The organism is Chryseobacterium camelliae, from assembly GCF_030818575.1.
GTDB lineage: Bacteria > Bacteroidota > Bacteroidia > Flavobacteriales > Weeksellaceae > Chryseobacterium > Chryseobacterium camelliae_A.
Genome location: NZ_JAUTAL010000001.1, coordinates 57,672 through 115,342, shown reverse-complemented (window position 1 = coordinate 115,342; position 57,671 = coordinate 57,672). Strand labels below are relative to the sequence as shown.

The following is a 57,671-nucleotide window of genomic DNA, read 5'->3' as shown; positions in this document are numbered from 1 at the left end:
CGCGTTCAACGCTTTCTTTCTTATAAGAAGGTTTTCCCAGCAGACGGGCAAAGAGCTCATCTGAAACACCCAGGGAGGCTACGGCAATGCCGATATGTTCTAACTTCATAAGCTGGTGGATTTAATTACGCGTAAATTTATCGCTGGAGGCAGATTTCGCCCGGCAATTCAAACAAAAGTACTAAATTTGCATCACTTATGGAAAGTAACAGACAAAGAAAAGTAGCACAAATTATACAGGAAGATTTCGCGGAGCTTTTCCGTAAACAGGCGTCAGAGAGCAAACAGAGCATCCTGGTGACTGTTTCGGATGTGAAGATTTCAGCGGATCTGGGGATTGCCAAGATTTACCTCAGCATTTTCCCGCAGGAGTTCCGTTCTGCCGTGATGAAGGAGATTGAGGAAAACAAAACCCAGTACCGTAACTTTATCGGCCAGAAAATGGCAAAGCAAGTACGCGTGATCCCTCAGCTGAACTTTTACCTGGACACTTCCCTGGATGACGTGGAAAGGATCGAAAAGGAGCTGAGAGGCGAAGGCGACAACCCTATCCTGTAGAAAGCGTGAAAAACATTGCATTTTATATCGCATCCCGTTACCTTTTATCCAAAAAAGGAAGTACGGCCGTTACGTTTATTACGTGGCTGGCCATTGGCGCTATGACGGTAGCGGTAACAGCAATGTTTGTCATCATCTCTGTATTTTCCGGACTGGAAGACCTGAATAAGGACCTGATTTCCAACCTCCACGCCGATCTCACCATAGAAAGTGCCTCAGGCAAAACCCTTAAAGACCTGAAAAAAATTACTGAAGTTCTGAAATCCAATAAAGAGATCAGCAGCTTTTCAAAGGTTATTGAAGAAAAAGTCTACATCAATTTTAGCGGAAAGGGTGATATCGCCTATCTGCGCGGTGTGGATTCCGCCTATACCAAGGTAAACCCCATCAACAAAGAAGTATTCTACGGAACATACCCAAGTTTTGAGTATTCCAACGAGGTACTGATGGAAAATTCACTGGACAACCGCCTGTCGGTCCCGGTAGCCTCCGATAAAGGGTTTGCAACTGTTTTCATGCCTAAAGCAGGAACAGGAATCATCAACAAAGAAGATGATATTTACCGCAAAAAAGATATTCTGGTCACAGGTGTTTTCCCAGGCAAAGACCAGCTGGATAATTACATCATCGCTCCTATTGAACTGACTGAGGAGCTTCTGGACCTGCCGAAAAACTCCGCCTACCGGATCGTTATCAAACTGAAAAACCCGGACAACACAGATGCAGTAAAACAGCAATTGCTCTCTTCTTTAGGTAAAAATGTAAAAATCCGGACCAAAGAAGAAGAAAATGCAGCATTCTGGAAAATGATCAATACAGAAAAACTGTTCATTTACCTGATTTTTGCATTGGTAATCTTCATCACAACCTTTAACCTTGCCGGTGCCATCATCATCCTGCAGCTGGATAAAAAACAGCAGGCGCGATCATTGGTTTCGCTGGGATTCCCTCTTAACGGACTGAGGAAAATCTATTTCTACACCGGAATTCTGATTGTAATCTGCGGGATTGCTTCGGGGCTGATCTTCGGGACTGCACTCTGCTATTTCCAGGAATACACAGAATTTTTCAGGGCCAATGAAACACTGCCTTTTCCAGTAAAAATTGTAGCCCGAAATTATATTACCGTTGCTCTGACCGCAGCTGTATTTGGGATAGCCATTTCCTGGTTCTTCTCCAGGATCCGCAAAGACTATATTACTAAAAATTAATATCGGAAGTACTTAATTTTCTGTACCTTTGCTGCCCCAAATTAAAAAAATGAAACGTATTTTATTTTCTTTCTTGATGAGCTTTGCATTCCTTAATGTATGGGCTCAGATTCCTAACGGATATTATGACGGAGCTACAGGCCTTACCGGTGCAGCCTTAAAGACCAAGCTGAAAGAGATCATTACAAACGGCCATGTGGACCATGGTTACAACGGACTCTATACCGGATATCAGACTACCGACCGCGATTATTTCTATGAAAACGACGGAACAGTGCTGGACATGTACTCCGAGAACCCGAACGGTCCGGACCCGTACAACTTTACGCCCGGAAACAACCAATGCGGAAGCTATAACAGTGAAGGTGACTGCTACAACAGGGAACACGTGGTACCCCAGAGCCTGTTCAGCAGCAATGCACCAATGGTTTCAGACATTCATTTCATCAGACCAACAGACGGGTATGTGAATGGAAAACGCTCTAACTATCCATATGGAAAAGTAGGCACTGCTTCGTTTACCTCTATGAACGGATCCAAACTGGGAAATTCCGTATCTGCGGGATATTCAGGAACCGTGTTTGAACCGAATGATGCTTTTAAAGGCGACATTGCCAGGATGATCTTTTACTTTGTAACGAGATATGAAAGCCAGCTGTCTAATTTTAACACCGGAAATATGCTCGGAGGATCAGCATACCCGGGACTTCAGGCGTGGGAGCTTAACCAGCTGCTTGCGTGGAGCGCTATGGATCCGGTTTCCCAGGCAGAAATTGCGAGGAACAATGCTTCTTATACTTTTCAGGGTAACAGAAACCCATATATCGATCATCCGGAATACGTGAACCAGGTATGGGGAACTCCGGTAGTGGATACGCAGGCTCCGACAGCCGCGACCAATCTTACTGCCGGCAATCCGACAGCAAATTCTATTGCATTGAACTGGACCGCCGCAACGGATAATATAGGCGTAACAGGATATGACATCTATGTAAACGGAACATTTTACGCTACGGTTACAGGAACTTCTGCCACGGTATCCGGGCTGGCTCCTTCCACTACATATACCTTCTATATCATCGCAAGAGATGCGGCAGGAAACTCATCTGCTCAGAGCAACACTGCAACGGGAACTACCCTGGCCGGACAAACCGGAGGCGGAACCAGCTGTGGAACGGAAAACTTTGAAACCATCACAGTAGTTGCTGACGCTTATAACACGTATAACTGGACGAACAACGGAATTACCTGGACTTCAACCGATTCCAGAACTGACCAGACGATCAATAACAAAGCGATCACGATCCGTAACGGAAACCTCAGCAGCACATCCATTTCCGGAGGAATCCAGAGCCTTACGCTGACTACTCAGCTTAAATTTACGGGAAGCAGCAACAGCCTGAACGTTCAGATCAACGGTGTCACTGTAGGAACCATTCCTTACAGCTCAACGGTGACGACAACTACGATCAGCAACATCAATATCAGCGGGAACATCGTGATCAAGATCACCAATCCTGTTTCAGGAAACAGAGTAGCACTGGATGACCTTAGCTGGACCTGCTTCAGTACGCTGGGTACAGCAGAGGCTACTAAGGATAAGGCATTTGCTATATACCCAAATCCTGTAAGGAACCATGAACTTTACATAAAAGGAGAAAACCTGGCTAAGATTTCCAAAGCAGAAATCTATGATTTATCCGGTAAACTGATCGAAACCCTGATCAATCCTTTTAAAAATTCAAATAAAATTCAGTTAAAAGGAGTGACTAAAGGAAATTATATCCTAAAAACAGATTATTTCACTACGAAATTCATCGTAGAATAAAATACCAAATTTATTGAACACCAAGACCGGCTTGTCCGGTCTTTTTTTTATTTTTGAAATATGGTTTCCAAGACAAAATTAGGCCTTATCGGCAGAAATATTTCCTATTCTTTTTCAAAGAAATTCTTTGAAAATAAATTCCAGAAGCTGATGATCCATGATCATTCCTATGACATTTTTGATCTGCAGGACATCGATGAAGTGGAACGGCTGTTCGCAGAACCCGGGCTCCGGGGCTTCAATGTTACCATCCCGTACAAAGAAAAAATCATCGATTACCTGGATGAGCTGAGTGGGGAAGCGCAGGATATAGGCGCCGTCAATTGTGTAAGCATTGAAAACGGGCTGAAAAAAGGCTATAATACAGATGCTTTCGGATTTGAGAAAACACTCCTCCTGCACCTTAAGCCACACCATACTTCAGCGCTCATCCTTGGGGATGGAGGAGCTGCTAAAGCAGTACAGTACGTTATGAAAAAAAACAGCATCCCTTTTACCACTGTATCACGGAAATCCGCAGTTACCTTTGACAGCCTGGATAGTGAGACGGTTCGTCAGCACCCCATCATTGTACAGTGCACTCCCGTGGGTACCTATCCGAAGGTAGAAGACTGCCTGGTCTTTCCGTTTGAAGGCATATCGGAAAAACACCTGGTCATTGACCTCATCTACAACCCCGAATATACCCGTTTTATCATCCATGCATCTGAAAAAGGAGCGAAAACAGTTAACGGATATTATATGCTTGAGCAGCAGGCGGAAAAAGCCTGGGAAATTTGGAATTTTCAAAAAAAATAACCTAAATTAGTGCTTGAATTGCCTTTTTTGCTATATTTAAAGGATATTAACACCATTCACATAAAAGATTTGCCATGACTACAGAAAACAATCTTTCTGAAAACGAAGAAAAGAAAAATGCCGCTGGAATGCCGCAGGAAGAGCATCAGGAACAGAATCACACCGCTTCTCATGAAATCACTCATGAAGAAGTAACAGCTGATGCGCATGAAGAAGAGGTGCCTGCTGCCCATGAAGAGGATCATGAAGACCCGGATATGAGCCTGGCAGATATCCTGAAGGAGATGGAGAAGATCATCAACACTCCGGACGCCGGCGAAAATTCCAAAAGATTCAACCAGCTCAAAGAAAAAGCATCCCATCACATCCATGATGAAGTGGAAGACAAGAAGCATGAATATGTGGAAGCGGGAAATGCTCCTGAGAACTTCAGCTATGAGCATCCTATGCAGTCCAGATTTTCTGCGTTAGTCAACATCTTCAGAGAAAAACATGATGCTTACCAGAAAGGACAGGAAGAAGAGCAGAAACAGAATCTGGAACACAGGCAAACCATTATCGAAAGACTTAAAAACCTCTATACCAATTCCGAGCCCGGAGTCAATCTTTTCAAATCCATCCGGGAGATCAAAGAAGACTGGTCTAAAGCCGGCCAGGTAGCAAAATCGGAATTCAGGATTCTTAACAACAATTATTTCCACCATCTGAACCAGTTTTACCAGATGCTGGATTTGAATAAAGAATTCCTGGAACAGGAATACAGCCACAACCTTGAAAAGCGGCAGCATATCATCGAGCGTGCCAGACAGCTGGAAAATGAACCGGTGATCCAGAAAGCCCTGAATGAACTGCAGTACCTGCATAAGCTTTGGAAAGAGGAAGCAGAACCGGTAGCAGAAGAATTCCGTGAAAAAACGTGGGAAGAATTCAAGGAAATTTCCAATAAGATCCATGAAAGGAAGGCGGAACTTTCCGTAGCCATAGAAGCAGAACAGAATGCCAATCTGGAAAAGAAAAACCAGATCATTGCCGAAATCAAAAAACTTTCTGAACCTGCTGAAAACCCTAACCATACGTATTGGCAGAATGCCATCAGAAAAGTGGAAGAGCTGCGTTCTGAATTTCTCAAAACAGGCAGTGTACCCCGAAAGCTTTCCAACCAGAACTGGAATGATTTCAAGACAACGCTCAGAGCTTTCAACACAACGAAAAACAGCTACTATAAATCCCTGAAAGGATCACAGCAGACCAACCTGGAAGAAAAAATGAAACTGATCCAGACGGCTAAGGATAATATGAATAACGAGGACTGGGATATCTCAGTGCCTTTATTCAAAAAACTTCAGGAAGACTGGAAAAAGATCGGGCATGTTCCAAAGAGCATGACCAACAAAATCTGGGATGAATTCCGAGATGCGTGCAATGCGTTTTTCAACAATTTCCGTGAAAAAAGCAACACTTCCACAGATAACTGGAAAGACAACTACAAACAGAAAAAACACCTTTTGGATGAGCTGAAAACCGTAGGGGATGAAGAAGGCAGCATTGAAAGGATCGAAGCGATAAAAACCGCATGGAACAACATCGGAAAAGTGCCTCGCGATAAGATTTCAATCAATTCCGAATTCAACAAAACCTTACGTGAAAAGCTGAGGCTGAACAAGATCAACGAGCTTGAGCTGAAAGAAGAAGGATTGTCTGAAAACCAGCTGACGGATAAAGCCAGAAAGATCAAGAGCCAGATTTCTGACCTTGAAGCTGAAATTGTAAAGCTGGAAAACAACCTGTCTTTCTTTACGAATCCATCCAGGGAAAATCCTTTACTAAAGGATACTTACAATACCATTGATGATAAAAAAGCACATCTGGAAACCTTGAAACAGAATCTTCACAGCATCATTTCCGGCTCTGGAGAATAAATAATTTATAATTGTTAAGAAGGCGGAGCAAAGAAATTTGTCTTCGCCTTTTTCTTTCGATCTATGGACGAACTGTATATACAACGATGCATTGAGCTGGCCCGGAAAGCGCTGGGCAATACCTATCCAAATCCGCTGGTAGGGAGTGTGATTGTACACAATAACCGGATTATTGGAGAAGGCTATCACCATAAAGCCGGTGAAAACCATGCTGAAATCAATGCCATCAATTCTGTGGAAGATAAAAGTCTTATTCCGGAATCTACCATTTACGTTTCCCTGGAACCCTGCGCACATTATGGAAAAACTCCGCCCTGTGCCCTGAAAATAAAAGAGCTGAGATTCAGGAAAGTGGTAATCGGGGCCATGGATTCAAATGATAAAGTAAACGGTAAGGGAAAAAAAATCATTCAGGATGCCGGCATAGAGGTCGTATCAGGAATTCTGGAAAAGGAATGCATCGAACTGAACAAAAGGTTTTTTACCTTTCATGAAAAAAAACGGCCCTATATCATTCTTAAATGGGCTGAATCCGGTGATGGTTTTTTAGACAAGGATTTCAAACCCTATCCTGTTTCCAATGCCCTGGTTAATCAATGGGTTCATCAGCTTCGTGCGGATGAGCATGCCATTCTGGTAGGGACACAGACAGCACTAAACGATAACCCTTCGCTGACCGTAAGGAATGCTGAAGGAAATAATCCTGTAAGAATCCTTATTGATTTTGACCTTAAAGTGCCCCGTAATTTTAAACTCTACAATAATGAAGCTCCTACCCTTGTTTTCAATACTGAAAAAGAAGCTACAGAAGGGAACATCAGGTTTATAAAAAGCGGAAAGATAGACTTTCTTTCCGGGCTGATGGACGCCCTGCACCGGAAAAATATCCAGTCAGTTATTGTAGAAGGAGGAAGATTTACCCTGCAGAAGTTTATTGATGCAGGACTTTGGGACGAATCGGTTATCATTAAAAATGAGAATCTGAAACTGGAAAACGGGACCAAGGCTCCTGAATTCCCTTTTAAAACCGAACATACTGAGCTTTTCAGAGACAACCGGATCTCGTGGTACAAACAGGTATAGCATACATAGAGAGAGTTGCTGATTTTTAAATGTGTAATTTTGCAGGAATAAACCGAAAATAGAAATGGCGTTTGAGTTCAGGACCATAGAAAAGCCCGTAGAAAATATTCTGCTCAAGGAAAAAGGAAGCAAGTTTTTAGGTTTTGCCTGTCCGGTAAGCAATGAAGAGGAACTGAAAAAGGCTTTGGAGGCCATCAGGACAGAACAACCCAAAGCAACCCACCATTGCTATGCTTTCCGTATAGGACTGAATGGCGAAAATTACCGTGCCAATGATGACGGCGAGCCATCCGGAAGTGCCGGCCTGCCCATTTACAATCAACTGCTTGCCCATGAACTAACCAATGTACTGGTGGTAATTGTACGGTATTACGGCGGTACAAAATTAGGGGTTTCAGGACTTGTGAAAGCGTATAAAGAGTCTGCCAAAGCTACCCTTGAAGAGGCAGGCACCATGATCCGTGAACTGGAAACGGAAATTGAGATTCAGTTCAATTTCAGCCAGCAAAATGTCATCTTCACGCTACTTTCAAAATTTGATGCCAAAATCATCCGTTTCGATGCGGAAGAAAGAGCTGTCATTGCAGCAAAAATAAAGGAAAAGCACAAAGAAAACGTACTGGAGGCTCTTTCTAATCTCCATGCGGTAGAATATAGTCTATAACTCAGTTAAGGTCCGGTTAACCGGATGATATAAAAATATTTTCACTCCTTCATCAGCATACCTGAGCTTAAGATCTGCCGCGACCTTTTTATAGATTTCAGGTTCCGGAACAGGTGCCGATTTAATTTCAGCCATGGCCCAGTTCTGAAGGTTAATACAATACATATCCGGACATAAGCCTTCATTCTTAAGTTCAAAATAAGGTTGCATCTCCGGTTTCACTTTTGGAAAACAAATGTACATCTGGTCCTGCTTCCCCGAATACAGATTGAATGAAAAATACTGGTACCATCTCCCTGAAAAACTCAGCACAGGCATCATGAACCAGAGGCCCAGCCAGTAGAGGTTACGGATAAGGATTTTTTTACGGACAGACTCGAGTGGCCTTTCATACAGCACAGCAAGAATGAATATCAGACTTAAATTCCACGGCCAGACCACAGAATTGTATTTAAGTCCTGCCGGTCCGATCACCATCAGCACAATCACATGCATAGCCATCAGCAGGAAACTGATCTTTCTTTTCGATCGGGATATCAGAAGCAGTATGGCAAATACGATTTCTGTCACCGGAATAATAAGGCCTATAAAGAACAGTTTATAGTTCAGAATCTGTTCCATGGAAAATCCGAAAAGATCGATAAGGAACATCTGTGTCCAGATCGAGGTCAAAAATTCCCGGTTGAGCTTATGCAGGCCGCTGAAAAGATAGACCGATACCAGAAACAGATGGAGCATAATCCTGAGATTTCCCGGCTTATGCAGCCCGATAATAATCAATAGCAGAATAGTCATGTACATATATTCCCAAGGCTGCCAACGGACCATATCCAGCGAACAGCTGATAAGCTCGGAAATCAGTAAAACTATCAGGAGCGACTTTTTATCGCTGATAAGAATAAGAACCATGAGAATTACAGAAAGGCAGAAAAGTACCACATGGAAAACCGGCGAAATATCCTGAGTCATATCCAGAGGAGGAATGACAGGATACAAACGCTCCGTAATCCAGGTCTTATAACTCCAGATCTTTGTCACTAACCAGAAGAAAGTAACCACTTTTACCATCAGCCTGATTGATTGCTGGTCAGATAATGCTAAATTCTTTCTTAAGTCCATTCAGGTTATGACTTTGCCGCTTTAAATATATGAAATTAAGCACGAATCCGGAATGCAAAAAACCCGGACTCATGGTCCGGGATATATTTTTCATTTGCCGTAGGCAATTAATCTCGTCTTCCGCCCAGAAGCAGCGATCCCCAGTACAAGAGCTGCGCAAGGGAGCCGATAGCAGCAACCACATACGTACGGGCGGCCCATTTCAGGCTGTCCTGCACCCCGACAAATTCTTCCTGTGTAACGGTCCCGGTATCTTTGAGCCATTTCATTGCCCTGTTGCTGGCATCATATTCTACCGGCAGCGTAATGAAGGCAAAAAGCGTGGTAAAAGCAAACATTATAACCCCGATGGCCAGTACTGTGGTATTCCCGTTCGGATTTTCAAAACTTCTGGTAGAAGCCATGATAACCAGGCCGGCTAAGATAACATACTGCATCAGGTTAGAGCTGATCTGCACAACCGGTACCAGTTTGGAACGAAGCTGCAACATTGAATATCCTACCGCATGCTGAACGGCATGTCCGCATTCATGGGCAGCCACAGCCGCAGCCGCAGCATTTCTCTGCATATATACGCCTTCAGAAAGATTAACGGTCTTATCTGCCGGATTGTAATGGTCTGTTAATTGTCCGGGAACTGAAATGACCTGAACGTCATTAATCCCGTTGTCCTTCAACATTTTCTCTGCGACTTCCTTACCGGAAAGTCCGTTTCTGAGATGCACGTTAGAATAATATTCAAATTTCGACTTGAGCTTCCACGAGACGTACCAACTGACGAGCATCGAAATAATGATGATGATATAATAACCTGTCATTTTTACTTAAATTTTAACCTTAAATCATATAAAAACTGTGCCAAAGTATTGCATATTATTATCTATATTTGCCTAATAATTACCCCCATTTATTATGTCTAAAGTTTCAGTGGTTGAAGTAAAAACAGCGGATCAGCTGAAAAAGTTCGTGCATCTCCCTATGGATCTGTATAAAGACAATCCGTATTACGTACCATCTTTCATTAATGATGAAATTAACATCTGGAATGCAGCGGAAAACCCGGCGCTTTCCTATTCGGAAGCCCGGCAATTCCTGGCTTACAGGGACAATAATATTGTGGGGAGAATTGCAGTGATCATCAACCATAAAGAAGAAAAAGAGCTGGGCATCAGAAAAGTAAGGTTTGGCTGGATCGATTTTATTGATGACGAAGAGGTTTCCGCAGCACTCATCCATACGGCAAAGGAGTATGCGAAAGAAAAAGGCATCAACACCATTGAGGGACCTATGGGATTTACCAATCTCGACAAAGCCGGTATGCTTACCATGGGATTTGACAGGCTCGCTACCATGATCGGGATCTATAATCATGAATACTATCCTAAGCATATTGAAAAACTCGGTTTAACCAAGGAAAAGGAATGGGTGGAATTTGAACTGATATTCCCGGAGGTACTCCCTGAAAAAATAGTTAAATTTAATGAGCTGATCGCTCAGAAGTACCACCTGAAGGTATTGAGATTCAAAAACAAGGAAGAGATTATCCGGTATGTGGACCCGATGTTTGACCTTCTGGACGAAACGTACAAACACCTTTCTACCTACACTCCCATTTCAGATGAACAAAGGAAGACCTACAAGGAAAAATATTTCAAACTGATTGACAAGGATTTTATTGTCTGCATTGCGGATGCCCACGACAACCTTGTTTCGTTTGCCATCACTATGCCTTCCTATTCCAAAGCATTGCAGAAATCCAAAGGCAAGCTTTTTCCGTTCGGATGGTGGCATTTCCTGAGAGCAGGAAAAAAGAATGACCGGGCTAATTTTTACCTGATCGGCATTCACCCGGACTATCAGCGGAGAGGCGTAACTTCAATGATTTTCAAGGAAATTTTCGACACTTTCAAGAAAAAGGGTGTCAGATTCCTTGAAACGAATCCAGAACTGGAAGAAAATAAAAGCATCCAGGTTTTATGGCAGGATTACAATCCGGTCAACCATAAGAGAAGAAGGACATACTCGATGAAGATCGGGTAACTCCGGACCGCGCAAGTCATCTGATCTGCTTTGTCCTTACTGAATCGATACCGTTTTCGTATATTTGCCTTATGAAGCCACACCTGATTATTTTCGGTATCCTCATTGCCGGTTTTATTGCATTTAACCTGTTTCTTCAGTCGGACAGCGACCGTACCAACACCGCCATTAATATCATTTACGCCAGTGTGCTGTTCGGGTATATTTCTTTCCTGGCATATACGCTTCTCAGGAAAATGAAAAAATAACGGTATCTTTAGTTTCTGCTGTTTCGCCTTTACCCGTAAAAAACTTCATGCAAGCATAAAAAAACGGCAAAAATAAGTTTGAAAAATCAAAGGCGGGAAACTAATTTTTATTCATTCTAAATTACCTGTTTTTCACGTTTTAAGTCGACTTTTAACCGGATTAATTTCATGCTTTCTTGTTTATTCTGTAAATTTGCAAATTGAGATAATAATGCAAAAATGAATTTACCTGAAAGTTATATTCCGATCCTTATACAAGCGGGTGTTGCTATTGGTTTCGTAGCTATTTCACTGCTTGGCGCACATTTTCTGGGCCCTAAACAAAAAAAGGGAAATTCAGTAAAAAACCAGAGTTGGGAATGTGGGGTTGCCGTAGAAGGGAATGCCCGTACTCCGTTCTCAATTAAGTACTTTCTCACCGCAGTGCTTTTTGTACTTTTTGATATTGAAATCGTATTCTTCTATCCTTATGCCGTTAACTTCAGAGAATTTGGCATGCAGGGATTTTTAGCGGTGCTTACTTTCGTTGCGATTTTCTTTGTAGCTTTTTTCTACGTATGGAAACGCGGCGCATTAGATTGGGATAAGTAAAGAAACCAAAACTGTAGTTAAAAATTTTAGTTAAAACCCACATTCTTTGTTAACATTAACATGAATTTGGAATCTAAAGTTTAAATCTTTTAAATTAAACCAATGTCAGATAAAAAACCAGTAATAATAACAGATGCTCCTGCTCCGGAAGGATATGAAGGAGAAGGCTTTTTTGCAACGAAACTGAGCAGCGTTATCGGTATGGCCAGGAAATTTTCCCTTTGGCCGCTTCCGTTTGCGACTTCATGTTGCGGAATTGAATTTATGGCGACCCTTAACCCGACTTATGATGCTTCAAGGTTCGGGATGGAGAGAAACTCTTTCTCCCCGAGACAAGCAGATATGCTGATGGTATGCGGAACTATTTCCAAAAAACTGGGCCCTGTTCTTAAAGAAGTATACACCCAAATGGCCGAGCCGAAATGGGTGGTTGCCGTAGGGGCATGCGCTTCCAGCGGCGGTATTTTTGACACCTACTCCGTTTTACAGGGAATCGACAAGATTATTCCCGTTGACGTATATGTTCCAGGATGTCCTCCGAGACCGGAACAGATCATCGAAGGTGTAATGCAGGTTCAGGCCCTGGCCGAAAGCGAAAGCATCAGGAGAAGAGATATGCCTGAATACCAGAAGCTATTGGATTCTTATAACATAAGCAACTAACGGAATGACCAACGAATTTGTATTAGAAGCAATCACCAGAGAATTTCCAGAGTCTGTTATTTCAAGCTCAGAACCATATGGAATGCTGACGGTTGAAGTAAAGAAAGAAGATCTGAAAAAAATCATTCATTACCTGAAGGATTCGTCACTGGAAATTAATTTCCTTACTGACATCTGCGGGATCCATTATCCTGAATTCCCGGACAGGGAAATCGGTGTGGTATACCACCTGCACAATATGATGACGAATTTCAGGATCAGACTTAAGATTTTCATGACCAGGGATGATGTTGAAGTGGATTCTCTTACGGAACTTTATGCGGGAGCCAACTGGATGGAACGGGAAACCTTTGATTTCTTCGGAATTAAATTTAAAGGCCATCCGGACCTTAGGCCTATCCTGAACATGGAAGACCTCGGATACCATCCTATGCTGAAGGAATACAGGTTGGAAGACGGTACCAGAACGGATAAGAATGACAGCATGTTCGGAAGATAAAAAATAATGCAATAAGCAGTAAGCAATGAGCTTAAAGCCTATAGCCTAAAGCATTTAAATTATGAAAGATAACTCATTATCTAATATACTTAACCAATACGAAAGTAAAGAACAGATTGACGGGCAGCTGTATACCCTCAACCTGGGACCTACCCACCCTGCCACCCACGGTATCTTCCAGAACGTCCTTACGATGGACGGAGAAAGAATTCTGCACGCTGAGCAGACGGTAGGATACATCCACAGAGCCTTTGAGAAAATTTCCGAAAGAAGAAATTATGCTCAGATCACTACACTTACAGACCGTATGAACTATTGCTCTGCCCCGATCAATAACCTGGGATGGCATATGACGGTAGAAAAGCTGATTGGTGTTGAAGTTCCTAAACGCGTGGATTATATGCGTGTTATCCTTATGGAGCTGGCAAGGATCGGTGACCACCTGATCTGTAACGGGGTAACCGGAATGGACTCCGGAGCAATTACCGGACTTACCTATATGTTCGTGGAAAGAGAGCGTATCTATGATATGTATGAGCAGATCTGCGGAGCAAGGATGACCACCAATATGGGACGAATAGGAGGTTTTGAAAGAGATTTCACTCCGAAATTCCATGAGCTGATCAAAGATTTCCTTAAAACATTCCCGCCAAGATTCCAGGAATTCTGCAACCTTCTTGAAAGAAACAGAATTTTTATGGACAGGACCATAGGAGCAGGATCTATTTCTGCTGAAAGAGCGTTGAGCTATGGATTTACAGGTCCTAACCTTCGTGCTGCCGGTGTTGACTATGACGTGAGAGTAGCACAGCCGTATTCTTCTTATCAGGATTTTGATTTTATCATTCCGGTAGGAACTTCCGGAGACACATATGACCGTTTCATGGTACGTCAGCAGGAAATCTGGGAATCCATCAAAATCATCAAGCAGGCTTATGAAAACCTTCCTGAAGGTCCTTTCCACGCCGATGTGCCTGATTTTTACCTTCCGGAAAAAGCAGATGTATACCAGAAAATGGAAGCCCTGATCTACCACTTCAAAATCGTTATGGGAGAAACTGATGTCCCTAAAGGTGAAGTTTACCATGCCGTGGAAGGAGGAAACGGGGAATTAGGATTCTATCTGGTGAGTGACGGAGGCCGAAGCCCATACCGACTTCACTTCAGAAGACCGTGCTTCATTTATTACCAGGCATATCCTGAAATGATTACAGGTTCTGTAATTTCTGATGCCATCGTAACGATGTGCAGCATGAATATCATTGCGGGAGAATTAGACGCATAAAAGAAATTATAGATTTTGGATTATAAATTTTAGATTAATCCAAACTACATATAAATTGAAATTTTTTAGAATTTAAAATCTAAAATTCAAAATTTAAAATTTAAAAAAGTGAGCGAAACAATAGCTTTTAAACCGGAAAGTTTAGCACAGGTACATAAAATTATCGCACGATATCCGGAAGGAAGGCAGAAATCTGCTCTTCTTCCTGTTCTTCACCTGGCACAGAAAGAATTCGGAGGATGGTTAGATGTTCCGGTAATGGATTATGTTGCCGGATTGCTGGATATCCAGCCGATTGAAGTATATGAAGTAGCTACTTTCTATACCATGTTCAATATGAAACCGGTAGGAAAATATGTCCTGGAAGTATGCAGAACAGGCCCGTGCATGGTATGCGGAAGCGAAAAGATTCTGAACCATATCAGGACAAAACTGAACATTAAGGACGGAGAGACTACAGAAGACGGAATGTTCACCCTTAAACCGGCTGAATGCCTGGGCGCATGCGGTTATGCACCGATGATGCAGCTGGGGAAATTTTATCACGAAAACCTAACGATAGAAAAAGTAGACGAAATCCTTGATCTTTGCAGACAGGGACAGGTTGCTTTAGACTAATTACAATAAGAATGAGTAAAAAACTTTTACTTAAAGACGCACATATAGAGGGCATCCGCTACTTTGAGACCTACCGTAAACAAGGCGGGTACACGGCAGCTGAAAAAGCCCTGAAAATGACACCTGATGAAATCCTGGAAGAAGTGAAAGCTTCAGGACTCAGAGGACGTGGAGGGGCAGGATTCCCAACAGGGATGAAATGGAGCTTCCTGGCAAAACCGGAAGGAGTGCCAAGGCACCTGGTGGTGAATGCCGATGAATCTGAGCCGGGAACATTCAAAGACCGTTACCTGATGGAGTTTCTTCCACATGTACTGATTGAAGGGATGCTGATCTCCTCATTCTGCCTGGGTTCCAATGTTTCTTACATTTACATCAGGGGGGAATATTCCTGGATCCCGGATATCCTGGAAGAAGCCATTGAAGAAGCCAAAGCAGCAGGATTTTTAGGTAAAAATATCCTGGGAACCGGTTTCGACTGTGAGATTTACGTTCAGAGAGGAGGCGGAGCTTATATCTGCGGGGAAGAAACAGCATTGCTGGAATCCCTGGAAGGGAAAAGAGGAAATCCGAGGCTGAAGCCGCCATTCCCGGCTGTAAAAGGACTTTGGGAAAGGCCTACGGTTGTGAATAACGTAGAATCTATTGCAGCGGTAGTTCCGATCATTGATATAGGAGGTGCTGAATACGCTAAAATCGGGGTAGGAAGATCCACCGGAACCAAGCTTATCTCCGCATGCGGGAATATTAACAAACCTGGCGTTTACGAAATCGATATGACGATTACCGTAGAGGAATTCATCTATTCGGATGAATACTGCGGCGGAATCCCGAACGGAAAAAGGCTGAAAGCCTGTATTCCGGGAGGAAGTTCAGTACCGATCGTACCGGCTAACCTTTTACTGAAGACCGTAAACGGAGAACCGAGATACATGAACTATGAGTCATTGGCAGACGGAGGCTTTGCTACCGGAACCATGATGGGCTCAGGAGGGTTCATCGTACTGGACGAAGACCAGTGCGTTGTGGAACATACCATGACTTTGGCGAGATTTTACAATCACGAAAGTTGCGGACAGTGTACGCCATGCCGTGAAGGTACAGGATGGATGTACAAGATTTTAAAGAAAATTGAAAACGGACAAGGTAAAATGGAAGACATCGACCTTCTTTGGGACATCCAGAGAAAGATTGAAGGGAATACCATTTGTCCACTAGGGGATGCTGCAGCCTGGCCTGTTGCTGCGGCAATACGTCATTTCAGGGATGAATTTGAATGGCATGTGAAAAAACCGGAATTGTGTTTAACACAAAATTACGGACTGGCTAATTATGCCGATCCTATTCCGGCGCCTTCAGTTTAGCCCTTTATTAAAAAACAAAAAGCAAATTGAAAATTAAATTCTTACTGCTGTTATTCGTAACAGCGACCATGAGTGTTAAGGCTCAGAGAGAAGCGTTCAAAAAAGGTTCGGTAATGGTATTTTGGGGATGGAACAGAGGCTGGTTTTCAGATTCTGACATCCATTTTTATGGTCAGGACTATAACTTTACCCTGAACAATGTGTCTGCACATGACAGACCTACCCCACTGAGTAATTTCAGCCATTACATTAATCCGACAAAGATTTCCATTCCACAGGTGAACTACAATATTACGTATTTCATTAAGGATAATCTGGGAATTACCTTTGGAGTAGATCATATGAAATATGTGATGGACCAGAATCAGACGGTTGAATTCAACGGTTATATTAATAATCCTCAGTATGCTGCTATGGTCAATAATGGAAAAATTGACCTGTCAGACGGGAAATTCCTAAAGTACGAGCATACGAACGGACTGAATTATCTTAACCTTGGGATTCAGCAGTATAAACAAATCCTTAACAAAAAGAATTTTGATATATTCTGGGGATACGGTTTGGGCACGGGGGTTTTTGTCCCTAAGACGGATGCTACGCTCATGGGCAAAGCAGAAAGTGACCACTTTCACCTGGCAGGGTTCGGATTGGACGCCAGGACGAGTGTAAACATGGTGATCTGGAACCATATTGTTGCCAAAGCCGAATTTAAATATGGATATATCAATCTGCCAAGCGTAAGAACCACAGAAGAAAATGTGAACATCGATAAAGCCGTACAGGATTTTACCTTTGGGGAACTTGTTTTTGGGGTTGGATATACATTTAATACAAAAAAGCAAAAATAAATACGGCTTATCTGCTTTTAACAGCATAAGCAAAAAGCATAGAATATGAGCGAAGAGGTTAAAAAATTTAAAATCACTATAGACGGACAGACTACCGAAGTTCTTCCCGGTACTTCCATCCTGGAAGCGGCAAGACAGATCGGCGGCAAATCCGTACCTCCTGCAATGTGCTACTACAGCAAGCTGGAAGCCAGCGGAGGAAGATGCAGAACCTGCCTTGTAGAGGTTTCAAAAGGATCTGAAGCAGATCCGCGACCTATGCCAAAACTGGTAGCCAGCTGCAGAACCAATGTGATGGACGGAATGGAGGTAAAGAACCTGACTTCCGAAAAAGCCCAGGAAGGGAGAAAAGCCGTAACGGAATTCCTATTGCTGAACCACCCGCTGGACTGCCCGGTGTGTGACCAGGCCGGTGAATGCCACCTTCAGGATTTAGGGTATGAATACGGAAATCCTGAGACCAGGACCGAGTTTGAAAGAAATACATATGAGGCGGACGACTTAGGGCCGAACATCAAACTGAATATGGACCGTTGCATCCTGTGTGCAAGATGCGTGCTTACCGCCAACCAGCTTACGGATACCCGTGAACACGGTATCCTTTTCAGAGGGGACCATGCTGAGATTTCCACTTACCTGAACAAGGCCCTTGATAATGATTTCATCGGAAATGTGATCGATGTATGCCCGGTAGGTGCACTGACTGACAGAACCGCACGTTTCGCAAGCAGAGTATGGTTTACCAAACCGATGAATGCCACCTGCAGCTGTGATAAATGCTCAGGAAAAGCTACGCTGTGGATGAAAGGTGATGAAATTATACGGGTAACTGCCAGAAAAGACCAGTGGGGCGAAGTAGAGGAATTCATCTGCGATACCTGCCGTTTCCACAGAAAAGAGCTGAAGTTCTGGAATATTGAAGGCCCTAGACATATCGACAGACATTCCGTTATTTCACTGAACCATTACGAGAAGCCGAAAGATGAGCTGAGGGTATTAGACAACCCGATGGCAAAGGAAATCAGTGAAAAAGACGAAAAATAATAATTTAAAAGACATCAGACTTCAGCGCCAAGACTTCAGACCATCTGATATCTGACTCCTGAAATCTTAATATCTCAACAGAATGGATTTAATAACATTTAAACTGATACTTGTTTTAGCCCTTTTCCTGCTGTCGCTGACTATCGCAGCTTACTCCACATGGGCAGAGCGAAAAGTGGCTGCCGTAATGCAGGACAGGATAGGACCGAACAGAGCGGGTCCTTTTGCCTTGCTTCAGCCTCTTGCAGATGGAGGTAAGTTTTTCTTTAAAGAAGACTTTACGCCTGCCAACGCAGAACGTTTCCTTTTCGTTCTCGGACCTGCGCTGGTGATGTTTATTTCACTGATTACAGGAGCAGTAATCCCATGGGGGAAAAGTTTAAATATCGGAGGGACTTCTTTCGATCTTCAGGTTGCGAATATCGACGTTGGTGTACTGTACATCATTGGAATGGCATCCATCGGAGTATACGGAATTATGATCGGAGGCTGGGCTTCCAACAATAAATATTCATTAATCGGTGCCATCAGGGCATCTTCCCAAATGATTTCCTACGAGCTGGCGATGGGGCTTGCTTTGCTGTCCATCATCATGATGACAGGAAGTCTGGACCTGAAAGTGATTTCAGAAACCCAGGCCACCGGAAAACTTTGGGGACTTTTTGCAGTTGACGGTATGAACTGGAATATTTTCTACCAGCCGATTGCCTTCCTGGTTTTCATCGTAGCTGCTCTGGCAGAAACCAACAGACACCCGTTCGATTTGCCTGAGTGCGAATCTGAGCTGGTAACAGGATACTCAACGGAATATTCTTCCATGAAACTAGGGTTGTACATGTTCGGGGAATACGTGAATATGTTTATCTCCAACGCTTTTATGGTGGTGTTATTCTTCGGAGGATACAATTATCCGGGTATTGAATGGGTAACGCAACATTGGGGCGAAAATACTGCGGGGATCTTGAGCATCGTGGCATTCATGACCAAGACCATTATCGGGATTCTGATCTTTATGTGGATCAGATGGACGCTTCCGAGATTCAGATATGACCAGCTGATGCACCTGGGATGGAAAACATTGATTCCAATGGCATTGGTAAACCTGCTGATTACCGGAGCGGTTATATTAGCATTCGGAAGTTAAGCCGTAAAACTATTGATTGATATCAAAGGATCTGATCAACAGCGAATGAAACATTCACAGGCCAGATTCAAACCTAAATATTAAAAATTAAGATAAGAGACAGAATGAGTCTAGCATCTGATGTCTAACATCTAATATCTTTAAAAATGAAACTAACCAACAGATCAAAAGTTGTTTCCAACAAAGAAATGACCCTTGCTGAAAAAATCTACCTTCCTGCGATATTCAAGGGAATGGGGATCACCTTTAAGCACGCTGTAAAAAATATAGTGAAAGGACCGCCAACCTACTCCTATCCGGAAGTTCAGAAACCGAGAGCCAAAGTATGGAGAGGCCTGCACGTCCTGAAGAGAGATGAGGAAGGCCGCGAAAGATGTACGGCCTGCGGACTATGCGCCGTTGCATGTCCGGCAGAAGCCATTACCATGACTGCTGCTGAAAGGACCAAGGAGGAAAAGAACCTGTACAGAGAAGAAAAGTACGCTGAGATCTATGAAATCAACATGCTCAGATGTATTTTCTGCGGAATGTGCGAGGAAGCCTGTCCTAAATCTGCCATCTATTTAACAGACAGACTCGTAGATGTGGAAACCAACAGAGGTTCTTTCATCTATGGCAAAGATAAACTGGTTGAGAAAATAAACGAAAGGATTGACATTACAGCCAGACAATCCGAGAAACAAAAAAATGCGGTAAAATAATGGATCAGATTCTATTTTTCCTGGTGGCATTTTTGGCGGTGGCAAGTGCTGTTTACTTTGTATTTGCTAGAAATCCCCTCTATGCTATCCTTTCCTTAATTGTAACCATGTTCTCCATTGCCGGGATGTACATTCTGCTGAATGCCCAGTTCCTGGCGATCATCCAGATCATTGTGTATGCAGGAGCCATCATGGTATTGTTCCTTTATATCCTAATGATGCTTAACCTTAATAAAGAAGACGAAAGTAAGAAGAACAATGCTTTAAAATTCGTAGGTGTCTTTACGGCTGGTCTTCTTCTGATAGGTGTACTGGGAGTTTTCAGAGGAGTGAAAGAAAACCATATCGTTGTTGATAATGTAGACCGCGGTGTGGGTCTTACCAAAAACCTGGGAAGACTTTTGTTCAATGAATATGTTTTACCGTTTGAGCTTGCCTCCATCCTCATTCTGGCCGGTATTGTAGGCGCGGTATTAATCGGTAAAAAAGATTTATAAAATTATGGGAGAAGTAAATACATTTATACAAAGCGTCCCTCTGGAATACTTCATCATTCTTTCTTCAGTATTGTTCTGTCTGGGAGTGTTGGGAGTATTGCTGAGAAAAAACGCGATTGTGATTCTGGGCTGTGTGGAGCTTATGCTGAATTCTGTAAACCTTTTATTGGCTGCCTTTTCAGCGTACAAAGGAAACGGTGACGGACAGCTTCTGGTATTCTTTATCATGGTGGTGGCCGCTGCGGAAGTAGCAGTGGGGCTTGCAATTATTGCAATGCTGTATAGAAACACCCGTTCTGTAGATGTAAGTATATTTAATAAATTAAGAGGATAAGGAATGGAAAATCTAGTGTATGCAATCATACTTTTACCACTTTTAGGGTTTCTTATAAACGGCTTATTCGGAAAAAAACTTCCTAAAATGCTGGTGGGCGGACTCGCCACGGCAGTGGTGTTCGGATCCTTCTGCATTGCGGTAAGCCTTTTTATGAATTTCGATTCTGAAAGCCAGCCGGTAATCGTAAAAGCTTTTGAATGGTTCAGGGTGAACGGAGTACAGATCAACTTCGGATTCCAGATTGACCAGCTGTCTCTGATGATGATCATGATCATCACCGGGGATCGGGTCGCTGATCCACCTCTACTCCATCGGCTACATGAGCCATGATGAAGGATTCTATAAATTTTTTACCTATCTGAATTTATTTATATTCTCCATGCTGCTTCTGGTAATGGGAAGCAACTACCTGATCCTGTTTATCGGATGGGAAGGTGTAGGACTTTGCTCTTACCTGCTTATCGGATTCTGGTATACGAATGAAGAATATGGTAAAGCGGCAAGAAAGGCATTCATCATGAACAGAATTGGTGACCTTGCCTTGCTCATCGGCATCTTTATGATCGCCTCACAGACCAACGCAGTGGATTACCTTTCTGTGGCTCAGAATGCTTCAAAATTTGAGCTGGATGGGAATATCATCATCTTCATTACAGCAAGTTTATTTATCGGTGCTACGGGTAAATCTGCCCAGGTGCCTTTATATACCTGGCTTCCGGACGCAATGGCCGGACCAACCCCCGTTTCTGCGTTAATCCACGCAGCAACGATGGTAACGGCAGGGATTTACCTGGTAATAAGATCCAATTTCTTATTTACCCTGGCTCCTACCGTTCAGGGAGGAATTTTAATGATCGGATTCCTTACTGCTGCTCTGGCAGGCTTTTATGCCCTTCGTCAAAACGACATTAAAAAAGTACTGGCCTACTCTACGGTTTCACAGCTTGGCTTCATGTTCATTGCTCTGGGACTGGGTGCGTATACGACCGCAATGTTCCATGTAATGACACACGCATTCTTCAAGGCATTATTGTTCCTTGGAGCAGGTTCTGTCATCCATGCCATGAGCGGAGAGCAGGATATGCGCTTTATGGGAGGGCTTAAAAAAGTAATTCCTATTACCCATGCCACTTTCCTGATCGGAACATTGGCTATATCAGGATTCCCTTTACTTTCGGGGATGATTTCCAAAGACGAGATCTTAGTCGCAGCCTATGCAAAAAGCCCGTTATACTGGGTGATGCTGTTTGCTCTGGCAGCGATTACAGCAACCTATATGTTCAGACTGTATTACCTGACGTTCTACGGAAACTTCAGAGGAACTGAAGAACAAAAGCACCACCTGCACGAAAGTCCCGCTAATATGACCTTACCATTGGTTGTACTGGCTATCCTTTCTGTAATTGGTGGTTTCATCAACCTTCCGCACTTCATTGGTCATGGCCATTATGCCAAACTGATGGAATGGCTGAAGCCGGTACTTACCCAGGAAAGCTACAACCAGATGGAAGCAACGCTTTCCGGAGTAGATTTCAATACTGAAATGATGCTTCTGGGCGCTACCGTTGTAATGTTCTTTACCGTTTGGTTTATGGTAAGAAATACCTATGTGAATAAGAAAAAACTGCCGCTGGCTGAAAATGACTATACCGGATGGGAAAAGCTTTCTGCCAGAAAACTGTATGTTGACGAGCTGTATAACGCACTCTTCGTAAAAACAGTGGAAGGACTGGGACGTGGTGGAAAAATGTTTGATAAAGGAGTACTGGACCGTATCGTAGACTTCGTAGGTGAAGGTGCGGAAGACAGCGGAAAAGCCATGAAGCGCATCCAGAACGGAAACGTGGAAAACTACATCCTCATCATGTCACTGGCAGTGGGAATCATATTAATTGTTAACTTTTTATTACAATAATAATGTCTTATTTACTATTAACATTATTACTTTTACCTCTTGCAGGTTCGGGATTGGTTTTTGCCTGGAAAAATGCTTCCAGCAAATATGTGGCGCTGGCAATTGCATTGATTCAAATGCTGTTGACCTTTTACGCGCTTTCAAATTTCGATTCTGCTTTTACGGTAGACAGTAAGCTTCAGTATGAAATTACATATCCTTGGTCTCAGTACATCAAAAGTACGCTGCATTTCGGTATCGACGGAATGAGCATGCTGCTGTTGCTGCTGACCAACATTCTGACGCCGATTATTATTTTATCTTCGTTCAACGAAAATGTCAATTACAGAAATACGTTCTATGGCCTGATCCTGCTGATGCAATTCGGTCTCGTAGGGGTGTTCACGTCACTGGACGGACTCTTGTTCTACATTTTCTGGGAAGTTACCCTGATCCCGATCTGGTTTATTGCCGGGCTTTGGGGACAGGAAAATAAAAGGTTTGAATTCACAACAAAATTCTTTGTCTATACTTTCGTAGGCTCGTTATTTATGCTTGCAGGGCTGATCTATGTATACAGCCACTCTGCATCATTTGCGCTTACAGACCTGTATAATGCTCAGCTGAATGAAACCCAGCAGACCGTAGTGTTCTGGTTCATTTTCTTTGCCTTTGCCGTAAAGTTACCGGTATTCCCGTTCCACACGTGGCAGCCGGACACCTATACGTATTCTCCTACACAGGGATCAATGCTGTTATCCGGGATCATGCTGAAAATGGCGATTTACGGTGTTATGCGTTATCTATTGCCGATCACTCCGATTCCGATTGCCGGAATTTCAGGGCAGATCGTGATCATTCTTGCCATTATAGGCATCGTTCACGGTGCTTTGATCGCAATCATCCAGTTCGATATGAAAAGAATTATTGCGTATTCTTCTTTCTCCCACGTAGGACTGATGGTAGCCGGGATCTTTGCATCAGCAGTGGTGACCCTGAGAGGGAATTTCAATATTGAAGGTGCCGAAGGTGCACTGGTGCAGACTTTTGCTCACGGGATCAACGTGGTAGGATTGTTTTACTGCTGTGATATTCTGTACAAAAGATTCAAATCAAGAGACATCAGACAAATGGGAGGGCTGGCTAAAGTAGCCCCGAAATTTGCCGTGCTATTCCTGATCATCATATTAGGATCCATGGGAGTTCCGTTGACCAACGGATTCATTGGAGAATTTATCCTGATCAAATCTGTTTTTGACTTTAATGCTACCGCAGCGGTCATTGCAGGTCTTACGGTAATCCTTTGTGCTGTCTATCTTTTGAGATTTTACGGAAAAGCCATGTTCGGAAAAGGGGATGCTGCAGTACTGAGTACCGCCAGAGACCTTTCCGGGGTAGAGTTTTCCGTATTGGCCAGCTTATCGGTTTTTGTGATCCTGCTGGGGATTTTCCCGCAGCCGGTGATTGATATGGTGAACAGTTCACTGAAATTCATTTACACGGCAATGGCCGCTTAAAAGATTTAAAATTAAAAAAATTAAAAAACTGAGAGGTTAAGAAATGAGCAATCAAAATTTTGTCTTGTCTCTTTGATCTCCCTTCTCAAATATACATTATGAGTGTTTTAATTATTGTTTTCCTTACGGCAGTTATTGCGTTGTTTTCCGGTGTTCTTGAGCAGGGAAAATTCGCGAGATACATCGGAATTTTAGGATTAATCATTGCATTGTTTGTCAGCTTCATGCCGGAAAACGCGTTTTTCGAGCAGTACAGGAACATGTATGATTACAGTGCCAATGCTGCGCTGTTCACCAAAATAGCTCTGGTAACCACATTACTGCTGTTTTTCCTGGGAGGTTTTGCGTTCAGCAATCACAGGAGCCACCAGTCTGAGCTGTATGCCCTGATGATGTTTGCCCTTTGCGGGGGAATCATTCTTTTCGGATACCAGAATATGGTGACCCTTTTCTTAGGGATCGAGATCCTGTCTATTCCATTATACGTAATGGCAGGGGCTAACAAGACCGACCTGAGATCCAATGAGGCCTCCATCAAATATTTCCTGATGGGTGCTTTTGCCACAGGCTTTTTATTATTCGGTATTGCATTTATCTACGGAAGCACAGGGAGCTTCGATCTTTATAAAATCCATGACTTCGGATTGGCTAACCCTACCAATGTCATGTTTATCCTGGGTGTACTGTTAATTCTTTGTGCTCTGGCATTTAAGGTGGCTTTGGCGCCTTTCCATATGTGGAGCCCAGATGTCTATTACGGAGCCCCTTCACTGATTACCGCTTTCATGGCAAGTGTGGTAAAAATCTCAGGATTTTTTGCCCTGTTCAGATTGATGACCATTGCTTTTGCCGGTGTAACGCATGAATGGATCAATGTACTGGGCGTATTCCTGATCATTACCCTTCTGCTGGCCAACGTGATGGGACTTGCCCAGACCAATGCCAAAAGAATGCTGGCGTACTCTTCCGTTTCTCACGCAGGGTACATCGGTTTGGTATTTTTCGGGGTAACCAGCCTTTCAGCTTATAATTTGGCTTTCTATCTGTTTGCCTATTCATTATCTACAGTGGGTGTATTTATGTGCCTGATCTGGGTGGAAAAATTAAAACGGGAGACTTCTTTCGGGGCATTTAAAGGACTGGCTAAATCTGAGCCTTTGCTGGCTACCGTAGCTGCCATTTCCATGCTCTCCATGGCTGGGGTTCCGCTTACTGCCGGATTCATGGGTAAATTTGCCTTGTTTTCCCAGGCAATCAACGGGGCAGCATTCCTTGTGCTGATAGCCGTACTGGGATCTGCAGTATCTATTGCCTACTATCTGAGACTGATCATTGCCATGTTCTTCTTTAAGGAGTCCTCATTTAAATCATCGGAGAAAGTTACGCTTACGTATAATATTGTAGCCGTAGTCATTATCCTTTCTATCATGATTCTTGGGATCTTCCCGGATGTATTCGGAAAGCAGTTCGGATTGTAGTAATCCGATTAAAATATACAGCCACAACTTCGATGTTGTGGTTTTTTTTTACCTTTACTTTAAATTCAGGTTTTGGCCAATCTTTATAAAAAAGACGCTCCTTTCAAGGTTTATATTTCATTCAAAAAATATTTGGATGTGCTTGAGCATATCCGGTATAATGACCGTTTGGAATACCGCGTCAATTATGCAGAATCACTGATCGACAAAGTCAAAAATTTTCAGGAACTGAGGGATGGTTTTCAGGACGCCTCACTACTCGAGAAACATGAAGACCTCATCCGCCTGCTGCTTGCAGACCTTTTTCCAACCGGGCTTACAAACAATGAGATAAAGGCGGCCAGCGTTCCGCTGTCCGGCATTACCTTCAATTATACGGAAAGGTTTAAAAATATCCTCAGAGATGCAGGTAAAGATTTCGAAATTGAACTCAGGAATATTGACGAGGATGAATTCTATGTGTTCTGCTGCTGCATGATCCTCCAGAGCTATTTTAAGAAAAACATCAAGACGACGCTACCCTTTTATTACGATATCCCGGATAAGCACGGCATCATGAAACATTATAAGATTACCGTGAATTCTGATTTTACGGAAGTCTACCCTACCAGTAATGCCCAGGAACTGTCTGATGAAACCATAGACCTGCTTCTGGAAAATCTGGATGATTACAGGCTCTGGAGGAAATATTTCCCTTCCGAGTCCTGGATTATGGAAGGCTTTACCATTATTTCCCTGGTGGACTGTACTTCAGAGGTCGCATTGTCTGACCTTAAATCCAGCATGATCAGCATAGACCCGGAAAACCTTGCGCCCGATGAGAACCTCGTTGAGATTTTCAAATCGTATTTCGATGTTCCGAAACTGAATTTCGGGCTGATGCTGTTCAACAAAAAAGACCAGCGGCTGGAAAAGCTTCCCATTTATGAAAACCTTTTCACCCACCATATCCTAGATTTCTGGATCAACGCTTTTGATGAACAAACCAGGAAAAGTACATTCAACAATTTAAGCTACAATTCAAAGCCAATCGTTGTATCCAATACGGACCATATGGACAACGAAATAAAATCGCTGCCTTCCTTTGCCGTACTGAAAGAAAACGAGATCAACAGCTTTATGGTAATTCCGGTGATGAAGGATAATGAGCTCCTGGCGATCATTGAATTCACCTCTCCGATCCCGAACAGCTTTAACGGACTCAAGCTTAAAAAAATGGAGTTTTTCACGGATATGATCCTGTTCTCCATCAACCGCTTCAATTTTGAAAAGGACTTTCAGATTGAAGCCATTATCCAGCGGGAATATACCTCTATCCACAACAGTGTAGTCTGGAAATTCAGGAATGAGGCAGAAAAGTATTTCAATGCTTCACTGGCAAAGAAGATATATACGCTGAAACAGATTTCCTTCAGGAACCTGACTCCTCTTTTCGGTTTCTCGGATATCCGTTCTTCTTCCGAGAAACGCTTCCAGCTGATGATGGAGGACCTTAATGAGCAGATCGCCTGCCTTCATGACCTTTTAGATGGTATGGGAACCGATACCGAGCCTTTTATCCTAGCATTGGAAGTATTTGGTACTGAGCTGAACAATGACATTAAAGCAGATACGGAACAGCGTTTCCAAAGGCTGCTCAGGGAAGACATCCATCCTTACCTGCAGGCAAAACTGGAAGTAAAATCCCCGGAACCGGTAAGAAAAAATATTAAGGATTATTTTTCCCGGGTATTTTCCCAGAATGATCTTTTTTACGCCCACCGGAAAGACCTGGACGAATCCATCACATTAGTGAACAGGAAACTGGCAGATGTCCTGGATGAAAATCAGGTTGAGGCACAACAGATTTTTCCGCATTATTATGAGCGGTTTAAATCAGACGGAGTTGAACATAACCTCTATATAGGAGCCACTATCGCACCCAATCTCCACTACAGCACGAAACTGATGAAAGAGCTGAGATACTGGCAGCTGAAAACCATCTGCCGGATGGAGCGTCAATTCAGCGCGTTTAAAGGCAGTCTTCCTGTTCCTCTGGATATTGCCTCATTGATTTTTGTCTATAATGAGAGAGTGGATATCCGGTTCCGGATGGACGAAAAGCGGTTTGATGTAGATGGTGCCTACAATTCTTATTATGAGATCATTAAAAAAAGGCTTGACAAAGCCCATATCAAAGGCTCACCGGAACGCCTTACCTGCCCCGGAAAGATTACTGTAGTCTATTTCGGTATGGAAAACCAGAAAGAATACCTTCAGTACATCAACAGGCTCCAGAAAAAAGGAAGGTTGCGGAACGATGTGGAATTCCTGAAGGTAGAAGACCTTCAGGGAATTACAGGGCTGCTCGCGTTAAGGGTTTCAATAGCTTAATCAGTCCACTACATAAGAATGTACGATCACCGGCTGTTCCTGCTGAATTCCGGCCTGCTCAAAAATTGAATATTCAATAGTCCTGCAAATGCTGTTCAGGGCAAGATCATTTTCCTCTTCTCCAAAAGGTTCCCCGATTTCCTGGATAATGGCATCCAGTGCGATGAATGTGTAGCTGATCAAAAGGACAACCAGTGGCATCATCCAGCCTACAATATCCACCAGCCCAAACGGAAGCCAGAAGCAGTACAGATAGACGGTCCTGTGCAGCAATACACTGTACGCAAAAGGCAAAGGCGTATTATGGATCCGTTCACAGCCCCCAAGGATTGTTGAAAACTGATTCAGGCGTTCATCCATAGAAGCCATGATGATGCTGTCTATATTTCCCTTGCTGTGCTGATCATTCAGCCAGTCGGCTATAAAACCGAGAATGATATTCGGTATGAACTTTTTCCCCTGCAACTGCCGGATCTGTTCTTTGGAGAGCAGGTGATCAAGACTGTGGGTACCGGGTTTATCCCTCAGATAATCATTCAGCGACCAGCAGAATGCTGCAATCACTTTTGTTATTTTCTGTTTTTCTTCATAAGCGTCTGGCCCCTGATCATTGACAAATGAAAAAATCTGCCTTGTAAGGGAACGGGTCTCATTGACCAACACGCCCCAAAGTTTGCGCCCTTCCCAATACCGGTCGTAGCTGGCTGAGTTGCAGAAACCCATAAAAATGGCCAGTGCAAGGCCAATAAGGGTGAAGATAGCAGGATTAAGGTGAACCTTATAATCGAGAACCTTTCCTTTAAAATAGTAAATAGCCAATGAAAAAAGCGTGATGACAGCAAGCTGTACCATAATCTTCTTCAGAACAGACCCTTTCCATATGAAGAGCATCTTTAGCCAGTGAACGCGTTGCCTTATGATCATTCTTATTGTGTTTGCATTAAAGCGTCAGAAAAGCATAACCGAAAGACAATACGGAAATAACAATCCCCGCCATAAAAATCTTATAGGTGGTAGACAGAAGCTTATATTTACGGTCCAGGACTTTCCCCAGAAAGTATAGGTCCTTTACCATAGAGTCATAAATATAATCCCGGTCCTTGATCAGCACATTCATCGCTTCCTGATAATCCTCGAAGAGCATCCTGTTAAAGTTCCCGAAGAATAGAAGATTCACCTTACGGTCTTTGACATCCTGAAGCGAGAACCTGGCTTTGGTTACATTCGGTTTGGTAGAAAGGATGGCAAAAATAATGGTCAGCACACTGGAAAGGAGCAATATAAAGCTTGGAATGATCAGGTGTGAATTCCTTGGTGCATCCAGTTTCGGGACGAGTACGGAAAGGCATACAGAGATGATGATGGCATTAACGGAAAGCAGGATATTGGCTTTGCTGTCGGCAATATCACTCAGTCTGGTATGGTTGCTCAGGGTTATCCTGAACAGGGTATCCACACTTCTGTCCGATTTTTCTTTCTTAGAATCCGCAGCCTCTTTCCGGTCTTCTTTTTTATCCTCTTCCTTGATCAGCTTTTTTTCAATTTTTTTTATATTTTTCTTTTTTAGCGGCTCCCAGTTCTCTTTGGCATAATCGGTATAGAATTTGTGTTTGTTCCTGAGCATATTGAGATTACCTTCGTTCCATTGCTCATTGGAGAAACATCTTACATTGGTCAGCTCCCATTCTTTTCTTAAAGCATCGGAAATATCATTGTAATCATGGCTTGCGAAATGGCTGCAGTCCGCGTCTTTCACAATTTTTTCCAATAGTGTCTGCGGTTCATGGGTGATTTGGGTGGCTAAAATCAGTTGGGCAATATCATCGATCTTATGTTGGGGATATTGCTCCTGCTGAAGGAAATTTTTCATGATTTCAACTCCTTTCTCCTCATGATTCTCAGGGCTCTCAACGTATCCGGTATCATGAAACCAGAGGGCCAGCAATACTTTTTCCTGGTCTTCCGCCGAGACCGGGGTATGTTTCATGATTTCTTCCGCCTTGTTGACCGTATATGTAGTATGGACGAAATTATGATAAAAATATATAGAAGATAACCTATTTTTAAATAAGGTTTCCACATAATCTTTAGCTTTGTGTAAAATATTCATTCCTGAAATTTGATTAATGTAAATTTATGAATTTATCCCTGAAAACTCATCTAAAAAGATTCTCAGTTCCGCTGAGATTTCTGCTGGTTCCGAGCCTGCTGTATTCCTGTGCTACGTACACGGTGAAAAAAGGCAAAAACCTTTCGGAAACAGATGCCTCAAGATCTATGCCTGAAAATGATTTCAAGATCTTCCTCATCGGCGATGCCGGTAATGCAGATGAAGCCCAGGCCCAATATACACTGAACACGCTTAAAAATAAGCTGGATTCGGCAGACCAGAATTCCATGCTGATCTTCCTGGGAGACAATATTTATCCGTCGGGAATGCCTGAAGAGGGCGATCCGGGGTATGCACTCGCAAAACAGAAGCTGGAGGACCAGCTTGCCGTAACCCGCAATTTTAAAGGCAGGACGCTGGTCATCCCGGGGAACCATGACTGGTACCACGGCCTGAATGGTCTGAAGGCACAGGAAAATATGGTTAAAGCCTATATGAAAGATAAAAAAGCTTTCCTGCCCAAAAACTCCTGCCCTATCGATGATATCAGCCTCACCGATGATATCAAGCTCATCGTGATTGATACGGAATGGGCCCTTACCAACTGGGATAAGGAGCCGGGAATTAATAAAGACTGTGATATCAAGACCCGTGAAGGGCTATACACGGAATTCAAGCACCTTATCAATAAAAATCAGGATAAAAGAATTATTGTGGCACTGCACCACCCGATCATCAGCAGTGGAACGCATGCAGGCTACAGCTCGGCAGCATCCAATCTGTTCTTATTGGAAAGCAAGATTCCTGCTCCGGGGATTGCTACGGTCGTTAATGTGCTTAGAAGCACATCAGGCGCCAGTCCGGAAGATATCCTCAACAGGCATTATGCTGAGCTGGCCAACAGGCTGAAAAGTATGGCGCAGGATAAAGACAATATCATCTTCGTTTCCGGACATGACCATAACCTTCAGTACCATGAGGCCGGAAATATACGTCAGATCATCAGCGGTGCCGGTTCCAAAACGAATCCTGCCACGATTGCCCGGCCTACCGATTTTTCTTATGGAGGAAGTGGTTTTGCTGTTTTGAACATCAGGAAGGATGAGAGCACTGATGTGGAATTCTTTTCAACAAAAGACCGAAAGTTCGAAAAGCTGGCACAAATTATCGTTATGGATAAGCCAAAGCCTCTCAGCAATACTTATCCTTCTGTTTTGCCGGCAACGGTGACTTCTACAATTTATCCTGAAAAGCTGACACAGAAAAGAAAGTTCTACCGCTGGCTGTGGGGAGACCATTACAGGAAATACTACGGGATGCCTATTGAAGCTCCTACTGCTAATATCGCTGAACTGGACGGAGGTTATACCCCGTTTCGGGAAGGCGGCGGCAACCAGTCGAACAGCCTGCGCCTGAAGGCTAAGAACGGACAGGAATTCGTGATGAGGAGCGTTAAAAAAAGTGCGGTGAGATTCCTCAACAATATGGCATTCAGGCAAAGTACATTCGGTAATGAGCTTCAGAATACATTCCCTGAAAGATTTTTGCTTGATTTCTATACCGCCAATCATCCGTTCACCTCATTTTCTGTAGGAAATATGGCTGACAAGCTGGATATCTTCCACAGCAATCCACGCTTGTATTACATCCCTAAGCAGCAGGCTTTGGGAAAATACAATGATCATCACGGAGATGAGCTCTACATGGTTGAGGAACGTTTTTCCGCAGATCCTAAAACCCTGAAATCCCTTGATGATGCCAGGGATATCCTCTCTACGGATGACGTGCTCAGAAACCTTACGAAAAGTGCAAAATACTCCGTTGACCAGGAGGCTTATATCAGAGCAAGGCTCTTTGATATGCTGATTGGAGATTGGGACCGACATGCAGACCAGTGGAAATGGGCAGAATACAAGGACGGAGATAAGATTATTTATAAGCCTATTCCAAGAGATCATGATCAGGCTTTCAGCAAATACGATGGAGCAGCATTCAAAATCATCATGAATGTTCCGGTAATCCGCCATATGAAAACATTTAAAAGTGACATCAGAAATATAAAATGGCTCAACAGAGAACCTTACCCTTTAGATCTTGTTTTCCTAAAAGGTTCTTCTGAGAAGGACTGGACGACGCAGGCACAGTACATTCAGCAGCATCTTACCAACAGTGATATAGACGAAGCTTTTACCAATTTGCCGAAGGAAGTTCAGGATGAAACCATCACTGATATCCAGCAGAAATTAAAATCCAGGAAAGAAAAACTCCAGGATTATGCATTTCAATATTATGATGTATTGCAGAAGAAAGTTCCGCTCGCAGGAACAGTGCATCCGGACAAGTTTGTGATCACTAAAAATGGTGATTCAGTACAGGTTCAGCAATACAGATTGGGTAAAAATAATGAGAATCCGGAACTGGTATTTGAGAAAACCTATTCCGATACCAAAACCAGGGAACTCTGGATCTACGGGCTGGAAGACGATGATATTTATGAAGTTTCCGGCGAAGGAAAGCCTAAAATGAATATCCGGCTTATCGGAGGATATAATCATGACACGTATAATGTATCCAATGGAAACAGGGTAAAAATTTACGATTTCAAGTCCCAGAAGAATACGTATAACGACGGTTCTGCATCCAAACGGATTACTAATGATTATAATGTGAATACCTATGATTACCAGCACCCCAAATATAATTTTGTTGCAGGATTGCCCAATGCAGATTTCAATCCGGATGACGGCGTGATTTTCGGGTTCCTCGCGAATTATACGGTTAATAACTTTATTCAGGATCCGTATACGCAAAAGCATAGCCTCAAAGCTAATCTTTATACGGCTACAGGCGGTTTTAACCTTGTTTACAAAGGGATTTTCAAAAAAGCGATTTCCGGATGGGATTTTAACCTTGATGCATCTTATACCACACCCCGCTTTACGGAAAATTTCTTCGGACTGTCCAATGAGAGTGAATACGACCGCAAAGAGACCAAACGCTGGTACAACCGGGCAAGAATCTCCAGGTTCTTTTTTGCGCCTTCCGTTTCCAAAAAAGGCTGGAACAATATCCAGAACCAGTTCCAGCTGACGTTTGAAAATAATAAGGTGCAGAGAAACGGCGACCGTTTCGTAGATATTTCGCCGGATGTAAGACAGGAAGTGTTCAATGACCAGCAGTTTGGTGGTGCAAACTATACTTTCAGTTATAAAAATGTAGATAATTCCGCTTTTCCTACTTTTGGATTTGAACTGGTAGGAAATGTGGCCTGGAAAGCCAATCTTGCAGATTACAACAGGAATTTCGCCATTCTATCCGGAAGGCTTTCTTTTGATCATAAGCTTGATAAAAGGGGACGTTTTGTGCTGGCTAATTCCAGCAACGGGATGTGGATCAGCAATAACGATTTTGAGTTTTACCAGGCAGCAAGTATCGGTGGCAATAACGGGATGAGGGCATTCAGGAATGACCGGTTTTCCGGAAAATCTTCTTTCACCAACAATTCTGAAATCCGCTGGGATTTCGGGAGGATCAGAAATAATATTGCCCCTGCCAATATGGGAATCCTGATCGGCTACGATATCGGCCGTGTATTGAATGACAATGAAGATTCCCAGAAATGGCATCAATCGGTAGGGGCCGGCTTCTGGCTCAGCATCGTAGAGATGTTCTCCGCCCGACTGAATTATTTCCATGGTTCGGATGGCGGCAGGATTTCCGCAGGAGTGGGCATGACGTTTTAAGATCATTAATCCTGATTGGCTCTGTTGTAACAGAGATAGGATACAGATAACAAGGCTGGCTTTTGAAAATTTCAAAAGCCAGCTTTTTTTGATTCAGAGTATTGCTTGATCCTAACATATCATTACGCAAATGAATTGAAGCTATGTTAGGAGCAGACAGACTATAAAATAAAAGAAGCTATATAAAATGTATTCCCTCTCGAATTTCTTGACAACCTTTGTTATTTAAGGCATTGTCAGATTGTTAGTTTACTTTATGATACAGACTTCAAGGAACGAGCGAGACGCTCGCACCAGCTGGAGCGATTGATATTGATAACACCGTCTGATGCTGATTGTAATACTTGAAGTTCATAAACAATTATCTACTATCAAATATGATTTAATAATTTTCATAATCATATAATACACAAAGAAACCGCCTTAGTTGTGAGACGGTTTCCTGTATTTCATCTGCAACACAATAAAATCGTGCGGAAGCGAGGAGGCTTTAATTAGAATAATTGAATTTAAAGGGCTCCTGAGAGTAATCCTCTACAATAATTAGATTTCTATTATCAAAATTATCTAATATTTTCCTCAAATTGTCTGTTAAAAATTCTATTGAATTTTCAGACAAACCAATGGTATTAATTACAAGGTTCTTCTCTCCATTAACTAATATTTTTAGTATAACAACGTGTAATTTCCCTAGAAGATCATCAATTCTAATATTAGTATTTGTTAAATGAAGAAAAGAATCAATCAAAGAATCTCTTTCTTTCATTTCTATTTTTTCAAAAAAAGGCATTATTTTAATAGAATAGAAATAGTCAAAATTTATAAAAATGTATTCTTCTTTATTTTTTAAATGCTGTAGTTCTTGAAAGCTTATTTTTGATATGTTACTGCTCATTATTTTGTTGGTAATTTATAGATTTTAATTCCATAATTGCTCGGGTTTGCACGATGAAAATTACCTTTGGTAATAATTTCTTCTACATATTTAAAATAACCCGTTTTCAATCCATATTGTAGAGCTGCATTCATTCTATGATTACCTTCTGTCAAGATATATTTCCCTTCATAAACATAACCTGCTCCACCTGTCGATTTATACGTTCCACTTACCATTTGCTCATAATAATTAGCCACAATACTTGGATTAATTGATTTTTGAGCGCTTTTAATTCCATTAGCTTCTGCAGATGCTGAAATTTCTAAAGCAAGTGAAGCCTTTTCACCTGAAGAAAACAAAGATTTAATGGATTTAAGAGCTTCCCAAGCTCCTTTAGGGTTTTTAAGTAGACTATAAAGTCCCTCTGCTCCTACAATTGCCCCAGCAGTACCTTCTCCTCCCTTTTCTATCCCATATATTGTAGCAATATTACTTGCTTCTTTAGCGTCACTTTTAGAAATTATTCCTTGATTTCTCGCCTCATTTACACCTTCCGCATAATCTTCATTATATCCTCCAAGTGGACCTGCAGAAGTAAACGTAGGAACTTTTTTACCTTTCTCATCAAGTATTACTAAATCTGTAGATTTTTTGATGTTCTTATAAGTTCCATCTTTCTGTTTTTGATACCAATCTGTATTTTGCATTCCATCAGGATCAACAAACATTGTTGGGTTATTATATGCATATGTATAAGTTGACCATCTTCTGGAAGTTTCCGCCAACGGATCCACAACACCCCATCTTCCAATATCAGGCATATAAAACCTCGCGCCATAATCATACATTCCCGTCTCCGCTTGCAGCTCCTTTCCATTGTACTTGTATTGGTAAGAAGGATTTCCCGTTAACCCATTGTATCCTTCATGCTTTAATCCAAAGGGGTAATAATTGTTTTCTTCAATGACCTCTACTCCTGTACCATTATCCATATAGCTTAACCGTACATTTCCTAAATGGTCAACATAATTATAAATATAATTATTATTTTCAAAATCATAATATCCTTCTGTTGTGGATACGAATTATAACACATAGCCTGAATCGTATGGATTTTGTGCTGTATTGGATTTGTTATATTTCCTTTTATACTGAAAACCATCCAGGTAATTGATATAGGTATAATCCGTAGTGTATGGATTGACATAATTTATAGTTTTTTCAACCTTAACTCCATCTGCCCGATATTTATAATCAATATTGTTTCCTTCGCCCTTCTTTCCTAGTCCTCCTCCTTGTACCATATTGATATTTGAAGGAAGATTCAGATAATTATAGGTAATGGTTTTTATTTTTTTATCCGGGTGGCTTGTCATACTGCCATTCAGATTATAACTTATCGTATTTCCACCTATAGGGTATCCCAAATTATTACCAGAATTATCAACTACTCTCTCTAACTTATTTCCAGTATAGTCATAGTCTAATTCATCAATCATTTGAGCCTGATTAGTATCCATTAAACCATATCTGTCTATATGGGTAATATTTCCATTTAAATCATACGATAGCCATTCATCGTATGCCATGGTACTCACTACTGTATTATTGGGCTTAGAGTACATCGCATAAAATATCCTGTTTAAATTATCATATTGATAGGTATACCTTCTTAAAACATGATCATTTGTTGTTTTCCAGTCAATCTGTGAAATATTCCCGTTATATCTGATCAGCGAGTTAGAAACATTGGTGGGATTTTGATATTTTATTTCATAGCCAAAGAGCTTTCCGCCTGTAAGAGTAGCAGAAGGGTCATTGATTTTGGTAAGCCATCCCCGGATGTTATATGCATAGTATATGCTTTGTAACGGATTTGAAGCAGATACACCTCCTACTTTCTTATTGGTCAGCTGTGAGAGTTCATTATAGTTAAAAGTTTAAAAAACTTCTATAGATAAAATGCTAACTATCTAAAAATTTAAAGAATTCTTTTAATAAAATGTAGCCGCGCTATAAAACACAAAAACCTCGAAAAATACGAGGTTTTTATGTTTATCCACTACACGATAAAATTGTGCGGGATAGAGGGGCTTTAATTATTTCCTTATGAGATTTATGCCCTTTTGAATCAAAAAAATTATACTCGTCCAAAATAATGAATTAGCAAGAATAAGCCCTGCTGAAAATTCTAAATTAAATGGCTTTGTCAAAAACCAAACGTATAATTTTTCTAAAAAGCTTCTTTTTTCTCCCCATGTTAATAAAAATGGACTTGTCACAACTATTAAAACGACATAAAGCACTGTAAATACAGTATATATAAGCAAAAACTTCTTCATACAATTAATTTTTTACGCCTTGTTTTTGTAACCACTGTACAATAGTATTCATTAGTTGGTCTGCTTGATTTCCTGGCCTTGCTGCATCAAAATGGTGAGCATCATCTCCTTGGATACCTCCTTGTATAAGCCCTCCCGTTATAAGATAGTCATACATATCTTGAGGATTACTCAAAGCATCACCTTTCAAATCATATCGAGTAACATTCTTGATATTCTTGTTACCTTTTAACTGTTTCATTAAATCGGACTTATCTGATATTGGACTTCCTATTAAAACCAAATTATAAATGACTTGTCCAAAATCTGCTAATCTTAAAGCAGATTGCGCTTGCAGAAAACTTCCGTAAGAGTACCCAACCATATTAAATTGTTCTCCTTCTTTTAGTGGGTTATCTTTTAACTGCTTTTGATACATACTAACTGTCGCATCAATCATATCATCTTGAACAGGTCTAGTTTCAGCATTATATAAATTGTATGATATAGTCCCAAATCCCCCATAGCACTAGGGTACATTGGAACATTGATTCTTTCATATCCTGTTTGACGATACATCGTAGTAAATTCAATATCGGAAGCTTTTCCTCTTGAGGCATTTACTCTATAAAATCATTTATCCCATTTTGTGCAAAAGCTCTTGCCCAACGATTAATATAATCCCAACCGTCTTGGTCATTTCCTGCACCTCCGATAAAATAAACTCTTCTTCCGTCTGGATCTACTGCAACTGTAGGACGATTAAGAACATATGTATAATTACTCGCAAAAGAATATTTCTCGCCTAATTTATCTATTGTGTTCCATCTCCCAATGTCCGGCATATAGAACCTTGCCCCATAATCATACATTCCCGTCTCCGCTTGCAGCTCCTTCCCATTATACTTATATTGGTAAGAAGGATTTCCCGTTAACCCATTGTATCCCTCATGCTTTAATCCAAACGGATAATAATTGTTTTCTTCAATGACCTGTACTCCTGCACCATTGTCCATGTAGCTTAACCGTACATTTCCTAAATGGTCAACATAATTATAAATATACTTATTATTTTCAAAATTATAATATCCTTCTGTTGTGGGTACGAATTGTAACACATAGCCTGAATCGTATGGATTCTGTGCTGTATTGGATTTGTTATATTTCCTTTTATACTGAAAACCATCCAGGTAATTGATATAGGTATAATCCGTAGTGTATGGATTGACATAATTTATAGTTTTTTCAACCTTAACTCCATCTGCCCGATATTTATAATCAATATTGTTTCCTTCGCCCTTCTTTCCTAGTCCTCCTCCTTGTACCATATTGATATTTGAAGGAAGATTCAGATGATTATAGGTAATGGTTTTTATTTTTTTATCCGGGTGGCTTGTCATACTGCCATTCAGATTATAACTTATCGTATTTCCACCTATAGGATATCCCAAATTATTACCAGAATTATCAACTACTCTCTCTAACTTATTTCAGATAACATTAAGGATATAAGAGAGCAGAAAAACCTGAAGCAAATAGAGGTAGCCAATTATATTGGCGTTGATAAATCTGCGTATTCTAAAATTGAAAAAGGAACGAGAAGTTTAGCCATAGAAGAACTACAGAAGATGGCTCAGCTTTTTGATATGAATACAGATCAGATTATTAATTATGACGGTTCTATTCCTAAAAGAAGTAATTTTGGAAGATAAAACGGAACTCGAACAGATCAGATTAATACAGCAGCTCGAAGAGGAAGACAAGCAAACCATTTTCCGGCTCGTGGAAAAAATGCTTACCAATAAAAAGTTTAAAGATTTTTTTGCCAAAAACGCAGCTACGCTATAAAACACAAAACCCACCGCAAAGCGGTGGGTTCTTTATTATTGCTCACGGATTAAAAATCCTCAAAAGCGCATCATCGAGATCGCACTTTTTTGAGTGTCTTAATATATTGTAGTAATTCTTTTGACATCTCATAATCTATACCATTGACAGATATAGTTACTTCATCACCACAAAAAATTATTTTTTGTTTTTTTAAATAAATTTCGCCTTTATATCTAATATCTGTATATGGTTTTGTAGTCATCTCTTTTAAAGGAACAATAAGAGAATAAATTCGTTCTTTATTTTTATTGTTTAATTTAACTTTCTTTATACTCTCCTTAAAAGCATCAGTTAAATTATGGCAACTTATGGAATAAGGAACAGTAACATCCATAGGCGCTATATATATATAACTATTTTGAGCTTTTCCTGTGAGAAAAGTTAAAGTAAACATTATTATTAGTAGTTTTATCTTATTGACTTCCATCTTTATTTTTTTTAGGCATTTGAATTATAACTTCTTCAATCTTAGGAAAGGTACTAGTTTCGGGTTTAACTTTTTCATTAACATCTGACGCTTTGTATGGATATCCTTGATGATCAATTCTGGTTACTTCATCACCATCCACCAATCCTAATGTTTTTTGCAGTGTCTTGTTCAGATCCAGTAATTACTCTCTCTTCCTCTTTGGTATTATAAGGATTATTAGGGTCTTTTTCAGAGTTTTTTGAATGTTCAGAATTAGTCAACGCATCTAATGCATGATCTGCTTCGTGATTCAATATTGCAGTAGGAGTTAATGATACACCATTGTTTGTTTCAATACCTTGTTTATCGTTCCATTTTATATATTTACCTTCAACAGAAGCTGAACTTGATTCAGATGTTTGATACAATGCCACTTTTTCATTCCTCTTTTCTAAACTATTTATCATATCATCTGCTTTATTTTTTTTAAGGGTGGCTACTGCTTTATAGAAATTTTTTATGAATGTATTACTTCCTTTGTAAGTACTTCCTGTTTTATAATCATAACTCATCATTTTGCCCTTACTATTTTTATAGTAGATAATTATATCTCTCCCATCAGGATCAGTGAAGAGAATAGGATTGTCTACAGCATATGTATAAGGTGAAAATCTTCTATATTTCTCCGCCAGCGGATCCACCACACCCCATCTTCCAATATCCGGCATATAAAACCTCGCCCCATAATCATACATTCCCGTCTCCGCTTGCAGTTCCTTACCATTATACTTATATTGGTAAGAAGGATTTCCCGTCAGCCCATTGTATCCTTCATGCTTTAATCCAAAGGGGTAATAATTGTTTTCTTCAATGACCTCTACTCCTGTACCATTGTTCATATAGCTTAACCGCACATTTCCTAAATGGTCAACATAATTATAAATATACTTATTATTTTCAAAATTATAATATCCTTCTGTTGTGGGTACGAATTGTAACACATAGCCTGAATCGTATGGATCCTGTGCTGTACTGGATTTATCATATTTCCTTTTATACTGAAAACCATCCAGGTAATTGGTATAGGTATAATCCGTAGTGTATGATTAGCATGAAAATTATTTCTTAATAATAAATACTCCTGAGTAATCATCAAAATTGATTTCATACCCTTTTTCAAAAAAACAATATAAGATTGAATTTAAATCTTCTTTATGATTTGCGGTCAATATATATATACCATTATCATTTTTTATTGAATATATTTTTGCAATCTCTGTAATACTTTTTTCTAAAATATTAGAGTTTAACTGAAATTCATTCATACTAGTAATTTTACTTTCTATTGTTGATTCTTGGTTTAATACTTTGTCTAAAAAATTATAGAAATCCTTGTACTTTGTACGATAGTTTTTTATATAAATTTCATATAGCTCTTGCCCATTTGTCTTTAAATACTTCCCATTATCAAGCTTAACGAATAAAATATTGAACAAAATGGGTTCAATATAATTATTCTTAGTATTCTCTATTGACGATAGTTGCCTGATTAAATCTTTACTTACCATGTTTTTTTGCTGACAATTCAAAAGCAAAAATCCTATAAAAATTAATGTTATATTTTTCATTAGTAATTCTATTGTTGTTTATTATTGATTTTTTTGTTCGTCCCTTTTTTTTGCCCGGGTAATATATAATTGGGGGGATTATTTAATTTTTCACTGTCAATTTTTTCCCCACCATAATTATTTCTTGGAAGTAGTCCATCAATAATACGAGCTTTATTTTCAGTATATACAGCTCTTATTTCTGAGGGATCAGATGCAGAGTTTGGATATTGGTCATCTGCAGTGTTATCATTATCTTCATCAAATTGGTGAGACATTTCATGTGTTACAATTGACAAATCAGAATTATTAACTCCTGCAGTCTCTTTAAAATGTTTTTTAGTTTCTGAGCTAAAATCATAAAGTGTAACAGAGCCTTCTCCTTGATAGTCTTTTGCTGAATTTTCCCTATTTGTAAACACAGTACTTCCCTTACCTGCGGCTCTTTCTTGAATCTGATGTATGTTTTCACTATTCTCTAATTGATGTAAAATACCTTTTAAAACATTGTCATTAGAATGTTCAATCTTACTATAAGCTCTTGCGAGCCTAAACAGTGTAGTACTTACCGAGTGTTTTCTACCATCATATCTTTGACCTTTTAGATCTCCATTCAAAAAATAAAAATGTCCTTTTCTATATTGTAGGTTAGTACCATCTTTAGCAACATATATTATATCTCTACCATCAGGATCTATAGCATTAACTGGATCATTAACTGCATAAGTGTAAGAAGACCATCTACGATATTTTTCAGCTTTTTCATCCACCACAGCCCATCTTCCAATATCCGGCATATAAAACCTTGCGCCATAATCATACATTCCAGTCTCCGCTTGCAGCTCCTTTCCATTATACTTATATTGGTAAGAAGGATTTCCCGTTAACCCATTGTATCCCTCATGTTTCAGTCCAAACGGATAATAATTGTTTTCTTCAATGACCTGTACTCCTGCACCATTGTCCATGTAGCTTAACCGTACATTTCCTAAATGGTCAACATAATTATAAATATACTTATTATTTTCAAAATCATAATATCCTTCTGTTGTGGGTACGAATTGTAACACAAAGCCTGAATCGTATGGATTCTGTGCTGTATTGGATTTGTTATATTTCCTCTTATACTGAAAACCATCCAGGTAATTGATATAGGTATAATCCGTAGTATATGGATTGACATAATTTATAGTTTTTTCAACCTTAACTCCATCTGCCCGATATTTATAATCAATATTGTTTCCTTCGCCCTTCTTTCCTAGTCCTCCTCCTTGTACCATATTGATATTTGAAGGAAGGTTCAGATAATTATAGGTAATGGTTTTTATTTTTTTATCCGGGTGGCTTGTCATACTGCCATTCAGATTATAACTTATCGTATTTCCACCTATAGGGTATCCCAAATTATTACCAGAATTATCAACTACTCTCTCTAACTTATTTCCAGTATAGTCATAGTCTAATTCATCAATCATTTGAGCCTGATTAGTATCCATTAAACCATATCTGTCTATATGGGTAATATTTCCATTTAAATCATACGATAGCCATTCATCGTATGCCATGGTACTCACTACTGTATTATTGGGCTTAGAGTACATCGCATAAAATATCCTGTTTAAATTATCATATTGATAGGTATACCTTCTTAAAACATGATCATTTGTTGTTTTCCAGTCAATCTGTGAAATATTCCCGTTATATCTGATCAGCGAGTTAGAAACATTGGTGGGATTTTGATATTTTATTTCATAGCCAAAGAGCTTTCCGCCTGTAAGAGTAGCAGAAGGGTCATTGATTTTGGTAAGCCATCCCCGGATATTGTACTGATAATCTACCGTTTGAAGCCCGCTGCCTAAAACTGTTCCACCTACTTTTTTGCTTTGAAGCTGTGAAAGCTCATTATAGGTATTCTGTGCCAGGATTTCCTCAGGATTATTATCTATCTGATGCTTGTGGACCAGAAGCCTGTTCTGGTTGTCATACTGCAAGGTCTCGGTAATTAACCTTTCAGTATCCGTGGAAAGCCTTTTGTGGCGGGTCATGGTTTGCTGAGCCAGTCCTGAGAAATCAAGAAGGGATTCTGTGTGGGTGTAACCACCTAAATGATTGATGGAATAGGTGATAACGAGTCTTCCTTTCATATCATAGCCGGTGTAGTTTCTGGTCCAGTTATCATCTTCTATATTCTTGAGGTAAGACGCTAAAGGAAGGCTTTTGGTGCTTACTGCTACGCCTGGTCCTGCCTGGGGAAGAAGTGGCTGGCCCATTACCTGGGACGTCGTTATAGGAGAACCCGCAGGATAGGTGTCGTAATAGTTAACGGAAAAGGCCTTGTCAAAGTAAGGAAAATGCCCGTTGGTGTAATAGATCTGCATCCCATCACTTTTGGCAAAACCTGTGTTGTCACGGTTTTCCGTAATCACATTCCCACCGATCATGTCCTGCATCTCCAGCCTGCTTCCTCCCTGAACAATCCCGGTGATAATAGCTCTCCCAAAAGTATCATATTTAGTAAACAACCATTTGGCCGTAGGACGCATCACAGCATCCTGGGTGAATATAAGCCGGTCCGCTTTATCATAGACCATATACTCCCAGCCTTTTCCGGGAAGTTTCTTTTCCACCAAACGGCTCCTGCCGTCATAACGGTATTGGTAACATAAGTTGTCCAAAGTGCTTTGATCTAATGCTGAGCTCACAGAAGCCAGGGGAGGTATCACAAACGCCAGCTGATCATATTCATTGTACACATAATACGTATCAGCATTTTCTGTGGCACTTACTACTTTTCTGACCAGTAAGGTCTGGCCTTGTCCGTTTTTAAACTCTATGGTTATATTGCCGTCTTCATCGGTTACGGTATTTTTATACAGCTGGCTGGCTCCATAAGTACCGAAGGAACTCAAGGAAGAGGAAGTGGCATTATTTACCGTTGTGGTTGTAGTTACATATTTTTTTACTTCTCCTGCTGCATTGGCATCATACTGGAAGCTGACCGGATGATTCTGCCAGTCAGATCCGGGCTGTACCTGGGAAAGTACCCGGTCCAATGGGGAGTTCTCCAGGTTTTTATGGGTGAAGGGAAAGCTATCGTTATGGTAGCTCTGGGCTGAGGCTTCCACCCCGGACTGGATCCCTCCGTTCTGGGTTGCCATGGGAGCAGGGAGAAAGGAGTCTGCCTGCCTTCCAAATCCGTCATAAGGAATGGTGGTCACCAGGTCTTTCCCTGAAGGGGAAGCCTTGACATTAACCACCTGTTTTGGTCTTCCAAGACCGTCAAAGTACTGCACGGTCTCTGAGGTCCTGGGAGAGGAAGCCGAAGGATCTGATAAATAGGTCTTGCTGTATACATAGTTTTCGGTCGTGCTCGGTGAGGCCTGCCCATAGGACATACCTGATATCAGTAAGCAGCTGGCCGGGATTAATATTTTTTTCATCTGTTTTTAGTTTTTGTAGTTGTACTTGAATTCTTTCAGAACCTTCTTATCGGAATCAATGACTTTCTCAAGCCTGTTGGCGGAGTCATACTGATAGTATTCCCGGATCCCGGAAGGCGGGGTGATACTCCTGACTCCAATCAGCGGATCATAAGTATATGTGGTAATCTGATAACCTGCTAAACTGCTGTCTTTTCTGAAAACATCCAACGTTGTCAAAAAAGAAGTTTCATCATTGTTGGCTGCAGCTGAGGCATCGGTATTTGATGCATTAACAATATTTGTGATTAATGACTGTTGGATATCAGTGATTTTGGCTCCCTCTATCTTGGCAATAGGTTGGGTATCACTGTAACCCCAAATGATTGCTACAGGAACTCCGTCTTTGGTATACTGCTGTAAATTTCCTTTAGAATCATATTTATCATAAGTCACTTCTTCGTAAGCAGCACCGCTGTTCAGAATATCGTAGGTTTTTGTAGACAGGGGTAATATCAGATTACCAGCAGCTAATGTCGGATAATTAGACTGATCAGGATATATTGTTTCTATCCTAGAAGTTATTTTGCCTACATCACTGATATCTTTCTTCTTTGTTACAGATATTTCCAATGGAATGTTCACCCTGTTGGAATCTATCAGTTTTTGATTGCTTTTCTCAAAAGCATATTTGTATGTTGTCTCTATTCGTTTTCCTTCAGGAAAAATATCTTTCTGTAATGTAACATTTAAATGAACATTGTTACCATAGCTATACTCCGTAGATGATTCTATTGTTGAAGGGCTTAAATATTTTTGAGTAGCAGATTTTAAAAGAACATAAGGTAATCCATAAAATTTGTATATGTTAACCCATGAAACCGATTGGTCAGCACCTGTAACATAATTGCTGGCTAAAAGAGGATGCGTCTTTAATGAACCATACAAATTGGTAGTTTGTAAAACTAAGTCTGTTCCATTTTTATAGGATTGTTCTTTAATAAGCTTTCCTCTTTCATTGTTTTTAACCAGATATACCAATCCAAAATTTTTCTGATAATTATACGGATTTACACTTGTATAGTTATATGGATTCTGTTGTGACTTATATACCAAAGAGTCTGGATTGGTAGAATAATCACTAAAATAGTATTTTTTCTTTAGCTCATTGTTTTCTAATTCAGAAACCTCTGAATAAGCAATATTGTATGAGCTTAAAGATTTATTATCTATATTAGAAGCATTTTCTGTAATCCTTTTTGATGATGATGAACTTTGATTGGTTTGATACGCTCCATCAATAAAGTCAACCATTCTGTAATCATTGTAGAGGATTCCACTTGAAGCAGTTCCCGAAGAACCTGAACTATAATCTTTAATGTATTTATACTCTTTTGTTATAGAATTTGAGCCGTCAAATGATACAATTTTTTTTATTCTTGCCCCTCCTACATATCCTTCTGCCGAAATCAGCTGCTTAAGATAGTTGGTAGAACTATTTTTAGCCACCTTTTTTGAATAATAATGCGGTTCGTATTCAAAGGTGCTGTATCCTCCCGTAGGATAAGTTATTTTACTTAACTGGGCCGTACCATATAATCCTGTATTAGGCTCCCTGCTTGTTCCTGTGATGGAAAGATCACCATTGGAAATGTTAATTTTATAAGTAGGGATGATTTGATTAGCCGTTTCATTTCCTCCGTTCCAATATCCCCAATAGTCTGTTCCGAAAGTACTGAATTTAGGTAATGATCCCGTATTGGAGTAATCTAAAGTATATTTTTCTATATTGTTCTTAGTAATAGTTTTAAGAAAATAATAATCCCTATTTGAAACATCATATGTAAATTTAAATTTATCTATTGGTTGAGATGGGGTTTTAACAATTATAGAATCCAATAAATAAGTGTTAAAATTTTCCGTAGTATTCGCTGTTTGAGTACTATATTTAAAATTAATCAAAAACCGACCTAAGTATTCCATGGATTCTGGATATACTTTTTTTGTAGCATTTATAATATAATGAGGAGGTTCTATACTATATCCTGATCCTGATCCTGTATAGGTGTCCCCATTTTGTACATAATAGCTGTAATTATAAAAATAATTGGTTTGATTACTGTTTAATAATATATCATAAAATTGCTGAGATCCATTTGTAAATTGATTTTTCAGAGGCAGCGTATTCCATCTTGTGCAGAAAGTGAATTGTGCAGGGTAAAGCAAGGGCCTTTTCTTATAGCTTATTTTTAATTCTTCTTTATTGGAAAATTTTATTTTATATAAATACCACGCTGATATATTATAACTGGGATTTGTAACTAATTGAGCTTGCGCACCTGACGGGTTTAAATGATGTCCTAAATAATAGGAAATCTCCATATTTTCAACATTATCTCCAAAATAATATTCATTTCCTTCACCATCTGTAATGGTAAAACCTGATACATCAGGCTCACAGCCATTATAGGAGTACTGATAGTTTAGTCTGTCCAGCTTAATTTTTAGATTGGGTGTATTGGATGAAATAACTGGATTTCCATCATTGCCAATATAAAAGTATCCACTTATTCCACAGAAATTAAAATTGAACTTATCTGGTCTCACTTCGGTTAAATATCCATTTACATTAACAACAGCACCATTAGGATAGCTGTAAGTATATCCATTATTATAGGCTGCCTGATTGGTCATAGACACGTTTTTTGTTAGATATAAAAAGCCCATAATACCATTTCCATCTGAGTTGTACTCATCAGCAACTCCATTGACCTCCCGGCTTATTACACCACCATAATTCAAGTTCCAATTATAACCGACATAATTACTTTTTTTTGAGGGTATAAAACCTGAAGAATTATAACTTAAATTTACATTAGTTCCCTTTTCTGAAAAAATAGGGATTCCCAAATCTATCCCTCCTGTAAATAGATTAACAGGAATATTTCCATACCTCTCAAATTCTGATGTTTGGGGTGTTTTACTGAATATTGAATTATAATTCACACTGGTTGCTTGTCCATATAAAACAATTTTCATAAACAAAGCAAAAATTATTAACGTTTTTCTCATTTTTATTAGCGCTTATTTTTTAATCAGTTTAGCACTTGCCGTTTTGTTATCATTGGTTTTTACGCTTACCAGATAAGCTCCCTGAACCAAGGCCTGGGTGTTGATCTTTGTCACCTTGTTTTTAGTCCTGATGCTCTGAAGCTGCCTTCCGCCCATATCATACACACTGATCTCAGCCTCAAAAACGCCCGATCTCTGACCCTCAAACCCTATTTCAACATACGCGTAATCACTCACAGGGTTCGGGTAGATCCTGATATCCTGCTTCTCAATCAGCTGATCGATCTGACTGTCCCCAAGCTTCACGATCTTCCAGTTTTCTTTACCCAGCTCCTCTGCGCTGGTTCCGGCCAGGATAATGGAACCGTCTCTGTTCAGTTTAATATCTGATAACCGCTCTTCTTTCTTGCTGGATTCTCCCTTCACATGCTTACGCCACTGCTCATTGCCATTCTGGTCAACATACAGCATCCAGAACGTCTCATCATTATGCTCTATCCTTCCTTCTGCCTGAGTGTAACCACCCAGCAAAATCCCTTTTGTTGTATCCTGCCCATCTTGATTCTTGATTCCTGACTCTTGGCTCTTATTCACCACACTCATTCCCATCAAGACATCCCGGTTCTTAAAGTTGTAGGATTTCTGCCAGTTTTCTTCTCCTCTTTCATTTAAAGCGATCAGCCAGATATCCGTGCCTTCTTCTATCCCTACGGTTTTATTCCCCGATCTTTCAGATCTGGATTCCCCGCCAATGAGATAGCCCGTTGAAGTAAGAGCTAAGGTCCTTATATGATCATCGCCTTTGCCTCCAAAGTTCTTTTCCCACTCAACTTTCCCGTCCTTGTTTAATTTGACGATCCAATAGTCGCCTTCACCGTAATTTTCAGCCGATTTTGCATGAGTGATAAGTGATGATTGATCATTGATTTTATCATTCATCAATGATCGATGATCATTCATAGCAACACTTCCGCTTCGGGAGTAGATCCCTAGTAAGGCACCACCATCTTTCGTTGGGATCATCTTTTCCACTTCATCCAGGCCTCTGCCGCCTAATATCAGCTGGGAGATTTCCTTGCCGTTTTTATCCAGCCTGATGATCCAGGCATCTTTGGAACCATAACCTTTCTCTGAATTCTGGATATTGCCTGCAACAAAGAATCCTAAGTCCGTGGTCTGGATCACCGATCTGGCTTCTTCATCCGAAGCTGTGCCTAAGGTTTTCTGCCAGAGTTCATCCCCGAATTCATTGATCCTGATCAGCCAGATATCTGAGCCGCCTTTGGAGTCCTCTTTTTTATCTGAGCCTTTTCCAGAAAAACTCGTCCCTGCCAGAAGAAAACCTCCTTCCTGGGTATTTACTGTAGCCGATAAGAAATCATGGTTCTGGCCGGAGAAATATTTCTCCCAGATCTCTTCTCCCTGCTGGTTTAGTTTTACCAGATGGAAGTCATAGCCACTGTTTTGATTGCCTTCAGCAGAAAGTTTTTTGGATTGGATCGAACTGCCGGTAATTAAGTACTGCTGATCTATGGTGGTAGTTACCTGGGAAAGGAAATCCTGTGAGGAAGATTGGATGTCTTTCTGCCAGATCACCTCCTGGGCAGACATGCCCAGAGCTGCGCATAAGAACAATGCGCCAGTGTAGAATTTCTTCATATCTGTGTTTGCATTAAGGTTATAGTTGTTATTTTTATAAATTTCGCGGCTAAAATACTTCTTTTACTTCACAAGAAAAAGAGGCATGATGACAATTTAATATGATGCTTATCATTATTTAATCATCCTGTAACAAAGGTAAATCAGCAAAGCGACAAAACTTGTCGTATTAAAATAAAGGTGAAAATAATTATAAAATAAATCGTAATTAAGATTTTGAGCTCATGGTTCAACTCAACCGATTTAAACACAGAAAATAATCTTACATGTTACTAACCTAGATGGATATGGACATATAAGATTATCAATTTTATATGAACTCAATTGATGAATTCTTAAGCAATGAATAATTTTCGTGTATTGCTATGGCAAAGAAAACCGGTACACATTCCCTCCTGTTTTCTTATCCTTCTCATCTGCAATAATCAATATATGGTCATTAAGAAATACCACTGCTTCCTTCTGTGAATTATGGTGCAGGGGAAGTTTATGGATCTTTGTATATGAAAAGTCATCCGGAGAAAAACCGGAAAGGATATGGATATTTTTATGGGTCAGCAATACGATCTTATCATGGGCAGCCGTAACCGCGGCAGAAGTAATCGCTGCATCATCGTATTTCCCCTGAAGCTGTAACCTTCCGATGAGCTTGGCTTCAAAATTCCCCTCTTTATTGGGGATACGGAAAACCAGGAATGTCCCGTCGAAACCTTTACTCCTGTTTTTGATAAAGAGATAGAAATAGCCTTTCATGGCGACAAATGCTTCGCAGTCATAAAGCAATCCGGATTTTTTAGGCGGGAATTCCGTCTGGCCCTCATAATGGAATTGAGTGGTCTGAATGACCTTCGTCGACTTCTGCCCGGAATTTTTAAGATCGATTTTTAAGATCGAAAGGTTCTGCCTGTCGTTGTCATTGTTCCCGAAATCACCAATATACAGGTTTCCGTGCTCATCAGCCGTAATGTCTTCCCAATCATTGTTCTCAGCGTTTTCAACCGGGACATCTGCTATAAGGTTGCCTTTGAAATCCAGTCCGTACACCATATTTTTATTACCCTGGTCCTCAATCGCCCAGATCGTATTTTTATCCGGGGACAGGGCAATGCCGGAAACCTCTTTCAGCTTTTTAGGCATAGAGAACTGTACTTCCAGTTCCTTTTTCATTTTGGAATCCTGGGCTTTCTGGTTACAGGCGGCAAGAAGGAAAACAGATAAGAATAATAGGCGCATCATCGTTATTTTTTTAATTTTTTAAACTGAAAATAAGAATATCGGACCTGTTTTTCCAGCCGGTTGATGATCTGCTGATGGTGCAGGAAATATCCCGCAGCCAGGCCGATAAGGCTTCCGATCACCGTATCCAGGAGTCTGGCTTCGATCAGGTCTCCTACCGGATGCGGAACACTGCTGCCCGTTTCCACCAGCAGGATCGTGAGCGGTGTAATAAATGCTACAGCCAGCCCGTAATTCCGCATAATAAGCAGTTCAATAACAAACTGCAATACCGTAATCATGATAATCATCATCAGCTTATCAGGGTGCAGCAACAGAATCAGCCATGCAAAGCCTATTCCGATAAATGTTCCCAAAATTCGGTGCATATTCCGCTGGCGGACATGCTCAAAATTTCGGCCTTGGATGATCGCAACCGCCGCAATGGAAATCCAGTAGGTATTCCTGAACTGTAGCAGATGACCGGTAATCAAAGTCAGCATCATGAAAAATCCAATGACGGCACTCTCCACAAATTTTGTATACCGTTTTTTGTTAAATACCCTTCTCGGTACCGTGGTGACCTTGCTTTTTTCAATAAAAACGGAGTAAAAGAAAGCCAGGGAACAGGACAACATGGCTCCCATAGCCACCAGACCAACCCGGACAGGGATTTGTTCCGGATCAAAAGGATAAGTGCTTGCCATAGCTGCCACCATGATGAAAAAGAAGTTTCCCGGTGGCAAAATCCTGAAATAAGAAGTGATAAAATGGGCCAGAAAGGCAATGACTCCCAAAGAGCAGCCGGCCACATATGCATTAAAACTGAAGAAAAGGCTTACTGAAAAAGAAAAGACGATTCCCAGGGCGCAGACTGCAAGATGTACCATGCGCTGGGTAATGGGCGCGGAAGTAAAATACAGGATGGTCAGGGCACCCAGGCTGGAAAGGCTTCCGTAATTGGGTTTTCCTGAAAGATATCCGATAAACAGGCAGCTTCCGATACACAGGGCTGCCAGAAACGGGAAATGCCATTTCCTTTCGGTCTGCTTAAATTCCAGCAGGTAATGAAAACGGTGCGGTACAGGGTTGCTTACTTTCATACTATTGCTGACGTTTGGCTTTTTCCCAGAGCACATCCATTTCTTCAAGAGAAAGATCGGCCAGCTTCAAACCTTCTTCATAGGCAAGCTGCTCCATCTTCTGGAACCGTGAAATAAATTTGATATTGGTCCTTTCCAGTGCAGAATCAGGATTGAGCCCGGAAATCCTTGCATAATTGATGAGTGAGAAAAATACATCCCCCAGTTCTTCCTCCTTTTTAACGGGATCTGTTTCATCGTGGAATTCCTTAATTTCCTCATCCACTTTTTTCCATGCGTCTTCCGCATCATGAAATTCAAAACCGATCCCTTTCACCTTATCCTGGATCCTGTAGGCCTTTACCATGCTCGGAAGGCTGTTAGGAACGCCTCCAAGTATGGATTTGTTTCCTTCTTTGAGCTTAAGCTTCTCCCAGTTTTGCTTTACCTCTTCCTCATCTTTCACTTCAGTATCCCCGTAAATATGTGGGTGGCGGAAAATGAGCTTCTCATTAAGCGAATTGATCACATCCGCTATATCGAAACTATTTTTTTCAGAACCGATCTTAGCATAAAAAACCAGATGAAGCAGGACATCGCCCAGTTCTTTCTTGATTTCCTGTAGGTCGTTCTGCAGAATGGCGTCAGAAAGCTCATAGGTTTCTTCCAGCGTCAGGTGCCGTAATGATTCCAAAGTCTGTTTCCGGTCCCAAGGGCACTTTTCGCGCAGGTCGTCCATAATATCCAGCAATCTTCCGAAAGCATCCAGTTTTTCCTGTTTGGTATTCATAATCTAAGAATTCAAAGTAATGCAAATTTACGGAATATATAAGTTCCATTTTTACTTTACCTAAAGGGAATATCATTCCGGACATTGAAGGATACGGATCAGAAGAATACTTGCTGTATTCAAACAAAAAACCTTGCCAGGAACTTCCTGACAAGGTTTATATCTGAATTCAGATCACTGAATTATCCTTTTTTAGTATGGGTGCTTTTCGGAGCTGATTTCGCTGCTGAAGTCGCCTTTACTTTTGGGGTTGCCGGTTTTTCCGCTTTTGGAGCAGCCGGTTTTTTAGGGGCTTCTTTATCTGTTTCTACAGTGTCCTGTGCAGGATCAAGCGTTTCAGGCTCAGCCTTTACAAAGCTTTCTGGGGTGATGTAGCCTGCCTTGTGAAGGATATTGTACCACTGTGCCAGTTTTTTGATGTCTGAAGCATATACCCTTTCTGTATCATAATTAGGAAGTGAAGCTGTCATGAATTCTTTCAGTTCCGCTTCTCCTGATTTATGGGAAATGGTTTCCTTATACTCATTGTTTTTAGCGATGTTCTCAAAAACTTCGAATAAAGGAACTTCCTTATCGAAGGTAAACATGGCAATATTGTCCAGAAGGCTTACCTGGCTGGAGTTTCCGATGCTTACTTTCTTTTTGGTTGTCACATCTTCAATGATGAATCCGTTTCTCAATTGGGAAACTAATTTGTAAAGTCCTGGCTTTCCGGAAATTGAAATTATTTTTTCTAACAGCATAATTTTATTTTTTATTACATCCTGCAAAGGCACTGAGGCTTTTTGCTTTAATTTATTTCTATTTTAACAATTAATTATTTAGGGAATCTCATTTTATAGCTGATGCTCACATCTCCTTGTGAAATTTTGGACAGTTTGCCTTTAACCAGCTTTTTCTTGAGCGCACTCAGGTGATCGGTAAACAGGATCCCTTCGATATGGTCATATTCATGCTGGATCACGCGCGCCCTGATATCTGATAAAGTTTCTGTGTGAAGGACAAAGTTTTCGTCATAATATTCGATCACGATGGTTTCTTTCCTTTTTACATCTTCCCGTACATCCGGAATAGAGAGACAGCCTTCATTAAACTTCCATTCTTCTCCGGACTCTTCCAGGATCCTGGCATTGATGAATACTTTTTTAAATTCTGCCAGCTCATCTTTGATGTCTTCATAATCTTCATCTTCTGCCAGCGGGGATACGTCGATGACGAACAGACGGATGTCCAGCCCTACCTGCGGAGCAGCAAGCCCAATACCGTTGGCACTATACATAGTTTCAAACATATTGTCTATCAGCTCCTGTAAATCCGGGTAATCCTGGTCTATATCCTTGGCTACTTTCCGTAAAACAGGATCCCCAAAGGCTCTTATCGGTAAAATCATTTTGTTCTTTGTTCTAAAAAATTCTGCAATATTATCGTTGCACTTACTTTGTCAATCAATCCTTTTTCCCGCCTCTGTTTTTTATTTTTTCCGCTCTGGGAGATAAAAAACGAAGCCATTTTGGATGTAAACCTTTCATCGAAGCGGTGAACCGGTATAGCCGGAAACAGGATTCTGAATTCTTCTATGAATTTCAGGATGTCCGTTTCCACTTCTGAAATATTTCCTCTCAAATCTACGGGTAAACCTACCACAATTCCTTCTACAGAATTTGCACTGAAGTACTTTTTGAGGAATTCAGTTAAAAACCTGGTTTCCACCGTCTCCAGTCCGCTGGCGATAATCTGCATATCGTCTGTTGCCGCAATACCGCAACGTGCCTTTCCATAGTCTATAGCAAGGATCTGTCCCATAGGTCTGCAAATTTAATAAATTTTAATCATTTTATTCCTAACACAGTTTTTTTTATCAATCATGTTTTATTCCATGATTTTTTTTATAAATTTATTTTTCTAAAAACGAATTATGAAGAAACTCATCCTTGTACGGCATGCGAAAAGCGACTGGCCTGAAGAAACCGAAGATTTCGACAGACCTCTGGCAGACAAAGGCTTAGAAGAAGCGTCAAGCATTTCCCGGTTTTTAAAAAACAAAGAAATTGAGATTGACAGCTTTGTATCCAGCCCGGCGGTCCGTGCCCTCAATACCTGCAAAATTTTTAATCAGGCATACCAGCTTTCCATCAGAACAGATGAAAAGCTCTACAACCCTTCCGAGAATAATTTCCATTCGGTTATTTACGGACTGGATGACAGCCATCATTCGGTAGCCTTCTTTTCCCATAATAACGGGATTTCCAATTTTGCCAATTCCATCTCGGAACATATTTTCCACTTTCCCACCTGTGGCGTAGCAGGATTCGAGATCGACTGCGATTCGTGGTCTGAGTTTGACGGTGCTGCAAAAAAACTCCTTTTCTTCTATGAGCCGGGTAAAATTTAGATATCCAGACTTACGGTTTTCTCATATACGACAATAAAAAAACGGGCTAAGCCCGTTATATATTGTTCCTGTTAAGATAAGTATTTATTTTCTCTTCAGATCAAGATCTTCAAAATCAAAGCTGAAATCCGTCACCTCTGAAATCGGCTTTAACCTTGCCGACTGTGCTTTCCCCTGTTCATCATAGCTGAAAATAATATAAGCATCGGCATCATAGCTCCGGTCATCCCATCTGATGATAAACGAATTATTTGAATAAGGCAGTAATTCCCCTTTCAGCCTTGGAGAACGAGCACATTCTATTCTGTAAGTAGTTCCCTGCCGGATAATATCGACGTCACCGAACCATGTATCCTGGTATTTTCCGGTGAACTGTTCTGCTTTAGGCTGAAGGTCTTTATTTTTCCTGAATGCTTCGGATGCTGAGTAAGCCTCTTTCTTCTGTTTGCTGTATTCCGCCTCCACTTTTTGCATCCTGCTGCTGTAGGTTTGCAGCCAGTTGCGTTCAGGTATTCCCAGGTAAGCATCTTTTATGGTATTCGTGATGGTGCTAAAAGCTGCTCCGGACTGCTGATTGGTGAGTACTACAATGCCGAGCTTCAGATCAGGAATGAGGGTAAACTGGGTTACCGTTCCAATCAGCCCGCCGGTATGCTGCACCTGTTTATGCCCTTTGACATCGCTGAGGAACCAACCCATCCCATATCCGTAAAAACTGGTATCATAAGGGTTTTTGGGAGCCACACCGCTTGGAATCTGAAGGCTCCACAACTGCTGGACCTGCTTATCAGAAACCAGCTTTTTCCCTTCTTTCGTTGTAAAATTATTAAGCAGGAAATCCGCCCATAAGGTCATATCTTTAATATTGCTCAGGATCCCGCCTGCCGCATTCGCGGTTTCATTCCAGTCATGCGGTACCGCAATGGCTTTTCCGTCTACGGGGGCATGGGCATCAATTTTATTAGTCGCTGCGCTGGCTCTGCTGTAGCTTCCGAAACTGGTATTCATCCCTACCGGCTTCATGATCCGCTGTTCGATAAATTCAGCCCAGCTCATCCCTGAAACCCGGTGAATCACCTCGCCTGCCACAATAAACATGATGTTGTTATAATCCAGGGTAGTCCTGAAAGGGTTTTCAGGCTTTAGATACCGGACATTGTGTACAATATCATTAACCGTCAGGTTTCCGCCTTCCGGAAAAAACATCAGGTCTCCCTGTCCAAGACCCAGGCCGGCCCTGTGGGTTACTAAATCCCGTACGGTCACATTCTGCGATACATACGGATCATACATCTGGAATTCCGGGATGTATTGGGATACTTTTGCATCCCAGTCTATTTTCCCTTCATCAGCCAGGATGGCGAGCGCCGTACAGGTAAAACCTTTAGAGTTTGATGCAATCCCCACCAAAGTCTGGTCATCCATCGGTTGCTTCGATGTTAGGGAGCGTAATCCGAATCCTTTGGAATATATGACTTTACCATCTTTCACAATCCCAACGGAGATTCCCGGCACATCAAAAGTTTTCAGTGTATTCAGGATCAATGCATCCAGTTTCTTTTCGTCCACCTGTCCAAAAGACATCAGGCAACAAAGAAGAAAGAATAAAGAGAGCTTCTGCTTCATTGTTTTAAAATTTTCTCAAAGGTAAACAATTCAGTATTATTGAGTAAATTTGGACTCTCAAAGAAAATTAAGTTCATTTATGACCAAAATCCTCCTCTTATCCGACACCCATTCCTATATGGATGAAAGAATTTTATCATACGCAGAGCAGGCAGATGAGATCTGGCACGGCGGCGATTTCGGGAGCATGGAAGTAATTGAACAGCTGGAACAGATTAAACCCTTAAAAGGAGTATATGGCAATATCGATAATGCCAAGATCCGTTCTGAATTCCCTGAGGTAAACCGGTTTGTCTGCGAAGATGTGGAGGTTTTGATGGTGCATATCGGCGGATATCCCGGAAAATATACCCCGGTCGCCAAAGCGGCCATCGCCGAAAAAACACCCAAAATGTTTATTTCCGGGCATTCGCACATCCTGAAAGTCATGTTTGATGAAAAGAACGGCTTGTTGCATCTGAACCCGGGTGCCTGTGGAAAGCAGGGATGGCACAAAATGAGAACCATGATGCGTTTTGTTATCGACGGCGCAGAGATCAAGGATCTTGAAGTGATTGAATTGGGTCCAAAATAAAATTCAGTTTAAAAAAGCAATCAGATGAAGATCGGTGACAAAGTTTCCGTAGTAGATGAAGACCTGGGCGGGATTGTGACTTCAACCCGGGGGAATATGGTTGTATTCAGGGATGAATACGGATTTACCCATCAGTATCCTGAGGATAAGCTGGTGCCTAAAGATGACGGTATTTATGAAAACATCAGGATCGTAAAGAAAGCAGAACCCAAGAAGGTCGTTTCCAAAAAGCATCAGAAAAATCCTATGGTGCTGGATCTTCACTTTCATAATCTGGTCAAGAATCCAGGTGACTATGATAGTTTTGAAAGATTATTCATGCAGAAGGAGAAACTGATGGACACCCTGCAGTTCTGCCGTAAGAACCATCTGAAAAGGCTGGAAATTGTTCACGGCATCGGCGACGGCACGCTCCAGAGAATGGTTTGGGATGTGCTGGAAAGCCAGACCGGTATAGATTATTACAATAAGGAAATACTTCACCATCAATCCGGTGCGGTAATGGTAGAATTTCACTAAATTTGCATGTATTAGAATATGAACGTACTTAATTTACTTTTTACC

56 protein-coding genes and 1 pseudogene (2 of these 57 cut by a window edge) are annotated in these 57,671 nt (G+C 41.0%); 32 read left to right on the top strand and 25 right to left on the bottom strand.

Annotated elements, in window-relative coordinates; translation table 11 throughout:
* Positions 1–109: the 5' end (the start) of a methylmalonyl-CoA epimerase gene (gene mce / locus QE404_RS00555; RefSeq protein ID WP_307445257.1), read on the bottom strand. It extends 290 nt beyond the left edge of the window; 109 of the gene's 399 nt are visible here — the first part of the coding sequence; the start codon lies at positions 107–109; its stop codon lies off the left edge, out of view.
* An 89-nt stretch (positions 110–198) separates the two neighbouring features.
* Here mce and rbfA point away from each other — a divergent pair, with 89 nt between their 5' ends.
* The 7 genes from rbfA to QE404_RS00520 all read left to right on the top strand — a co-directional run bounded on the left by rbfA (position 199) and on the right by QE404_RS00520 (position 8,061).
* Positions 199–558, top strand: a complete 360-nt coding sequence (rbfA, locus tag QE404_RS00550; protein ID WP_307453647.1) for a 30S ribosome-binding factor RbfA — start codon at positions 199–201, stop codon at positions 556–558.
* Positions 559–563: 5 nt separating this feature from the next.
* Entirely contained in the window at positions 564–1,769 is a 1,206-nt protein-coding gene (locus QE404_RS00545; protein ID WP_307445254.1) for an ABC transporter permease, read from the top strand.
* Between the two features lie 49 nt (positions 1,770–1,818).
* Positions 1,819–3,597, top strand: a complete 1,779-nt coding sequence (locus tag QE404_RS00540) for an endonuclease (RefSeq protein ID WP_307445253.1) — start codon at positions 1,819–1,821, stop codon at positions 3,595–3,597.
* Positions 3,598–3,657: 60 nt separating this feature from the next.
* Positions 3,658–4,395: a shikimate dehydrogenase family protein gene (locus tag QE404_RS00535; RefSeq protein WP_307445249.1), complete on the top strand. Its 738-nt coding sequence runs from the start codon at positions 3,658–3,660 to the stop codon at positions 4,393–4,395.
* A gap of 74 nt (positions 4,396–4,469) precedes the next feature.
* Entirely contained in the window at positions 4,470–6,314 is a 1,845-nt protein-coding gene (locus QE404_RS00530) for a DUF349 domain-containing protein (RefSeq protein WP_307445247.1), read from the top strand.
* 63 nt (positions 6,315–6,377) lie between these two features.
* Positions 6,378–7,397, top strand: coding sequence for a bifunctional diaminohydroxyphosphoribosylaminopyrimidine deaminase/5-amino-6-(5-phosphoribosylamino)uracil reductase RibD (ribD, locus tag QE404_RS00525; RefSeq protein WP_307453645.1), 1,020 nt, complete (start codon positions 6,378–6,380; stop codon positions 7,395–7,397).
* A gap of 64 nt (positions 7,398–7,461) precedes the next feature.
* Complete coding sequence (locus QE404_RS00520; protein WP_307445244.1) at positions 7,462–8,061, top strand: IMPACT family protein; 600 nt, start codon at positions 7,462–7,464, stop codon at positions 8,059–8,061.
* Here the strand turns inward: QE404_RS00520 and QE404_RS00515 are convergent.
* Together QE404_RS00515 and QE404_RS00510 are read right to left on the bottom strand one after the other, a co-directional pair.
* Positions 8,056–9,180 (bottom strand): hypothetical protein, encoded by a 1,125-nt coding sequence (locus tag QE404_RS00515; RefSeq protein ID WP_307445242.1) that lies wholly within the window; start codon positions 9,178–9,180, stop codon positions 8,056–8,058. The genes QE404_RS00520 and QE404_RS00515 overlap by 6 nt on opposite strands.
* Before the next feature lie 107 nt (positions 9,181–9,287).
* Complete coding sequence (locus tag QE404_RS00510; protein ID WP_307445239.1) at positions 9,288–9,998, bottom strand: zinc metallopeptidase; 711 nt, start codon at positions 9,996–9,998, stop codon at positions 9,288–9,290.
* A gap of 94 nt (positions 9,999–10,092) precedes the next feature.
* Here QE404_RS00510 and QE404_RS00505 point away from each other — a divergent pair, with 94 nt between their 5' ends.
* The 18 genes and pseudogenes from QE404_RS00505 (at position 10,093) to QE404_RS00420 (ending at position 28,321) form a co-directional block, all read left to right on the top strand.
* Positions 10,093–11,220, top strand: coding sequence for a GNAT family N-acetyltransferase (locus tag QE404_RS00505; protein WP_307445237.1), 1,128 nt, complete (start codon positions 10,093–10,095; stop codon positions 11,218–11,220).
* Positions 11,221–11,291: 71 nt separating this feature from the next.
* Positions 11,292–11,468, top strand: coding sequence for a hypothetical protein (locus QE404_RS00500; RefSeq protein WP_307453643.1), 177 nt, complete (start codon positions 11,292–11,294; stop codon positions 11,466–11,468).
* Between the two features lie 219 nt (positions 11,469–11,687).
* Positions 11,688–12,059, top strand: coding sequence for an NADH-quinone oxidoreductase subunit A (locus QE404_RS00495; RefSeq protein ID WP_100076703.1), 372 nt, complete (start codon positions 11,688–11,690; stop codon positions 12,057–12,059).
* Positions 12,060–12,161: 102 nt separating this feature from the next.
* Positions 12,162–12,722 (top strand): NADH-quinone oxidoreductase subunit B, encoded by a 561-nt coding sequence (locus QE404_RS00490; protein WP_307445229.1) that lies wholly within the window; start codon positions 12,162–12,164, stop codon positions 12,720–12,722.
* A gap of 4 nt (positions 12,723–12,726) precedes the next feature.
* Entirely contained in the window at positions 12,727–13,221 is a 495-nt protein-coding gene (locus QE404_RS00485) for an NADH-quinone oxidoreductase subunit C (protein WP_307445226.1), read from the top strand.
* Positions 13,222–13,282: 61 nt separating this feature from the next.
* A complete protein-coding gene (gene nuoD / locus QE404_RS00480) occupies positions 13,283–14,506 on the top strand; it encodes an NADH dehydrogenase (quinone) subunit D (protein WP_307445223.1) in 1,224 nt (407 codons plus the stop codon).
* Positions 14,507–14,614: 108 nt separating this feature from the next.
* Positions 14,615–15,124: an NADH-quinone oxidoreductase subunit NuoE family protein gene (locus tag QE404_RS00475; RefSeq protein ID WP_307445221.1), complete on the top strand. Its 510-nt coding sequence runs from the start codon at positions 14,615–14,617 to the stop codon at positions 15,122–15,124.
* Positions 15,125–15,135: 11 nt separating this feature from the next.
* Positions 15,136–16,488 (top strand): NADH-quinone oxidoreductase subunit NuoF, encoded by a 1,353-nt coding sequence (gene nuoF, locus QE404_RS00470; RefSeq protein ID WP_307445220.1) that lies wholly within the window; start codon positions 15,136–15,138, stop codon positions 16,486–16,488.
* A 26-nt stretch (positions 16,489–16,514) separates the two neighbouring features.
* Positions 16,515–17,336 (top strand): hypothetical protein, encoded by an 822-nt coding sequence (locus tag QE404_RS00465; RefSeq protein ID WP_307445217.1) that lies wholly within the window; start codon positions 16,515–16,517, stop codon positions 17,334–17,336.
* Positions 17,337–17,381: 45 nt separating this feature from the next.
* On the top strand, positions 17,382–18,380 hold the full coding sequence (locus QE404_RS00460) for a 2Fe-2S iron-sulfur cluster-binding protein (protein ID WP_307445214.1): 999 nt from the start codon (positions 17,382–17,384) through the stop codon (positions 18,378–18,380).
* A gap of 82 nt (positions 18,381–18,462) precedes the next feature.
* The gene (nuoH, locus tag QE404_RS00455; RefSeq protein ID WP_307445211.1) at positions 18,463–19,524 is read left to right on the top strand and encodes an NADH-quinone oxidoreductase subunit NuoH; all 1,062 of its coding nucleotides are present in this window, start codon (positions 18,463–18,465) and stop codon (positions 19,522–19,524) included.
* Positions 19,525–19,670: 146 nt separating this feature from the next.
* A complete protein-coding gene (locus QE404_RS00450) occupies positions 19,671–20,225 on the top strand; it encodes a NuoI/complex I 23 kDa subunit family protein (protein WP_307445209.1) in 555 nt (184 codons plus the stop codon).
* Positions 20,225–20,722, top strand: coding sequence for an NADH-quinone oxidoreductase subunit J family protein (locus tag QE404_RS00445; protein ID WP_307445206.1), 498 nt, complete (start codon positions 20,225–20,227; stop codon positions 20,720–20,722). The genes QE404_RS00450 and QE404_RS00445 overlap by 1 nt, the downstream gene beginning before the upstream one ends.
* 4 nt (positions 20,723–20,726) lie before the next feature.
* Positions 20,727–21,056, top strand: coding sequence for an NADH-quinone oxidoreductase subunit NuoK (nuoK, locus tag QE404_RS00440; protein ID WP_100076692.1), 330 nt, complete (start codon positions 20,727–20,729; stop codon positions 21,054–21,056).
* A gap of 3 nt (positions 21,057–21,059) precedes the next feature.
* Positions 21,060–22,974 (top strand): annotated as a pseudogene (nuoL, locus tag QE404_RS00435) (NADH-quinone oxidoreductase subunit L).
* A 2-nt stretch (positions 22,975–22,976) separates the two neighbouring features.
* Complete coding sequence (locus tag QE404_RS00430) at positions 22,977–24,470, top strand: complex I subunit 4 family protein (protein WP_307445202.1); 1,494 nt, start codon at positions 22,977–22,979, stop codon at positions 24,468–24,470.
* A 98-nt stretch (positions 24,471–24,568) separates the two neighbouring features.
* The gene (locus QE404_RS00425) at positions 24,569–25,948 is read left to right on the top strand and encodes an NADH-quinone oxidoreductase subunit N (RefSeq protein WP_307445200.1); all 1,380 of its coding nucleotides are present in this window, start codon (positions 24,569–24,571) and stop codon (positions 25,946–25,948) included.
* 72 nt (positions 25,949–26,020) lie between these two features.
* Entirely contained in the window at positions 26,021–28,321 is a 2,301-nt protein-coding gene (locus QE404_RS00420) for a GAF domain-containing protein (RefSeq protein WP_307453641.1), read from the top strand.
* Here QE404_RS00420 and QE404_RS00415 read toward each other — a convergent pair whose 3' ends face one another.
* Positions 28,322–29,245 (bottom strand): bestrophin family protein, encoded by a 924-nt coding sequence (locus QE404_RS00415; protein ID WP_307445196.1) that lies wholly within the window; start codon positions 29,243–29,245, stop codon positions 28,322–28,324.
* Between the two features lie 16 nt (positions 29,246–29,261).
* Positions 29,262–30,431 (bottom strand): Pycsar system effector family protein, encoded by a 1,170-nt coding sequence (locus QE404_RS00410; RefSeq protein WP_307445193.1) that lies wholly within the window; start codon positions 30,429–30,431, stop codon positions 29,262–29,264.
* Between the two features lie 26 nt (positions 30,432–30,457).
* Between QE404_RS00410 and QE404_RS00405 the strand changes: the two genes are divergently transcribed.
* Positions 30,458–34,174: a metallophosphoesterase gene (locus tag QE404_RS00405; protein ID WP_307445190.1), complete on the top strand. Its 3,717-nt coding sequence runs from the start codon at positions 30,458–30,460 to the stop codon at positions 34,172–34,174.
* 490 nt (positions 34,175–34,664) lie between these two features.
* Here the strand turns inward: QE404_RS00405 and QE404_RS00400 are convergent, their stop codons facing one another.
* The 6 genes from QE404_RS00400 to QE404_RS00375 form a co-directional block, all read right to left on the bottom strand.
* The gene (locus tag QE404_RS00400; protein ID WP_307445189.1) at positions 34,665–35,069 is read right to left on the bottom strand and encodes a hypothetical protein; all 405 of its coding nucleotides are present in this window, start codon (positions 35,067–35,069) and stop codon (positions 34,665–34,667) included.
* Positions 35,069–36,043, bottom strand: coding sequence for an RHS repeat-associated core domain-containing protein (locus tag QE404_RS00395; RefSeq protein ID WP_307445186.1), 975 nt, complete (start codon positions 36,041–36,043; stop codon positions 35,069–35,071). Before QE404_RS00395 ends, QE404_RS00400 begins: the two co-directional genes overlap by 1 nt.
* A gap of 93 nt (positions 36,044–36,136) precedes the next feature.
* Positions 36,137–36,640, bottom strand: coding sequence for a hypothetical protein (locus QE404_RS00390; RefSeq protein ID WP_307445183.1), 504 nt, complete (start codon positions 36,638–36,640; stop codon positions 36,137–36,139).
* Positions 36,641–37,150: 510 nt separating this feature from the next.
* Positions 37,151–37,393 (bottom strand): hypothetical protein, encoded by a 243-nt coding sequence (locus tag QE404_RS00385; protein ID WP_307445179.1) that lies wholly within the window; start codon positions 37,391–37,393, stop codon positions 37,151–37,153.
* Between the two features lie 4 nt (positions 37,394–37,397).
* Positions 37,398–37,832: a hypothetical protein gene (locus tag QE404_RS00380; protein WP_307445177.1), complete on the bottom strand. Its 435-nt coding sequence runs from the start codon at positions 37,830–37,832 to the stop codon at positions 37,398–37,400.
* A gap of 160 nt (positions 37,833–37,992) precedes the next feature.
* Complete coding sequence (locus QE404_RS00375; RefSeq protein ID WP_307445174.1) at positions 37,993–38,772, bottom strand: RHS repeat-associated core domain-containing protein; 780 nt, start codon at positions 38,770–38,772, stop codon at positions 37,993–37,995.
* 87 nt (positions 38,773–38,859) lie between these two features.
* Between QE404_RS00375 and QE404_RS00370 the strand changes: the two genes are divergently transcribed.
* On the top strand, positions 38,860–39,084 hold the full coding sequence (locus QE404_RS00370; RefSeq protein WP_307453305.1) for a helix-turn-helix domain-containing protein: 225 nt from the start codon (positions 38,860–38,862) through the stop codon (positions 39,082–39,084).
* Entirely contained in the window at positions 39,074–39,220 is a 147-nt protein-coding gene (locus QE404_RS00365; RefSeq protein ID WP_307445171.1) for a hypothetical protein, read from the top strand. The genes QE404_RS00370 and QE404_RS00365 overlap by 11 nt, the downstream gene beginning before the upstream one ends.
* A 70-nt stretch (positions 39,221–39,290) precedes the next feature.
* On the opposite strand, the gene QE404_RS00360 is transcribed toward QE404_RS00365, so the two are convergent.
* From QE404_RS00360 to ruvX, 13 genes are all read right to left on the bottom strand, one after another.
* Entirely contained in the window at positions 39,291–39,689 is a 399-nt protein-coding gene (locus tag QE404_RS00360) for a hypothetical protein (RefSeq protein WP_294273134.1), read from the bottom strand.
* Entirely contained in the window at positions 39,676–39,831 is a 156-nt protein-coding gene (locus QE404_RS00355) for a hypothetical protein (protein WP_307453640.1), read from the bottom strand. The genes QE404_RS00360 and QE404_RS00355 overlap by 14 nt, the downstream gene beginning before the upstream one ends.
* Positions 39,821–40,672, bottom strand: coding sequence for an RHS repeat-associated core domain-containing protein (locus QE404_RS00350; protein ID WP_373463147.1), 852 nt, complete (start codon positions 40,670–40,672; stop codon positions 39,821–39,823). Before QE404_RS00350 ends, QE404_RS00355 begins: the two co-directional genes overlap by 11 nt.
* A gap of 117 nt (positions 40,673–40,789) precedes the next feature.
* Positions 40,790–41,299 carry a hypothetical protein gene (locus tag QE404_RS00345; RefSeq protein ID WP_307445165.1) on the bottom strand — a complete coding sequence of 170 codons (510 nt, stop codon included), beginning with the start codon at positions 41,297–41,299 and terminating at the stop codon, positions 40,790–40,792.
* 8 nt (positions 41,300–41,307) lie between these two features.
* Positions 41,308–44,718, bottom strand: coding sequence for a DUF6443 domain-containing protein (locus QE404_RS00340; protein ID WP_307453638.1), 3,411 nt, complete (start codon positions 44,716–44,718; stop codon positions 41,308–41,310).
* A 6-nt stretch (positions 44,719–44,724) separates the two neighbouring features.
* The gene (locus QE404_RS00335; RefSeq protein ID WP_307445156.1) at positions 44,725–47,769 is read right to left on the bottom strand and encodes a hypothetical protein; all 3,045 of its coding nucleotides are present in this window, start codon (positions 47,767–47,769) and stop codon (positions 44,725–44,727) included.
* A gap of 12 nt (positions 47,770–47,781) precedes the next feature.
* Positions 47,782–49,428, bottom strand: a complete 1,647-nt coding sequence (locus tag QE404_RS00330; protein ID WP_307445153.1) for a T9SS type A sorting domain-containing protein — start codon at positions 49,426–49,428, stop codon at positions 47,782–47,784.
* 363 nt (positions 49,429–49,791) lie between these two features.
* Positions 49,792–50,664 (bottom strand): SdiA-regulated domain-containing protein, encoded by an 873-nt coding sequence (locus QE404_RS00325; RefSeq protein ID WP_307445150.1) that lies wholly within the window; start codon positions 50,662–50,664, stop codon positions 49,792–49,794.
* A 2-nt stretch (positions 50,665–50,666) separates the two neighbouring features.
* Positions 50,667–51,746, bottom strand: coding sequence for an FUSC family protein (locus QE404_RS00320; protein WP_307445147.1), 1,080 nt, complete (start codon positions 51,744–51,746; stop codon positions 50,667–50,669).
* Position 51,747: 1 nt separating this feature from the next.
* Positions 51,748–52,515, bottom strand: coding sequence for a nucleoside triphosphate pyrophosphohydrolase (mazG, locus tag QE404_RS00315; RefSeq protein WP_307445145.1), 768 nt, complete (start codon positions 52,513–52,515; stop codon positions 51,748–51,750).
* 182 nt (positions 52,516–52,697) lie between these two features.
* Positions 52,698–53,258, bottom strand: a complete 561-nt coding sequence (locus tag QE404_RS00310; protein WP_307445143.1) for a DUF5606 family protein — start codon at positions 53,256–53,258, stop codon at positions 52,698–52,700.
* A gap of 74 nt (positions 53,259–53,332) precedes the next feature.
* Positions 53,333–53,905, bottom strand: coding sequence for a peptide deformylase (gene def / locus QE404_RS00305; protein WP_307445139.1), 573 nt, complete (start codon positions 53,903–53,905; stop codon positions 53,333–53,335).
* Positions 53,902–54,318 (bottom strand): Holliday junction resolvase RuvX, encoded by a 417-nt coding sequence (gene ruvX / locus QE404_RS00300; protein ID WP_307445136.1) that lies wholly within the window; start codon positions 54,316–54,318, stop codon positions 53,902–53,904. The genes def and ruvX overlap by 4 nt, the downstream gene beginning before the upstream one ends.
* 112 nt (positions 54,319–54,430) lie before the next feature.
* Between ruvX and QE404_RS00295 the strand changes: the two genes are divergently transcribed.
* Entirely contained in the window at positions 54,431–54,907 is a 477-nt protein-coding gene (locus tag QE404_RS00295) for a SixA phosphatase family protein (RefSeq protein ID WP_307445133.1), read from the top strand.
* Positions 54,908–54,991: 84 nt separating this feature from the next.
* On the opposite strand, the gene QE404_RS00290 is transcribed toward QE404_RS00295, so the two are convergent.
* Positions 54,992–56,533, bottom strand: coding sequence for a serine hydrolase (locus tag QE404_RS00290; protein WP_307445131.1), 1,542 nt, complete (start codon positions 56,531–56,533; stop codon positions 54,992–54,994).
* A gap of 79 nt (positions 56,534–56,612) precedes the next feature.
* Here QE404_RS00290 and QE404_RS00285 point away from each other — a divergent pair, with 79 nt between their 5' ends.
* The 3 genes in view from QE404_RS00285 to QE404_RS00275 are tightly spaced (at most 24 nt apart) and all read left to right on the top strand, a layout consistent with a single transcriptional unit that may run on beyond the window.
* The gene (locus tag QE404_RS00285) at positions 56,613–57,107 is read left to right on the top strand and encodes a metallophosphoesterase family protein (RefSeq protein ID WP_307445128.1); all 495 of its coding nucleotides are present in this window, start codon (positions 56,613–56,615) and stop codon (positions 57,105–57,107) included.
* Between the two features lie 24 nt (positions 57,108–57,131).
* Positions 57,132–57,626 carry a Smr/MutS family protein gene (locus QE404_RS00280; protein WP_307445126.1) on the top strand — a complete coding sequence of 165 codons (495 nt, stop codon included), beginning with the start codon at positions 57,132–57,134 and terminating at the stop codon, positions 57,624–57,626.
* An 18-nt stretch (positions 57,627–57,644) separates the two neighbouring features.
* Positions 57,645–57,671, top strand: partial view of a DUF3822 family protein gene (locus tag QE404_RS00275; protein ID WP_307445124.1) — the 5' portion only. 690 nt of this gene lie beyond the right edge of the window; the window shows 27 of its 717 coding nt (coding positions 1–27); it begins with the start codon at positions 57,645–57,647; its stop codon lies beyond the right edge, outside the window.

Coding starts and splice junctions, on each gene's coding strand:
- rbfA (WP_307453647.1), top strand. CDS start 199: ATGGAAAGTAACAGACAAAGAAAAGTAGCACAAATTATACAGGAAGAT.
- QE404_RS00540 (WP_307445253.1), top strand. CDS start 1,819: ATGAAACGTATTTTATTTTCTTTCTTGATGAGCTTTGCATTCCTTAAT.
- QE404_RS00535 (WP_307445249.1), top strand. CDS start 3,658: ATGGTTTCCAAGACAAAATTAGGCCTTATCGGCAGAAATATTTCCTAT.
- QE404_RS00530 (WP_307445247.1), top strand. CDS start 4,470: ATGACTACAGAAAACAATCTTTCTGAAAACGAAGAAAAGAAAAATGCC.
- ribD (WP_307453645.1), top strand. CDS start 6,378: ATGGACGAACTGTATATACAACGATGCATTGAGCTGGCCCGGAAAGCG.
- QE404_RS00520 (WP_307445244.1), top strand. CDS start 7,462: ATGGCGTTTGAGTTCAGGACCATAGAAAAGCCCGTAGAAAATATTCTG.
- QE404_RS00515 (WP_307445242.1), bottom strand. CDS start 9,180: ATGGACTTAAGAAAGAATTTAGCATTATCTGACCAGCAATCAATCAGG.
- QE404_RS00510 (WP_307445239.1), bottom strand. CDS start 9,998: ATGACAGGTTATTATATCATCATCATTATTTCGATGCTCGTCAGTTGG.
- QE404_RS00505 (WP_307445237.1), top strand. CDS start 10,093: ATGTCTAAAGTTTCAGTGGTTGAAGTAAAAACAGCGGATCAGCTGAAA.
- QE404_RS00500 (WP_307453643.1), top strand. CDS start 11,292: ATGAAGCCACACCTGATTATTTTCGGTATCCTCATTGCCGGTTTTATT.
- QE404_RS00495 (WP_100076703.1), top strand. CDS start 11,688: ATGAATTTACCTGAAAGTTATATTCCGATCCTTATACAAGCGGGTGTT.
- QE404_RS00490 (WP_307445229.1), top strand. CDS start 12,162: ATGTCAGATAAAAAACCAGTAATAATAACAGATGCTCCTGCTCCGGAA.
- QE404_RS00485 (WP_307445226.1), top strand. CDS start 12,727: ATGACCAACGAATTTGTATTAGAAGCAATCACCAGAGAATTTCCAGAG.
- nuoD (WP_307445223.1), top strand. CDS start 13,283: ATGAAAGATAACTCATTATCTAATATACTTAACCAATACGAAAGTAAA.
- nuoF (WP_307445220.1), top strand. CDS start 15,136: ATGAGTAAAAAACTTTTACTTAAAGACGCACATATAGAGGGCATCCGC.
- QE404_RS00460 (WP_307445214.1), top strand. CDS start 17,382: ATGAGCGAAGAGGTTAAAAAATTTAAAATCACTATAGACGGACAGACT.
- nuoH (WP_307445211.1), top strand. CDS start 18,463: ATGGATTTAATAACATTTAAACTGATACTTGTTTTAGCCCTTTTCCTG.
- QE404_RS00450 (WP_307445209.1), top strand. CDS start 19,671: ATGAAACTAACCAACAGATCAAAAGTTGTTTCCAACAAAGAAATGACC.
- QE404_RS00445 (WP_307445206.1), top strand. CDS start 20,225: ATGGATCAGATTCTATTTTTCCTGGTGGCATTTTTGGCGGTGGCAAGT.
- nuoK (WP_100076692.1), top strand. CDS start 20,727: ATGGGAGAAGTAAATACATTTATACAAAGCGTCCCTCTGGAATACTTC.
- QE404_RS00430 (WP_307445202.1), top strand. CDS start 22,977: ATGTCTTATTTACTATTAACATTATTACTTTTACCTCTTGCAGGTTCG.
- QE404_RS00425 (WP_307445200.1), top strand. CDS start 24,569: ATGAGTGTTTTAATTATTGTTTTCCTTACGGCAGTTATTGCGTTGTTT.
- QE404_RS00415 (WP_307445196.1), bottom strand. CDS start 29,245: ATGATCATAAGGCAACGCGTTCACTGGCTAAAGATGCTCTTCATATGG.
- QE404_RS00410 (WP_307445193.1), bottom strand. CDS start 30,431: ATGAATATTTTACACAAAGCTAAAGATTATGTGGAAACCTTATTTAAA.
- QE404_RS00405 (WP_307445190.1), top strand. CDS start 30,458: ATGAATTTATCCCTGAAAACTCATCTAAAAAGATTCTCAGTTCCGCTG.
- QE404_RS00400 (WP_307445189.1), bottom strand. CDS start 35,069: ATGAGCAGTAACATATCAAAAATAAGCTTTCAAGAACTACAGCATTTA.
- QE404_RS00395 (WP_307445186.1), bottom strand. CDS start 36,043: ATGGATAATGGTACAGGAGTAGAGGTCATTGAAGAAAACAATTATTAC.
- QE404_RS00390 (WP_307445183.1), bottom strand. CDS start 36,640: ATGGCATACGATGAATGGCTATCGTATGATTTAAATGGAAATATTACC.
- QE404_RS00385 (WP_307445179.1), bottom strand. CDS start 37,393: ATGAAGAAGTTTTTGCTTATATATACTGTATTTACAGTGCTTTATGTC.
- QE404_RS00380 (WP_307445177.1), bottom strand. CDS start 37,832: ATGATTGATGCGACAGTTAGTATGTATCAAAAGCAGTTAAAAGATAAC.
- QE404_RS00375 (WP_307445174.1), bottom strand. CDS start 38,772: ATGACAAGCCACCCGGATAAAAAAATAAAAACCATTACCTATAATCAT.
- QE404_RS00360 (WP_294273134.1), bottom strand. CDS start 39,689: ATGGAAGTCAATAAGATAAAACTACTAATAATAATGTTTACTTTAACT.
- QE404_RS00345 (WP_307445165.1), bottom strand. CDS start 41,299: ATGAAAAATATAACATTAATTTTTATAGGATTTTTGCTTTTGAATTGT.
- QE404_RS00340 (WP_307453638.1), bottom strand. CDS start 44,718: ATGAAAAAAATATTAATCCCGGCCAGCTGCTTACTGATATCAGGTATG.
- QE404_RS00335 (WP_307445156.1), bottom strand. CDS start 47,769: ATGAGAAAAACGTTAATAATTTTTGCTTTGTTTATGAAAATTGTTTTA.
- QE404_RS00330 (WP_307445153.1), bottom strand. CDS start 49,428: ATGAAGAAATTCTACACTGGCGCATTGTTCTTATGCGCAGCTCTGGGC.
- QE404_RS00325 (WP_307445150.1), bottom strand. CDS start 50,664: ATGATGCGCCTATTATTCTTATCTGTTTTCCTTCTTGCCGCCTGTAAC.
- QE404_RS00320 (WP_307445147.1), bottom strand. CDS start 51,746: ATGAAAGTAAGCAACCCTGTACCGCACCGTTTTCATTACCTGCTGGAA.
- mazG (WP_307445145.1), bottom strand. CDS start 52,515: ATGAATACCAAACAGGAAAAACTGGATGCTTTCGGAAGATTGCTGGAT.
- QE404_RS00310 (WP_307445143.1), bottom strand. CDS start 53,258: ATGCTGTTAGAAAAAATAATTTCAATTTCCGGAAAGCCAGGACTTTAC.
- def (WP_307445139.1), bottom strand. CDS start 53,905: ATGATTTTACCGATAAGAGCCTTTGGGGATCCTGTTTTACGGAAAGTA.
- ruvX (WP_307445136.1), bottom strand. CDS start 54,318: ATGGGACAGATCCTTGCTATAGACTATGGAAAGGCACGTTGCGGTATT.
- QE404_RS00295 (WP_307445133.1), top strand. CDS start 54,431: ATGAAGAAACTCATCCTTGTACGGCATGCGAAAAGCGACTGGCCTGAA.
- QE404_RS00290 (WP_307445131.1), bottom strand. CDS start 56,533: ATGAAGCAGAAGCTCTCTTTATTCTTTCTTCTTTGTTGCCTGATGTCT.
- QE404_RS00285 (WP_307445128.1), top strand. CDS start 56,613: ATGACCAAAATCCTCCTCTTATCCGACACCCATTCCTATATGGATGAA.
- QE404_RS00280 (WP_307445126.1), top strand. CDS start 57,132: ATGAAGATCGGTGACAAAGTTTCCGTAGTAGATGAAGACCTGGGCGGG.